At 60.8% G+C, this 55903-nt stretch carries 55 protein-coding genes; 33 read left to right on the forward strand and 22 right to left on the reverse strand.

Annotation, left to right across the window (positions count from 1 at the left end):
* The first annotated feature begins 126 nt into the window (after positions 1–126).
* Positions 127–876, forward strand: coding sequence for a FadR/GntR family transcriptional regulator (locus AC3WMV_RS00005; RefSeq protein WP_178085273.1), 750 nt, complete (start codon positions 127–129; stop codon positions 874–876).
* A gap of 145 nt (positions 877–1021) precedes the next feature.
* Here AC3WMV_RS00005 and AC3WMV_RS00010 read toward each other — a convergent pair whose 3' ends face one another.
* Together AC3WMV_RS00010 and AC3WMV_RS00015 are read right to left on the reverse strand one after the other, a co-directional pair.
* Positions 1022–1210 (reverse strand): hypothetical protein, encoded by a 189-nt coding sequence (locus AC3WMV_RS00010; RefSeq protein ID WP_103369615.1) that lies wholly within the window; start codon positions 1208–1210, stop codon positions 1022–1024.
* Between the two features lie 11 nt (positions 1211–1221).
* Positions 1222–2526: a phospholipase gene (locus tag AC3WMV_RS00015; protein ID WP_103369616.1), complete on the reverse strand. Its 1305-nt coding sequence runs from the start codon at positions 2524–2526 to the stop codon at positions 1222–1224.
* A 236-nt stretch (positions 2527–2762) separates the two neighbouring features.
* Here AC3WMV_RS00015 and kdgD point away from each other — a divergent pair, with 236 nt between their 5' ends.
* The 5 genes from kdgD (at position 2763) to AC3WMV_RS00040 (ending at position 9369) form a co-directional block, all read left to right on the forward strand.
* On the forward strand, positions 2763–3674 hold the full coding sequence (gene kdgD, locus AC3WMV_RS00020) for a 5-dehydro-4-deoxyglucarate dehydratase (protein ID WP_007981458.1): 912 nt from the start codon (positions 2763–2765) through the stop codon (positions 3672–3674).
* A 60-nt stretch (positions 3675–3734) separates the two neighbouring features.
* Positions 3735–5180: an aldehyde dehydrogenase family protein gene (locus tag AC3WMV_RS00025; protein WP_096795340.1), complete on the forward strand. Its 1446-nt coding sequence runs from the start codon at positions 3735–3737 to the stop codon at positions 5178–5180.
* A 158-nt stretch (positions 5181–5338) separates the two neighbouring features.
* The gene (locus tag AC3WMV_RS00030; RefSeq protein ID WP_096795341.1) at positions 5339–6703 is read left to right on the forward strand and encodes an MFS transporter; all 1365 of its coding nucleotides are present in this window, start codon (positions 5339–5341) and stop codon (positions 6701–6703) included.
* Positions 6704–6714: 11 nt separating this feature from the next.
* Positions 6715–8268, forward strand: a complete 1554-nt coding sequence (gene garD / locus AC3WMV_RS00035; RefSeq protein WP_103369617.1) for a galactarate dehydratase — start codon at positions 6715–6717, stop codon at positions 8266–8268.
* 159 nt (positions 8269–8427) lie between these two features.
* Positions 8428–9369, forward strand: a complete 942-nt coding sequence (locus AC3WMV_RS00040; RefSeq protein WP_041072811.1) for an AEC family transporter — start codon at positions 8428–8430, stop codon at positions 9367–9369.
* Positions 9370–9478: 109 nt separating this feature from the next.
* Here the strand turns inward: AC3WMV_RS00040 and AC3WMV_RS00045 are convergent, their stop codons facing one another.
* From AC3WMV_RS00045 to gatC, 6 genes are all read right to left on the reverse strand, one after another.
* A complete protein-coding gene (locus tag AC3WMV_RS00045; RefSeq protein ID WP_027610831.1) occupies positions 9479–9859 on the reverse strand; it encodes a carboxymuconolactone decarboxylase family protein in 381 nt (126 codons plus the stop codon).
* Positions 9856–10917, reverse strand: a complete 1062-nt coding sequence (locus AC3WMV_RS00050; protein WP_103369618.1) for a calcium/sodium antiporter — start codon at positions 10915–10917, stop codon at positions 9856–9858. Before AC3WMV_RS00050 ends, AC3WMV_RS00045 begins: the two co-directional genes overlap by 4 nt.
* A 46-nt stretch (positions 10918–10963) precedes the next feature.
* A complete protein-coding gene (locus tag AC3WMV_RS00055) occupies positions 10964–11338 on the reverse strand; it encodes a septal ring lytic transglycosylase RlpA family protein (protein WP_007966094.1) in 375 nt (124 codons plus the stop codon).
* A 151-nt stretch (positions 11339–11489) separates the two neighbouring features.
* Positions 11490–12935: an Asp-tRNA(Asn)/Glu-tRNA(Gln) amidotransferase subunit GatB gene (gene gatB, locus AC3WMV_RS00060; protein WP_007961565.1), complete on the reverse strand. Its 1446-nt coding sequence runs from the start codon at positions 12933–12935 to the stop codon at positions 11490–11492.
* A gap of 10 nt (positions 12936–12945) precedes the next feature.
* Positions 12946–14397: an Asp-tRNA(Asn)/Glu-tRNA(Gln) amidotransferase subunit GatA gene (gene gatA, locus AC3WMV_RS00065; protein WP_103369619.1), complete on the reverse strand. Its 1452-nt coding sequence runs from the start codon at positions 14395–14397 to the stop codon at positions 12946–12948.
* A gap of 16 nt (positions 14398–14413) precedes the next feature.
* Positions 14414–14701 (reverse strand): Asp-tRNA(Asn)/Glu-tRNA(Gln) amidotransferase subunit GatC, encoded by a 288-nt coding sequence (gatC, locus tag AC3WMV_RS00070; RefSeq protein WP_003221657.1) that lies wholly within the window; start codon positions 14699–14701, stop codon positions 14414–14416.
* A 211-nt stretch (positions 14702–14912) separates the two neighbouring features.
* Between gatC and mreB the strand changes: the two genes are divergently transcribed.
* The 8 genes from mreB (at position 14913) to tldD (ending at position 26097) form a co-directional block, all read left to right on the forward strand.
* Positions 14913–15950, forward strand: a complete 1038-nt coding sequence (gene mreB / locus AC3WMV_RS00075) for a rod shape-determining protein MreB (RefSeq protein WP_002555108.1) — start codon at positions 14913–14915, stop codon at positions 15948–15950.
* A 141-nt stretch (positions 15951–16091) separates the two neighbouring features.
* Entirely contained in the window at positions 16092–17204 is a 1113-nt protein-coding gene (mreC, locus tag AC3WMV_RS00080; protein ID WP_103369620.1) for a rod shape-determining protein MreC, read from the forward strand.
* A complete protein-coding gene (gene mreD / locus AC3WMV_RS00085; RefSeq protein WP_096795347.1) occupies positions 17204–17695 on the forward strand; it encodes a rod shape-determining protein MreD in 492 nt (163 codons plus the stop codon). Before mreC ends, mreD begins: the two co-directional genes overlap by 1 nt.
* 44 nt (positions 17696–17739) lie before the next feature.
* Positions 17740–18336, forward strand: a complete 597-nt coding sequence (locus AC3WMV_RS00090) for a Maf family protein (protein WP_103369621.1) — start codon at positions 17740–17742, stop codon at positions 18334–18336.
* Positions 18337–18394: 58 nt separating this feature from the next.
* Positions 18395–19852, forward strand: a complete 1458-nt coding sequence (gene rng / locus AC3WMV_RS00095) for a ribonuclease G (protein WP_007961585.1) — start codon at positions 18395–18397, stop codon at positions 19850–19852.
* A 75-nt stretch (positions 19853–19927) separates the two neighbouring features.
* Positions 19928–23731 carry a YhdP family protein gene (locus AC3WMV_RS00100; RefSeq protein WP_103369622.1) on the forward strand — a complete coding sequence of 1268 codons (3804 nt, stop codon included), beginning with the start codon at positions 19928–19930 and terminating at the stop codon, positions 23729–23731.
* A gap of 58 nt (positions 23732–23789) precedes the next feature.
* On the forward strand, positions 23790–24650 hold the full coding sequence (locus AC3WMV_RS00105) for a carbon-nitrogen hydrolase family protein (protein ID WP_096795350.1): 861 nt from the start codon (positions 23790–23792) through the stop codon (positions 24648–24650).
* 4 nt (positions 24651–24654) lie between these two features.
* On the forward strand, positions 24655–26097 hold the full coding sequence (gene tldD, locus AC3WMV_RS00110; RefSeq protein ID WP_007961588.1) for a metalloprotease TldD: 1443 nt from the start codon (positions 24655–24657) through the stop codon (positions 26095–26097).
* Between the two features lie 51 nt (positions 26098–26148).
* Here tldD and yjgA read toward each other — a convergent pair whose 3' ends face one another.
* A complete protein-coding gene (gene yjgA, locus AC3WMV_RS00115) occupies positions 26149–26673 on the reverse strand; it encodes a ribosome biogenesis factor YjgA (RefSeq protein ID WP_003221672.1) in 525 nt (174 codons plus the stop codon).
* A gap of 108 nt (positions 26674–26781) precedes the next feature.
* Here yjgA and pmbA point away from each other — a divergent pair, with 108 nt between their 5' ends.
* The 6 genes from pmbA to AC3WMV_RS00145 all read left to right on the forward strand — a co-directional run bounded on the left by pmbA (position 26782) and on the right by AC3WMV_RS00145 (position 32133).
* Positions 26782–28128, forward strand: coding sequence for a metalloprotease PmbA (gene pmbA, locus AC3WMV_RS00120; protein WP_103369623.1), 1347 nt, complete (start codon positions 26782–26784; stop codon positions 28126–28128).
* Positions 28129–28363: 235 nt separating this feature from the next.
* Positions 28364–28771: a hypothetical protein gene (locus AC3WMV_RS00125; protein ID WP_027610839.1), complete on the forward strand. Its 408-nt coding sequence runs from the start codon at positions 28364–28366 to the stop codon at positions 28769–28771.
* Positions 28752–30128: a class II fumarate hydratase gene (locus tag AC3WMV_RS00130; protein WP_096795352.1), complete on the forward strand. Its 1377-nt coding sequence runs from the start codon at positions 28752–28754 to the stop codon at positions 30126–30128. Before AC3WMV_RS00125 ends, AC3WMV_RS00130 begins: the two co-directional genes overlap by 20 nt.
* A gap of 27 nt (positions 30129–30155) precedes the next feature.
* A complete protein-coding gene (locus AC3WMV_RS00135; RefSeq protein ID WP_007967199.1) occupies positions 30156–30596 on the forward strand; it encodes a DUF2753 family protein in 441 nt (146 codons plus the stop codon).
* A 1-nt stretch (position 30597) separates the two neighbouring features.
* Positions 30598–31209: a superoxide dismutase gene (locus AC3WMV_RS00140; RefSeq protein WP_103369140.1), complete on the forward strand. Its 612-nt coding sequence runs from the start codon at positions 30598–30600 to the stop codon at positions 31207–31209.
* A 30-nt stretch (positions 31210–31239) separates the two neighbouring features.
* The gene (locus tag AC3WMV_RS00145) at positions 31240–32133 is read left to right on the forward strand and encodes a ZIP family metal transporter (RefSeq protein WP_103369139.1); all 894 of its coding nucleotides are present in this window, start codon (positions 31240–31242) and stop codon (positions 32131–32133) included.
* Between the two features lie 62 nt (positions 32134–32195).
* On the opposite strand, the gene AC3WMV_RS00150 is transcribed toward AC3WMV_RS00145, so the two are convergent.
* The 10 genes from AC3WMV_RS00150 to AC3WMV_RS00195 all read right to left on the reverse strand — a co-directional run bounded on the left by AC3WMV_RS00150 (position 32196) and on the right by AC3WMV_RS00195 (position 39310).
* The gene (locus AC3WMV_RS00150) at positions 32196–32471 is read right to left on the reverse strand and encodes an HPr family phosphocarrier protein (protein WP_027610843.1); all 276 of its coding nucleotides are present in this window, start codon (positions 32469–32471) and stop codon (positions 32196–32198) included.
* A 15-nt stretch (positions 32472–32486) separates the two neighbouring features.
* Positions 32487–33344 carry an RNase adapter RapZ gene (gene rapZ / locus AC3WMV_RS00155; RefSeq protein ID WP_103369138.1) on the reverse strand — a complete coding sequence of 286 codons (858 nt, stop codon included), beginning with the start codon at positions 33342–33344 and terminating at the stop codon, positions 32487–32489.
* Between the two features lie 2 nt (positions 33345–33346).
* A complete protein-coding gene (ptsN, locus tag AC3WMV_RS00160; RefSeq protein WP_027610845.1) occupies positions 33347–33811 on the reverse strand; it encodes a PTS IIA-like nitrogen regulatory protein PtsN in 465 nt (154 codons plus the stop codon).
* 12 nt (positions 33812–33823) lie between these two features.
* Complete coding sequence (gene hpf / locus AC3WMV_RS00165) at positions 33824–34132, reverse strand: ribosome hibernation-promoting factor, HPF/YfiA family (RefSeq protein WP_025109458.1); 309 nt, start codon at positions 34130–34132, stop codon at positions 33824–33826.
* A 73-nt stretch (positions 34133–34205) separates the two neighbouring features.
* Positions 34206–35699 carry an RNA polymerase factor sigma-54 gene (locus AC3WMV_RS00170; protein WP_027610846.1) on the reverse strand — a complete coding sequence of 498 codons (1494 nt, stop codon included), beginning with the start codon at positions 35697–35699 and terminating at the stop codon, positions 34206–34208.
* A 274-nt stretch (positions 35700–35973) separates the two neighbouring features.
* Positions 35974–36699, reverse strand: a complete 726-nt coding sequence (gene lptB / locus AC3WMV_RS00175) for an LPS export ABC transporter ATP-binding protein (RefSeq protein WP_007967211.1) — start codon at positions 36697–36699, stop codon at positions 35974–35976.
* On the reverse strand, positions 36699–37244 hold the full coding sequence (gene lptA / locus AC3WMV_RS00180; RefSeq protein WP_096795357.1) for a lipopolysaccharide transport periplasmic protein LptA: 546 nt from the start codon (positions 37242–37244) through the stop codon (positions 36699–36701). Before lptA ends, lptB begins: the two co-directional genes overlap by 1 nt.
* Complete coding sequence (gene lptC / locus AC3WMV_RS00185; protein WP_047597847.1) at positions 37231–37803, reverse strand: LPS export ABC transporter periplasmic protein LptC; 573 nt, start codon at positions 37801–37803, stop codon at positions 37231–37233. The genes lptA and lptC overlap by 14 nt, the downstream gene beginning before the upstream one ends.
* Before the next feature lie 8 nt (positions 37804–37811).
* Positions 37812–38336 carry a KdsC family phosphatase gene (locus AC3WMV_RS00190; RefSeq protein ID WP_103369137.1) on the reverse strand — a complete coding sequence of 175 codons (525 nt, stop codon included), beginning with the start codon at positions 38334–38336 and terminating at the stop codon, positions 37812–37814.
* Positions 38336–39310, reverse strand: coding sequence for a KpsF/GutQ family sugar-phosphate isomerase (locus AC3WMV_RS00195; protein WP_027610849.1), 975 nt, complete (start codon positions 39308–39310; stop codon positions 38336–38338). Before AC3WMV_RS00195 ends, AC3WMV_RS00190 begins: the two co-directional genes overlap by 1 nt.
* A 274-nt stretch (positions 39311–39584) precedes the next feature.
* Between AC3WMV_RS00195 and AC3WMV_RS00200 the strand changes: the two genes are divergently transcribed.
* The 10 genes from AC3WMV_RS00200 to hisC all read left to right on the forward strand — a co-directional run bounded on the left by AC3WMV_RS00200 (position 39585) and on the right by hisC (position 47537).
* Complete coding sequence (locus AC3WMV_RS00200) at positions 39585–40394, forward strand: ATP-binding cassette domain-containing protein (RefSeq protein ID WP_003221703.1); 810 nt, start codon at positions 39585–39587, stop codon at positions 40392–40394.
* Entirely contained in the window at positions 40394–41191 is a 798-nt protein-coding gene (gene mlaE / locus AC3WMV_RS00205) for a lipid asymmetry maintenance ABC transporter permease subunit MlaE (protein ID WP_003221704.1), read from the forward strand. Before AC3WMV_RS00200 ends, mlaE begins: the two co-directional genes overlap by 1 nt.
* Positions 41191–41658, forward strand: a complete 468-nt coding sequence (gene mlaD, locus AC3WMV_RS00210) for an outer membrane lipid asymmetry maintenance protein MlaD (RefSeq protein ID WP_007967220.1) — start codon at positions 41191–41193, stop codon at positions 41656–41658. The genes mlaE and mlaD overlap by 1 nt, the downstream gene beginning before the upstream one ends.
* Before the next feature lie 11 nt (positions 41659–41669).
* A complete protein-coding gene (locus tag AC3WMV_RS00215; protein ID WP_027610852.1) occupies positions 41670–42323 on the forward strand; it encodes an MlaC/ttg2D family ABC transporter substrate-binding protein in 654 nt (217 codons plus the stop codon).
* On the forward strand, positions 42320–42625 hold the full coding sequence (locus AC3WMV_RS00220; protein ID WP_096795360.1) for an STAS domain-containing protein: 306 nt from the start codon (positions 42320–42322) through the stop codon (positions 42623–42625). The genes AC3WMV_RS00215 and AC3WMV_RS00220 overlap by 4 nt, the downstream gene beginning before the upstream one ends.
* 116 nt (positions 42626–42741) lie before the next feature.
* Positions 42742–42981 (forward strand): BolA family protein, encoded by a 240-nt coding sequence (locus tag AC3WMV_RS00225; protein ID WP_007953556.1) that lies wholly within the window; start codon positions 42742–42744, stop codon positions 42979–42981.
* Positions 42982–43003: 22 nt separating this feature from the next.
* Positions 43004–44269, forward strand: a complete 1266-nt coding sequence (murA, locus tag AC3WMV_RS00230) for a UDP-N-acetylglucosamine 1-carboxyvinyltransferase (RefSeq protein WP_027610854.1) — start codon at positions 43004–43006, stop codon at positions 44267–44269.
* A gap of 127 nt (positions 44270–44396) precedes the next feature.
* Positions 44397–45032 (forward strand): ATP phosphoribosyltransferase, encoded by a 636-nt coding sequence (hisG, locus tag AC3WMV_RS00235; protein WP_103369136.1) that lies wholly within the window; start codon positions 44397–44399, stop codon positions 45030–45032.
* 124 nt (positions 45033–45156) lie between these two features.
* Positions 45157–46482: a histidinol dehydrogenase gene (gene hisD / locus AC3WMV_RS00240; RefSeq protein ID WP_027610855.1), complete on the forward strand. Its 1326-nt coding sequence runs from the start codon at positions 45157–45159 to the stop codon at positions 46480–46482.
* Between the two features lie 2 nt (positions 46483–46484).
* A complete protein-coding gene (hisC, locus tag AC3WMV_RS00245) occupies positions 46485–47537 on the forward strand; it encodes a histidinol-phosphate transaminase (RefSeq protein ID WP_103369135.1) in 1053 nt (350 codons plus the stop codon).
* Between the two features lie 193 nt (positions 47538–47730).
* Here the strand turns inward: hisC and AC3WMV_RS00250 are convergent, their stop codons facing one another.
* The 3 genes from AC3WMV_RS00250 to algW all read right to left on the reverse strand — a co-directional run bounded on the left by AC3WMV_RS00250 (position 47731) and on the right by algW (position 51810).
* Positions 47731–48450: a DUF4198 domain-containing protein gene (locus AC3WMV_RS00250; RefSeq protein WP_103369134.1), complete on the reverse strand. Its 720-nt coding sequence runs from the start codon at positions 48448–48450 to the stop codon at positions 47731–47733.
* Positions 48451–48462: 12 nt separating this feature from the next.
* Positions 48463–50568: a TonB-dependent siderophore receptor gene (locus tag AC3WMV_RS00255; RefSeq protein WP_103369133.1), complete on the reverse strand. Its 2106-nt coding sequence runs from the start codon at positions 50566–50568 to the stop codon at positions 48463–48465.
* Between the two features lie 87 nt (positions 50569–50655).
* Positions 50656–51810, reverse strand: a complete 1155-nt coding sequence (gene algW, locus AC3WMV_RS00260; RefSeq protein ID WP_096795365.1) for a Do family serine endopeptidase AlgW — start codon at positions 51808–51810, stop codon at positions 50656–50658.
* 103 nt (positions 51811–51913) lie between these two features.
* Between algW and AC3WMV_RS00265 the strand changes: the two genes are divergently transcribed.
* From AC3WMV_RS00265 to cysN, 3 genes are all read left to right on the forward strand, one after another.
* Positions 51914–52672, forward strand: a complete 759-nt coding sequence (locus AC3WMV_RS00265; RefSeq protein WP_103369132.1) for a Nif3-like dinuclear metal center hexameric protein — start codon at positions 51914–51916, stop codon at positions 52670–52672.
* A 252-nt stretch (positions 52673–52924) separates the two neighbouring features.
* The gene (gene cysD / locus AC3WMV_RS00270; RefSeq protein WP_003221715.1) at positions 52925–53842 is read left to right on the forward strand and encodes a sulfate adenylyltransferase subunit CysD; all 918 of its coding nucleotides are present in this window, start codon (positions 52925–52927) and stop codon (positions 53840–53842) included.
* A 9-nt stretch (positions 53843–53851) separates the two neighbouring features.
* Positions 53852–55750, forward strand: a complete 1899-nt coding sequence (gene cysN, locus AC3WMV_RS00275) for a sulfate adenylyltransferase subunit CysN (RefSeq protein WP_027610861.1) — start codon at positions 53852–53854, stop codon at positions 55748–55750.
* Positions 55751–55903: the final 153 nt, after the last annotated feature.

A 55903-nucleotide genomic window follows, 5' to 3' on the forward strand; every position in this document is an offset into this window, starting at 1 on the left:
GCCTGACACACCGCCTTCGCGAGCAAGCCCGCTCCCACATGGGGTATTGTGAGGCGGGATGTGATCGTACAACCCGCCTGCGCTATGATGCCCACCAAGCCGAATTTTCGAGACCAGACGTTGACCATGGAAAACCCGATCGACACTCCACGCCTCCCACGCAAGCGCCGCAGCCTGGCTCAGGAGCTGGTGACGGTGCTGACCGAGCAGATCCGCGACGGTCTGCTCAAGCGCGGCGACAAATTGCCCACCGAGTCGGCGATCATGCAGGAGCACGGCGTCAGCCGCACCGTGGTGCGCGAGGCGATCTCCCGTTTGCAGGCCGCCGGCCAGGTGGAAACCCGCCACGGCATCGGCACCTTCGTGCTCGACACGCCGAGCCCCAGCGGTTTTCGCATCGACCCGGCCACGGTCGTCACCCTGCGTGACGTGCTGGCGATTCTCGAATTGCGCATCAGCCTGGAAGTGGAGTCCGCCGGCCTCGCCGCGCAACGCCGCAGTCCCGAACAACTGGCGACCATGCGCGCCGCCCTCGATGCGCTGAACGACAGCGTCGCCCACGCCAGCGATGCGGTGGCCTCGGACTTCGCCTTCCACCTGGAAATCGCCCTGTCCACCGGCAACCGCTACTTCACCGACATCATGACCCACCTGGGTACCAGCATCATTCCGCGTACGCGGCTGAATTCGGCGCGCCTGGCCCATGATGATCAGCAGCACTACATGAACCGCCTGAGCCGCGAGCACGAAGAGATTTATGACGCAATTGCCCGCCAGGATTCCGATGCGGCGCGAGCGGCCATGCGCCTGCATTTGACCAACAGCCGCGAAAGACTGCGCCAGGCCCATGAAGAGGCGCAGGCGCAGCGGGGATGAGTTTGCAGGTTTGATTCATATGTTGACTGATCTACCGCTTTCGCGAGCAAGCCCGCTCCCACCCTGGATTTTCGGTAAGCCCGGATTTTGAGTTCAGCCGAGATCCATTGTGGGAGCGGGCTTGCTCGCGAAGGGGCCCGTGAATTCAGCGCGGCAATATCGAGCGATCCACCCTCACCGCCAGTTTCGCTTTACCCGGCTTGGCAGCAAACGCCACCTCGCCTGATTGATCCACAATACCCCGCGCAATCGGCTTGCCATCGGCCAGCAACTCCAGCGGCGCGCCTTTAAGCGGCTGCCCCGACGCCAGTTCCAGTTTCAATTTGATCGTCATGCCCATTCTCCTTAGTTGACGTTGCCCGTCGGGTGGTAGTCCTTGAGCAGCAGGTAGGTGCTCCAGCCCCACCAGTCATCGATGGTGGCGGTGTCGTTGAGGTTGTTCACATCTTTGCGCCGCAGCACCTTGCCGCCCTCGACGCGGAACAGCGGCGAGAAGTTATTCGAAAGATTCAGCACTGCCGTCAGATCCGGCAGCCGTTGCAGCGCGGCAAACGTCGAAGGGGCGGGCACGTTGCCGCTGAGGTAAGCGGCGAAGACTTCATCCGCTGAGGCCTGCACCGCCAGGTTGACCTGGGTGCGGTTGTCCGCATCGCTGGCCTCGAAGTAGCGTTTGTCGCCGTAGGCGCGCCATTGATCGCCATGGGCGTTGCGCACTTTGAGGCCGAATTTGCTGTCCTCGTCGTGCATGAAACGGGTCACCAGCGAGCCGAGATCGCTCGGCGTGACCACCGCCGCCATCTCTTTGCGCGGTACCCGCAGATGGCCGGCAGAGAACAGGTCGGTGAGGAAGTGGTCGGCAAACGCGTTCATCGCATAGGCCCGTTTCAGTTGCTGCTCATCGTGACTGGCGCGGGCCGCGACGGCAGTTTGCAGGGCGGCGGTGTGGCCGGCGATGTAGGCCAGTCTGGCCCATTCGCCGAAGTGGTCGGCGTTGTTCGCCGCCAGTTTCAGATAACGTCCGAGCGGGAACAGCGCGGAGACAAAACTGCCGCCACCGGTGATCTTGTTCCACTCTTCGGACAACGTATCTCCGAGCGCGTCGTAGGCTTCGTGCGGTGCTTTGCCGTCCTTGATCGCCTGCTTAACCGCGTCGATCTCTTTTTGCATGACCGCGAGAATCTGCGTGGCCTCAGCGCGGGAGGCCGGCAGCACGGCGAGAGAGTCGAAGGCGGCATTGAAACGGTTCAGGCGATCAGCCGGGGTCGCGCCTTCGTTGATCGGTCGATCGACCACGCCGTAGAAATCTCCAGCCAGCGCCACCACCTGGCCGTAGGTCAGCGCGAGACCATTGGGCAGGTGCAAGGGCACGTTTTGCGCGCGAACCGGCTCGGCGTTTTCGTTGAAGCGCAGCAGGGTGTTATCGCCGATGGACGTGTGTTCAGCGCCTTCGAAGCGCAGTGGCGGCCGAATATTCAACGTTTTGCCGGGGAGGGCGGTGGCCGGTTCGACATCGCTGTGGGCGTCGGCGATGTGCAGCAGCAGATGCGGATTGTCAGCGTTGAAGTGGATGCCGTTTTCCGTGAAAAGATCATCGAAACGGGCAATGACCGGCTTGGGTCGTTCCTGAGGTTTTGCATGCAGTCCGGACATTTCTAGCTCCTTGATATGTCGTCGGTGATTTATTTTTATCTGTATGGATATACAGTAAAAACGAGCCTAGCCCAGATTTTTCCTACGTCAAGAACGAATCTTGTCCGACAAAAAGTGTGAGGCGACGATGAAATGCAGTTGACGGTTATCTTTTAAGTTGTACGATGACCTACAACTTCAGCACTGGCTGAACCATAAAACTCACAAAAAATGTTGCTACCCAGGGTGTTCGAAAAATGAATCCACAAGAACTGAAGTCCATCCTCTCCGCCGGTCTGCTGTCGTTCCCGGTCACCGATTTCAATGCCCAGGGCGATTTCAACCGCGCTGGCTACATCAAACGTCTGGAATGGCTGGCCCCGTACGGCGCGTCGGCACTGTTCGCCGCCGGCGGCACCGGTGAGTTCTTCTCCCTGGCAGCCAGCGAATACTCGGAAATCATCAAGACCGCGGTCGATACCTGCGCCACCAGCGTGCCGATTCTGGCCGGTGTCGGCGGCTCGACCCGCCAAGCCATCGAGTACGCACAGGAAGCCGAGCGTCTGGGCGCCAAAGGCCTGTTGCTGCTGCCGCACTACCTGACCGAAGCCAGCCAGGACGGCGTTGCCGCCCACGTTGAAGCGGTGTGCAAATCGGTGAACATCGGCGTGGTGGTCTACAACCGCAACGTCTGCCGCCTGACCGCGCCACTGCTGGAACGTCTGGCCGAGCGCTGCCCGAACCTGATCGGCTACAAGGACGGTCTGGGCGATATCGAGTTGATGGTGTCGATCCGTCGCCGCCTCGGTGATCGCTTCAGCTACCTCGGTGGCTTGCCGACCGCCGAAGTCTACGCCGCTGCCTACAAGGCTTTGGGCGTGCCGGTTTACTCCTCGGCGGTGTTCAACTTCATCCCGAAAACCGCGATGGATTTCTACCACGCCATTGCTCGCGAAGATCACGCCACCGTCGGCAAGATCATCGACGACTTCTTCCTGCCGTACCTCGACATCCGCAACCGCAAGGCCGGTTATGCCGTGAGCATCGTCAAGGCAGGCGCCAAGATCGCCGGCTATGACGCAGGCCCGGTGCGGGCGCCGCTGACCGACCTGACCGGCGAAGAGTACGAAATGCTCGCTGCGCTGATCGACAAGCAAGGCGCGCAATAAACACCGACCCACAAGGCCGCTGAGCAATCAGCGGCTTTTGCGTAGAGAGGAGAATTTTCTGTGGCTGATTCCAAGCGTTACGACAACTACATCAACGGTGAATGGGTCGCCGGTGCCGACTACTCGGCGAACATCAACCCGTCCGAGTTGAGCGATACCATCGGCGATTACGCCAAGGCTGACCTGACTCAGGTTCACGCCGCCATCGATGCGGCCCGCGCCGCGTTCCCGGCGTGGTCGACTTCGGGCATTCAGGCCCGTCACGATGCTCTGGATAAAGTCGGCACGGAAATCCTCGCCCGTCGCGAAGAACTCGGCACCCTGCTGGCCCGGGAAGAGGGCAAGACCCTGCCCGAAGCCATCGGCGAAGTGACCCGCGCCGGCAACATCTTCAAGTTTTTCGCCGGTGAATGCCTGCGTCTGTCCGGCGACTACGTGCCGTCGGTGCGCCCGGGCGTCAATGTCGAAGTGACCCGCGAGGCCCTTGGCGTGGTCGGCCTGATCACCCCGTGGAACTTCCCGATTGCCATCCCGGCATGGAAGATTGCTCCGGCGCTGGCCTACGGCAACTGCGTGGTGCTGAAACCGGCGGATCTGGTGCCGGGTTGTGCCTGGGCGCTGGCGGAAATCATCTCCCGCGCAGGCTTCCCGGCTGGTGTGTTCAACCTGGTGATGGGCAGCGGTCGGGTGGTCGGCGAAGCACTGGTCAACAGCCCGAAAGTCGATGGCATCAGCTTCACCGGTTCGGTGGGCGTGGGTCGGCAGATCGCTGTTAATTGCGTGTCGCGCCAGGCCAAGGTGCAACTGGAAATGGGCGGCAAGAACCCGCAGATCATTCTCGACGACGCCGACCTCAAACAAGCGGTCGAGCTCTCGGTGCAGAGCGCGTTCTACTCCACCGGCCAGCGTTGCACGGCGTCGAGCCGCCTGATCGTCACCGCCGGGATTCACGACAAATTCGTCGAAGCGATGGCCGAGCGCATGCAGTCGATCAAGGTCGGCCACGCGCTGAAATCCGGCACCGACATCGGTCCGGTGGTTTCCCAGGCGCAGCTTGAACAGGACATGAAGTACATCGACATCGGCCAGTCCGAAGGTGCACGTCTGGTCAGCGGCGGTGGTCTGGTGACTTGCGACACTGAAGGCTACTTCCTCGCGCCAACGCTGTTTGCCGACAGCGAAGCGTCGATGCGCATCAGCCGTGAAGAGATCTTCGGCCCGGTGGCCAACGTCGTTCGCGTGGCCGATTACGAGGCGGCGCTGGCGATGGCCAACGACACCGAGTTCGGTCTGTCGGCTGGTATCGCCACCACGTCGCTGAAGTACGCCAACCACTTCAAGCGTCATTCGCAGGCCGGGATGGTGATGGTCAACCTGCCGACCGCCGGTGTCGATTACCACGTTCCGTTCGGTGGCCGTAAGGGTTCATCCTATGGCTCACGTGAGCAAGGGCGCTATGCGCAAGAGTTCTACACCGTGGTGAAAACCGCCTACATCGGTTCCTGATACACGCAATACCTGTGGGAGCTGGCTTGCCAGCGATGCGGACGACGCGATATGTCCTCGTACCGCGGTGATGCCATCGCTGGCAAGCCAGCTCCCACAAAAGCAACACCAAAGAAGATTCACCCGCGCATAAAAATAATCAGTGGGAGTACATCTACATGCAATCGTCCAAGCCGACTCACGTCCGCTATTTGATCCTGCTCATGCTGTTTCTGGTGACCACGATCAACTACGCCGACCGCGCGACCATCGCCATCGCCGGTTCCAGCCTGCAAAAAGACCTCGGCATCGACGCGGTCACCCTCGGCTACATCTTCTCTGCTTTCGGCTGGGCCTACGTCGCTGGGCAGATTCCCGGTGGCTGGCTGCTCGATCGCTTCGGCTCGAAAAAAGTCTATGCCCTGAGCATTTTCACCTGGTCGCTGTTCACCGTGCTGCAAGGCTTTGTCGGTGAATTCGGCATGTCCACGGCGATCGTTGCGCTGTTCATGCTGCGCTTTCTGGTGGGCCTGGCCGAGGCGCCATCCTTTCCCGGTAACGCGCGGATTGTCGCGGCCTGGTTCCCGACTGCAGAACGCGGTACCGCCTCGGCGATCTTCAACTCGGCGCAATATTTCGCCACCGTGCTGTTTGCACCGCTGATGGGCTGGATCGTGTATCGCTTCGGCTGGGAGCACGTGTTCATCGTCATGGGCATCCTCGGTATCATCTTCTCGCTGGTCTGGCTCAAGGTTATCCACAGCCCGCGTCAACACCCGATGGCCAACGAAGCCGAAGTGCAGTTCATCGCCGACAACGGCGGCATGGTCGACATGGACGTCAAGCAAGGCAAAAAATCCGACGGTCCGAAGTGGGATTACATCCGTCAGTTGCTGACCAACCGCATGATGCTCGGTGTATATCTGGGTCAGTACTGCATCAACGGCATCACCTATTTCTTCCTGACCTGGTTCCCGGTGTACCTGGTGCAGGAGCGTGGCATGACCATCCTCAAGGCCGGTTTTATCGCCTCGTTGCCGGCGATCTGCGGTTTCATCGGTGGTGTGCTTGGCGGGGTGATTTCCGATTACTTGCTGCGCAAAGGGCATTCGCTGACCTTCGCCCGCAAGGCACCGATCATCGCCGGATTGCTGGTGTCGAGCAGCATCGTCGCTTGCAACTATGTCGATGTTGAATGGATGGTGGTCGGCTTCATGGCCTTGGCATTCTTCGGCAAAGGCGTGGGCGCGTTGGGCTGGGCAGTGGTGTCCGACACTTCGCCAAAACAGATCGCGGGTCTGAGCGGTGGCCTGTTCAACACCTTTGGCAATATCGCCTCGATTACCACGCCGATCGTGATTGGCTACATCATCAGCTCCACCGGTTCGTTCAAATGGGCGCTGGTGTTCGTCGGTGCCAACGCACTGGTCGCGGTGTTCAGCTACCTGGTGATCGTCGGTCCGATCAAACGTGTGGTGCTCAAAGAGCCGCCAACCAACGGTGGTTCTGAAATCACCGGCAAATTGTCTCAAGCGCATTCCTGAGGAGCGGCGTCATGCAGTTGATTGAACATTCCGACTCGCCGCGCTACATCCGCCTGCACGAGCGGGACAACGTAGTGATTGTGGTCAACGACCAGGGCGTACCGGCCGGCACCGAGTTCCCGGACGGTCTGGTGACCGTGGATTTTGTGCCGCAGAGCCACAAGGTCACCCTCGAGGACATTCCCGAGGGCGGCCAGGTGATTCGCTACGGCCAGACCATCGGCTACGCGTTGCAGCCGATTCCACGCGGCAGCTGGGTCAAGGAAGATCAACTGCGCATGCCCACCGCGCCGCCGCTGGACAGCCTGCCGCTGTCCACCGAAGTGCCGACCGCGCAGGCACCGCTGGAAGGCTTCACGTTCGAGGGTTATCGCAACGCCGACGGCACCGTCGGCACGCGCAATATTCTCGGGATCACCACCACGGTGCAGTGCGTGACTGGTGTGCTCGATCACGCGGTGAAACGCATCAAGGACGAGTTGCTGCCGAAGTATCCGCACGTCGATGATGTGGTGGCGCTGACCCACAGCTACGGCTGCGGCGTGGCGATCACCGCCACCGACGCCTACATCCCGATCCGCACCGTGCGCAATCTGGCGCGCAACCCGAACCTGGGTGGCGAAGCGCTGGTGATCAGTCTGGGTTGCGAGAAATTGCAGGCCGGGCAGGTAATGCACGAGGACGATGCTTCGGTCGATCTGAGCGAGCCATGGCTGTATCGCCTGCAGGATTCCAGTCACGGTTTCACCGAGATGATCGAGCAGATCATGGCGCTGGCTGAAGTCCGGTTGAAGAAGCTCAACCAGCGCCGCCGCGAAACCGTGCCGGCCTCCGAGCTGATCCTCGGCATGCAGTGCGGCGGCAGCGATGCGTTCTCCGGCATCACCGCCAACCCGGCGCTGGGTTATGCCTCGGACTTGCTGCTGCGCGCCGGGGCGACGGTGATGTTCTCCGAAGTCACCGAAGTACGCGATGCGATTTATCTGCTGACTTCCCGTGCCGAAACCAAGACCGTGGCGCAGGAACTGGTGCGCGAGATGGATTGGTACGACCGTTATCTGGCCAAAGGTGAAGCGGATCGCAGTGCCAACACCACGCCGGGCAACAAGAAGGGCGGGTTGTCGAACATTGTCGAGAAGTCGCTGGGCTCGATCGTCAAATCCGGCAGCAGCGCGATCAATGGCGTGCTCGGCCCGGGCGAGCGTTTCAAGCAGAAGGGTTTGATTTTCTGCGCCACGCCGGCGAGCGATTTTGTCTGCGGCACCTTGCAGTTGGCAGCGGGGATGAACCTGCATGTGTTCACCACCGGACGGGGTACGCCGTATGGTTTGGCGATGGCGCCGGTGGTCAAGGTTTCGACCCGCACCGAGCTGGCGCAGCGCTGGCCGGACCTGATCGACATCGATGCCGGTCGGATTGCCACCGGGCGCGCGACCATCGAGGAATTGGGCTGGGAGTTGTTCCACTACTACCTGGATGTGGCGAGCGGCAAGCAGCAGACCTGGGCGGAGAAGCACAAGCTGCATAACGACATTACGTTGTTCAATCCGGCGCCGATTACCTGATACCGCGTCATCGTTCTTCGCGAGCAGGCTCGCTCCCACATTTGAAATGCATTCCCCTGTGGGAGCGAGCCTGCTCGCGAAAGCGATCCAACAGACGCCAAAGGACCGGGTGGCTTATCATTAAGCCCTGACGACGCTCACCCAAAGGCTCCCCCCGGCATGCTGGCAATCTTCCTCGAAACCCTGAACATCACCGCGCCGGTGTTCGCCATGCTGTTCCTCGGGGTGTTGCTCAAGCGCATCGACTGGATCAACGACAACTTCATCCACACCGCCTCGGCGCTGGTGTTCAACGTCAGCATGCCGGCGCTGCTGTTTCTCGGGATTCTGCATGCGGACCTGCATGCCGCGCTGCAACCGGCGCTGCTGATCTATTTTGCGGTTGCGACGCTGGTGAGTTTTGCCCTGGCCTGGGGCTGGGCGATCATCAAGTGCCCGCGTGAGGATCGCGGTATCTACACCCAGGGTGCGTTTCGCGGCAACAACGGGGTGATCGGTCTGGCGCTGGCGGCGAGCATGTACGGCGACTACGGGATTTCCCTCGGGGCGATTCTCGCGGCGCTGGTGATCCTGTTTTACAACACCCTGTCGACCATCGTGCTCGCGGTGTACAGCCCGGTGATCAAGTCCGATCCGTGGAGCATTTGCAAAAGCGTGTTCAGCAACCCGCTGATCATCAGCGTGATTGCCGCCGCGCCGTTCGCCTATTTCCAGATCAGCCTGCCGGGCTGGCTGGAAACCTCCGGCCAGTATCTGGCGCAAACCACTTTGCCGCTGGCGCTGATCTGCATTGGTGGCACGCTGTCACTGGCGGCGCTGCGCAAGAGCGGCAGCATGGCGCTGAGTTCGAGTCTGGTGAAGATGATCGGCCTGCCGGTGCTGGCGACGCTGGGGGCGTGGTTGTGGGGCTTTCGTGGCGCAGAGCTGGGGATTCTGTTTCTGTACTTCGGCAGCCCGACGGCGGCGGCCAGTTTCGTCATGGCCCGGGCGGCGCAGGGCAATCATGAGCTGGCAGCGGCGATCATTGTGCTGACCACGCTGATGGCGGCGGTGACCACCAATATCGGGATCTTTCTGTTGCAGTGGGGTGGGTGGATCTGACTGACAGATCTTCAGTGGCTGACAGGGCCTCTTCGCGAGCAGGCTCGCTCTCACAGGGAAATGCATTCCCAATGTGGGAGCGGGCTTGCTCGCGAAGGCGTCAGTTCGATCATTCAGGTTTCTGATAGGTATCGATCACTTCCTGCGCCGCACGAAACGCATCAATCGCCGCCGGCACCCCGGCGTACACCGCGCAATGCAGCAGCGCCTCGCGAATCTCTTCGACCGTGCAGCCGTTGTTCAGCGCACCGCGCACGTGGCCCTTCAATTCCTGCGGGCACTTCAATGCGGTCAGCGCTGCAAGGGTAATCAGGCTGCGGGTTTTCAGCGGCAGACCTTCGCGATTCCACACGCCGCCCCAGGCGTGTTCATTGACGAAATCCTGCAACGGCTGAGTGAATTCGGTGGCGTTGCCCAGCGCGCGATCAACGAACGCATCGCCCATTACCTGACGGCGGATCTCAACCCCGGTTTTCTGCGAATCGGTCATGGCACATCCCTCTTGTGGTGTTGGCGGCGCCAGGCGCGTACGGACGTGAACAACAGAAACGCCAGCAGCGTCGGCAGCACGTAGAACAGCATCAGTTTTTCCAGTTTGCCGGCCAGCGGCATGCCGGTGGTGAACGACACCACGTGCAGCCCGTAAGCCGCGTACAAACCGAGCAACAACAAACCTTCGGCGCGGGTCACGCGGTAGCCGGAATAGAACACCGGCAGGCACAGCGCGGCGACGCCGAGCATCACCGGCAAGTCGAAATCCAGCGCGTTCGGCGAGACCGACAACGGCGTCGGCGCAATCAACGCAGTGACCCCGAGCACCCCGAGCAGGTTGAACAGGTTGGCGCCAATCACGTTGCCCACGGCGATATCGCGTTGTCCGCGCAATGCGGCGATCAGCGAGGTGGCGAGTTCCGGCAGCGAGGTGCCGACCGCAACCACCGTCAGACCGATCACCCGTTCGGAGAAGCCCAGATCGGTCGCCACCGCCACCGCTGCGCCGAGCAGCAAATGCCCGGCGAACACCAACAGCGCCAGGCCGACAACGATCATCAGCAGACTGCTGAACCACGGCACCTGCGGAGGTTGTGGCGATTCCGAATGCGGGCGCGCCGAGTGCCGCGACTGGCGCAGCAACAGGCCCAGATACAACGTCAATGCCGCGAGCAACAGCACGCCGTCGAAGCGGCCGATCTGTTCATTCCAAGCGAGGACGAACACCAGCAGGCTGGCGCCGATCATCAGTGGAATATCCAGGCGCACCAGTTGCCGCGAGACCCGCAACGGAATGATCAGCGCCGACAGACCAAGGGTCACGAGGATGTTGAAGATGCTGCTGCCGATCACGCTGCCGACGGCGATGTCGGGGTTGTGCGTCAGGGTTGCTTGCAGGCTGACCGCCATCTGCGGGGCGCTGCTGCCGAGGGCGACGATGGTCAGGCCGATGATCAGCGGCCGCACATGCAGGCGCGCGGCCAGACGCACGGCGGCGCGTACCATCAGTTCGGCGCCGAGGATCAGCAGGATCAGGCCGCTGAGCAGCTCGATCACCTTGATCAGTGGTAGGTCGGCTAGAGCAAAAATGGTCAGCGCTCCATCAGTCGTCGAGGGCCTGTATGCGCACCCGTGCGGTGCCGCTACCGAGCATGCCGAGGCGTTCGGCGGCTTCACGCGAGACATCGATCAAGCGGCCACGGGTGTGCGGGCCACGATCGTTGATGCGCACAACGCAGGATTTGTCGTTTTTCAGGTTGGTGACCTTCACCCGGGTGCCGAATGGCAATTGGCGGTGGGCGGCGGTCAGGGAATGCTGGTTGAACGGCTCGCCACTGGCGGTGCGTTTACCGTGGTGCTTGGCACCGTAATAGGAGGCGACGCCGGTCTGGTCGTACCCGTGCGGGTCGATGATGTCGTTGCTGGCGCAACCGGCGAGCAAGGAGAGCAGGGCGCAGGCGCCGAGCAGACGTTTCATTCAAAGGCTCCACAAAACAAATGTGGAAACAACCCAATGTGAAGATCAGCTTCTGTGGTGAGGGGATAAATCCCCTCACCACAAAACCCCTTCAGCCATGGATTGTTCCCACAGGGGATGGAGCCAGGCTTCAGGTCTGGCCCCATTTGCATCAGCCTTCGAGCTTGCTTTTCAGCAGTTCGTTCACTTGCTGCGGGTTGGCTTTGCCTTTCGAAGCCTTCATGGCCTGACCGACGAAGAAACCGAACATCTTGCCGCGCTTGGCTTCGTCTGCCGCACGGTATTGTTCGACCTGCTCGGCGTTGGCCGCGAGCATTTCGTCCAGCACCGCGGAGATCGCGCCGCTGTCGGTCACTTGCTTGAGACCGCGCTTGTCGATGATCTCGTCCGCCGTGCCTTCGCCGTTGGCCATCGCTTCGAACACCACTTTGGCGATCTTGCCGGAGATGGTGTTGTCCTTGATGCGCTGCAGCATGCCGCCCAACAGTTCAGCGGAAACCGGCGACTCGTCGATGTCCAGGCCTTGCTTGTTGAGCAGGCTGCCCAACTCGACCATCACCCAGTTCGCCGCCAGTTTGGCGTCGCCGCCGATGGCTGCGACCTTCTCGAAGTAGTCCGCTTGCTCACGGCTGGTGGCCAGCACGTTGGCGTCGTAGGCCGACAGACCGAACTGGCTCTGGAAGCGCTCGCGTTTTTGCGGTGGCAGTTCCGGCAGGGTGGCGCGCACCTCGCCGAGGAACGACTCTTCGATGACCACCGGCAGCAGGTCCGGGTCGGGGAAGTAACGATAGTCGTTGGCTTCCTCTTTGGAGCGCATCGGACGGGTCTCGTCCTTGTTCGGATCGTACAGACGGGTCTGCTGGATCACTTTGCCGCCGTCTTCGATCAGCTCGATCTGCCGCTGGATCTCGGAGTTGATGGCCTTCTCGATGAAGCGGAACGAGTTGACGTTCTTGATCTCGCAGCGGGTACCGAACTCGACCTGGCCTTTCGGGCGTACCGAGACGTTGCAGTCGCAACGCAGCGAACCTTCGGCCATGTTGCCGTCACAGATGCCCAGGTAACGCACCAGCGCATGGATCGCCTTGACGTACGCCACGGCTTCCTTGGCGCTGCGCATGTCCGGCTCGGAAACGATTTCCAGCAGCGGCGTGCCCGCACGGTTCAGGTCAATGCCGGTGGCACCGTTGAATTCTTCGTGCAGACTCTTGCCGGCGTCTTCTTCCAGATGCGCGCGGGTGATGCCGACACGTTTGACGGTGCCGTCTTCCAGCGCGATGTCCAGGTGGCCCTTGCCGACGATCGGCAATTCCATCTGGCTGATCTGGTAGCCCTTCGGCAGGTCCGGGTAGAAGTAGTTTTTGCGGGCGAACACGTTGTGCTGACCGATCTCGGCGTCAATCGCCAGACCGAACATCACCGCCATGCGCACCGCTTCCTGGTTCAGCACCGGCAATACGCCGGGCATGCCCAGGTCGATCAGGCTGGCCTGGGTGTTCGGCTCGGAGCCGAACTGGGTGGAACTACCGGAAAAGATTTTCGACCGGGTAGTGAGCTGAGTGTGAATCTCCAGCCCGATCACGACTTCCCATTGCATGTGTGTCTCCTCAGAAGCCGGTTGGGGTGCGGGTGTGCCAGTCAGTGTTCAACTGATACTGATGGGCAACGTTCAACAGGCGACCTTCCTGGAAATACGGCGCAAGCAACTGCACGCCCACCGGCAGACCGTCGACAAAACCGGCCGGCATCGACAGGCCCGGCAGGCCCGCGAGGTTGGCGGTGATGGTGTAGACGTCTTCCAGATAGGCAGCGACCGGATCGCTGCCCTTCGCGCCGAGTTTCCAGGCCGGGTTCGGCGTGGTTGGGCCGAGGATGATGTCGACTTCATTAAAGGCCGCCATGAAGTCGTTCTTCACCAGACGACGGATCTTCTGCGCTTTCAGGTAGTAGGCGTCGTAGTAACCGGCGGACAGCGCGTAGGCGCCGACCATGATCCGGCGCTGCACTTCCGGCCCGAATCCTTCGCCACGGGAGCGTTTGTACAGGTCGATCAGGTTTTCCGGGTTCTCGCAGCGATGGCCGAAGCGCACGCCGTCGAAACGCGACAGGTTCGAGGAGGCCTCGGCTGGCGCGATCACGTAGTACGCAGGAATCGCGTGCTGCATGTTCGGCAGGCTGATTTCCTTGATCACGGCACCGAGCTTCTGCAGCTCTTTGATGCTGTTCTGGATCAGTTCGGCGATGCGCGGGTCGAGACCGGCGCTGAAGTATTCCTTCGGCACGCCGATGCGCAGGCCCTGCAGCGAAGTGTTGAGGCTGGCGGAGTAATCCGGAACCGGCTCATCGATGCTGGTGGAGTCGTTCTGGTCGAACCCGGCCATACCTTGCAACAAAATCGCGCAGTCTTCGGCCGTACGCGCCAACGGGCCACCTTGGTCGAGGCTGGAGGCGTAAGCGATCATGCCCCAGCGCGAAACACGACCGTACGTCGGTTTCAGGCCGGTGAGGTTGGTGAATGCAGCGGGCTGACGGATCGAACCACCGGTATCGGTGGCCGTGGCCGCCGGCAACAGACGAGCGGCAACCGCCGCCGCCGAACCACCGGACGAACCGCCCGGCACGTGTTCCAGGTTCCACGGGTTTTTCACCGCGCCGTACCAGCTCGACTCGTTGGCCGAACCCATGGCGAATTCGTCCATGTTGGTCTTGCCCAGGGTCACGGCGCCGGCAGCGGCCAGTTTCGCGACCACGGTGGCGTCGTACGGGGCCTTGAAGTTGTCGAGCATCTTCGAACCGCAGCTGGTGCGGATGCCTTGAGTGCAGAACAGGTCCTTGTGGGCGATCGGCGCACCGAGCAGGGCGCCGCTCTCACCGCTGGCCCGGCGTGCATCGGCGGCTTTCGCCTGCTCGAGTGCCAGCTCTTCGGTGAGGCTGATGAAACTGTTGAGCTGCGGATCGAGCTGGGTAATACGCGCCAGCAGGACTTTGGTCAGCTCTTCGGAGGAAAACTTTTTATCGGCGAGACCGCGGGCGATCTCGGCCAGAGTCATTTGATGCATTGCAGGCTCTTTCCCTTTAGTCGATGACTTTCGGAACCAGATACAGGCCGTTTTCGACCGCTGGTGCGATGGACTGATAGGCCTCGCGGTGATTGGTCTCGGTCACGACGTCGGCGCGCAGGCGCTGACTGGCTTCCAGCGGGTGGGCCAAAGGCTCGATACCGTCGGTATCGACGGCCTGCATTTCGTCGACCAGCCCGAGAATGCTGTTGAGGGCGGAAGTAATGTGCGGAAGATCGGCATCATTCAGGCCAAGGCAGGCCAGATGTGCGATTTTTTCCACGTCGGAGCGTTCTAGCGCCATCGGGATTCTCCAGTGGAAAACAGAACGGACGGCGTCCGTGTGTTAGATTGTCGGAACACTACCGCACTTCTACGGTCATAAGGCCGCGATTGTGGGGCTTGGTGCACAGAAAAGCGGCCAATTTAACATATTGGCGCCTTGCCCAAAATCCCTGTCGTTGTTAGAGTTTGCCGCACTTTTTTACCCACGCGTTGCCTAGGGTCCCTTTCCCATGTTCAAGAAACTGCGTGGCATGTTTTCCAGCGATCTTTCCATTGACCTGGGCACTGCCAACACCCTTATTTACGTGCGCGAGCGCGGTATCGTCCTGAATGAGCCATCGGTTGTGGCCATTCGGACACACGGTAACCAGAAAAGTGTCGTTGCTGTCGGCACCGAAGCCAAGCGCATGCTCGGCCGTACGCCGGGCAACATTGCTGCCATTCGTCCGATGAAGGACGGCGTGATCGCCGACTTCAGCGTCTGCGAAAAGATGCTGCAATACTTTATCAACAAGGTTCACGAAAACAGCTTTCTGCAGCCCAGCCCTCGTGTGCTGATCTGCGTTCCATGCAAATCCACCCAGGTTGAGCGTCGTGCCATCCGTGAATCGGCCCTCGGTGCCGGTGCCCGTGAAGTGTTCCTGATCGAAGAGCCGATGGCTGCTGCGATCGGTGCCGGCCTGCCGGTTGAAGAAGCACGCGGTTCGATGGTCGTCGATATCGGTGGTGGCACCACTGAAATCGCGCTGATCTCCCTGAACGGTGTGGTCTACGCCGAATCCGTCCGCGTGGGCGGCGACCGCTTCGACGAAGCGATCATCACCTACGTGCGCCGCAACTACGGCAGCCTGATCGGTGAATCGACTGCCGAGCGCATCAAGCAGGAAATCGGTACGGCCTACCCGGGCGGCGAAGTTCGCGAAGTCGACGTTCGCGGTCGCAACCTGGCCGAAGGCGTTCCACGTGCATTCACCCTGAACTCCAACGAAGTGCTGGAAGCTCTGCAAGAGTCCCTGGCCACTATCGTTCAGGCGGTGAAAAGCGCGCTGGAGCAATCGCCGCCGGAACTGGCTTCCGACATCGCCGAGCGCGGCCTGGTGCTGACCGGTGGTGGCGCGCTGCTGCGTGACCTCGACAAGTTGCTGGCCCAGGAAACCGGTCTGCCGGTGATTGTTGCCGAAGACCCGCTGACCTGCGTTGCTCGCGGCGGTGGCCGTGCATTGGAAATGATGGACAAGCACACCATGGACCTGCTCTCCAGCGAATAAGCGCCGGTTTGCAATACGTGGGTGAGCGCACAGGCAGCACTTTGCAGTGCTGCCTGTTGGCGTTTATCTTCTGTCAGTCTTCATCCAGGCCGGTTTGATGCCGTATGAATAAACAGAACATTTGCCTGGGAGGAGCGGCTTATTAAACCGCTTTTCGCCAAAGGCCCTTCGTTGGGTGTGCGCCTGTTGGTGCTGGCCGTGCTATCGGTCGCGCTGATGGTGGTCGATGCCCGCTTCGACCTGCTCAAACCCGCGCGCAAACAAGCGTCGCTGGTGTTGATGGACGCCTACTGGATCACCGACCTGCCCGGACGGCTGTGGGAAGGGATCGCCAGTCAGTTCGGCAGCCGCACCGAGCTGGTCGCCGAAAACGAAAAACTCAAGACCGAGAACCTGCTGTTGCAGGGGCGCATGCAGAAGCTCGCCGCCCTTACCGAGCAGAACGTGCGGCTGCGCGAGTTGCTCAATTCCTCCGCGCTGGTCAACGAAAAGGTCGAAGTGGCCGAGTTGATCGGCATGGACCCCAATCCCTTCACCCATCGCATCATAATCAATAAAGGTGAGCGCGATGGCGTGGTGCTCGGTCAACCGGTGCTCGATGCACGCGGTCTGATGGGCCAGGTGGTCGAGTTGATGCCTTACACCTCCCGGGTGCTGCTGCTGACCGACACCACTCACAGCATTCCTGTGCAGGTGAACCGTAACGGTCTGCGGGCGATTGCCAGCGGCACCGGTAACCCGGAACGCCTGGAACTGCGCCATGTCGCCGATACCGCCGACATCAAGGAAGGCGATCTGCTGGTCAGCTCCGGCCTGGGTCAGCGTTTCCCGGCCGGTTATCCGGTGGCGACGGTCAAGGAAGTCATCCACGATTCCGGCCAGCCGTTCGCGATTGTCCGCGCGGTGCCAACCGCTGCGTTGAACCGCAGCCGTTATCTGCTGCTGGTGTTCAGTGACAACCGCACCGCCGAAGAGCGCGCCAACGATGCGGCGCAGGCCCAGGAAAATCTCGATGCGCAGGGCGGTGGCCCGATGCTTCCGGCCACAGTGCCGAAAGTCGTCAACACACCGGCAGCGGCGGCAACGCCAGCTGCGCCGACCGCTCCAGCGCCCGCTGCTGCGGCCAGCACCACGCCGGCCAAACCTGCGGCCAAGCCAGCGGCGGCAAGCAAGCCGCCAGCTTCCCAGCCTGCTGCGCGTCCGGCGGCGAAACCGCCCGCCACTGCGCCGGGCAACACAGGGAGACAAGAATAATGGTCGGCGCTACCGCTTCGCGTAACGGCTGGATTGTCTGGCTGACGTTTGTCTTCGGCATCCTGCTCAGCGTTTCACCGCTGCCGATGTTCATGGAAATCCTGCGTCCCCTCTGGCTGGCCTTGCTGCTGACTTTCTGGGCGTTGTACATGCCGCATACGGTCGGCATGGTCACCGCGTTCTGCCTGGGGCTGGCCGAAGACGTGCTGCAGGGCGATCTGCTTGGCCAGAATGCCTTGATCCTGACGCTGATCACCTTCCTCGTGCTGTCGTTGCAGCAGCGTCTGCGGATGTTCCCGATGTGGCAGCAATGCCTGGTGATCCTGGTGATCTTCGGCCTCGCTCAACTGGTTCAACTGTGGCTCAGCGCCTTGACCGGCAACCGTCAGCCAACCCTGGCGCTGGTACTGCCGGCACTGGTCAGTGCCTTGCTCTGGCCTTGGGTCAGCTTCGCTTTGCGTGGATTGCGCCGGCGCTACAAAATCAACTGATTCGGTCAGGCATGTGCCCGCACCTCGACAAGGGAGATGTCTTGATGAAGCCGCTTTACCTCGCCTCTGGTTCGCCGCGTCGGCGTGAGTTGCTCACGCAGATCGGCGTGCCGTTCTCCGCCATCAGTGCGGACATCGATGAAACCCCAATCCCCGAAGAATCGCCCTCGGCCTATGTCGAACGCCTGGCGCGTGGCAAGGCCGAGGCCGGTCGGCGCACGCGGGTGACCGAAGCGGCATTTTGCGTTCTGGGCGCAGATACCGCGGTGGTGCTCGACGGCAAAATTCTTGGCAAACCGGTGGACGAAGCCGATGCATGCGCCATGCTGATGATGTTGTCCGGCAAGGAGCATGAAGTGCTGACCGCCATCGCCGTGCTCGAAGGCGAGCGCTGTGAGTCGCGCGTGGTGCGCAGTCTGGTGCGGTTCCGCCCGATCAGCCGCGAAGAGGCTGCGGCCTACTGGGCCAGTGGCGAACCCCGGGACAAGGCCGGCGGTTATGGCATTCAGGGCCTCGGCGCGGTGTTTGTCGCCGGGCTCAATGGCAGCTATTCGGCGGTGGTCGGGCTGCCGGTTTGCGAAACCGCAGAACTGTTGGGCCATTTCGGCATACCCTGTTGGCAAAACCTGAACGCGCAATGAGCGTCGTACGAATCAAGATGCGGCCATTATCGTGAACATGCCTGAACGAGACCCTGCCATGAGTGAAGAGATTCTGATCAACATCACGCCGATGGAATCGCGCGTGGCGGTGGTCGAAAACGGTGTGCTGCAAGAAGTCCATGTCGAGCGCACGCAAAAACGCGGGATCGTCGGCAACATCTATAAGGGCAAGATTGTCCGGGTGCTGCCGGGCATGCAGGCGGCATTCGTCGACATCGGTCTGGATCGTGCGGCATTCATCCACGCCTCGGAAATCTCCCTTCGCGAAGGCCCGGCGGTGGAAAGCATCAGCGCGCTGGTACACGAAGGTCAGAGCCTGGTGGTACAGGTGACCAAGGACCCGATCGGTTCCAAGGGCGCGCGCCTGACCACGCAGCTGTCGATTCCGTCGCGTTATCTGGTGTACATGCCGCGCACCGCCCACGTCGGCATTTCCCTGAAAATCGAAGACGAAGCCGAGCGCGAGCGCCTCAAGCAGGTGGTCAGCGATTGTGTGGCCAAAGAAGGAATCAAGGAGGCCGGTGGCTTCATTCTGCGTACCGCCGCCGAAGGTGCCGGGGCCGATGAGATCCTCATGGACATCCGCTACCTGCGCCGCCTGTGGGATCAGATCAATGCGCAGATCCAGACCATCGGCGCGCCAAGTGTGATCTACGAAGACCTCGGTCTGGCCCTGCGCACCTTGCGCGATCTGGTCAGCCCGAAGATCGAGAAAATCCGCATCGATTCTCGGGAAACCTTCCAGAAAACCACGCAGTTCGTCGCCGAACTGATGCCGGAAATCGCCGATCGTCTGGAACACTATCCGGGCGAGCGGCCGATTTTCGACCTGTATGGCGTCGAAGACGAAATCCAGAAAGCCCTCGAGCGCAAAGTGCCGCTCAAGTCCGGTGGTTATCTGGTGGTCGATCCGGCGGAAGCCATGACCACCATCGACGTCAACACCGGCGCGTTTGTCGGCCATCGCAATCTCGAAGAAACCATCTTCAAGACCAACCTCGAAGCCGCCACCGCGATTGCCCGGCAGATGCGCCTGCGCAATCTGGGCGGGATCATCATCATCGACTTCATCGACATGGAAGATGAAGAGCACCAGCGCCAGGTGCTGCGTACCCTGGAAAAACAGCTCGAGCGTGATCACGCCAAGACCAACATCATCGGCATCACCGAGTTGGGCCTGGTGCAGATGACCCGCAAGCGCACCCGTGAAAGCCTTGAGCAAGTGCTGTGCGAACCGTGCAGCAGTTGCCAGGGCCGGGGCAAGCTGAAGACCCCGGAAACCATCTGTTACGAGATTTTCCGCGAGATTCTGCGTGAAGCCCGGGCCTATCAGGCCGAGGGTTATCGGGTGTTGGCGAACCAGAAAGTAGTGGACCGTTTGCTCGATGAAGAGTCCGGTAACGTCGCCGAGCTTGAAGGGTTCATCGGTCGCACCATACGCTTTCAGGTCGAAACCATGTATTCCCAGGAACAATATGACGTGGTGCTGCTCTGAACCCCTGCAGCACAACTAATCCACAACGGCTGGCCTCAGCTTTCAGTAGTTTTTTTGCCATGGGAGCCAACTGACATGGAGCGTCTGACACGCATTTTGGCCGCACTGACCCGCTGGGGGCTGGGCCTGTGCGCGTTGGTTCTGGTGTTGATGGCGTTGTACGTCAGCCTCGGTCGGGAACTGACGCCACTGGTGGCGGAATACCGCACCGATATCGAAGACAAGGCCACGGCTGCGCTCGGCATGCCGTTGCAGATCGGCGAGCTGGAAGGCAACTGGAGCGGCTTCGCCCCGATTCTGCTGGCCCACGATGTGATGGTCGGTGACGGCGCCAATGCCTTGCGTCTGGATCGGGTGCGCGTGGTGCCTGACCTCTGGGCCAGTCTGCTGGCGCGCGAAGTCCGCATCGCCCACCTGGAATTGAACGGCCTGAAGATCAGCGTCAAGGAAGCGCAGGACGGCACTTGGGCGCTGGAAGGCCTGCCGGTGCAGAACGATCAGCCGCTGGATCCCGAGCAATTGTTCCAACGTTCGCAGATGGTTCAGCAACTGTCGGTGCTCGACAGTCAGGTGACCGTGCAGCCGCTGGATCAGGCGCCGATGACCTTTACCTACGTCGGACTGAATCTGAAAACCGGCAGCAGCCGTCAGCGTCTTGATGCTCGTCTGACCTTGCCCGATGGGCAACCGGTGGCGATGAGCCTGCGTACACGGATTCGCCCCTCTCAATTGCCGAACAGTTCGGTGGAAGGTTATGTCAGCCTGCCGCAAAGCGACTGGTCGAAGTGGCTGCCTGAGCGTGTGACTCAACAGTGGAATTTTTCCGAGATCAAAGCGGGCGGCGAGCTGTGGGTGAACTGGAACGACGGCGCTCTGCAAAGCGCCGCCATCCGTTTGAACGCACCACAGGTGACCGGCGCTTATGCCGAGCGCAAGCCGATCAAGATCAGCAATCTGGCGCTCAACGGCTATTACCAGCGCGATGACGAGGGCGCGATTGTCACTCTCGATTCGCTGGCGATGAACTTCGGCGAGACCCGCTGGGAATCCCATGTGCAGCTCAAGCAGACGGTGGCCACCGATAAAACCGATGAGTTGTGGCACTTGCAGGCCGACCGCCTCGACCTGACACCGATCACGCCGTTGCTCAATGCGCTGGGGCCGTTGCCCGAAAACGTCGCTACGGTCGTCGACCACCTGAAGGTGACGGGTGGACTGCGCAACGTGCTGCTGGATTTTCGTCCCAATGCCACCGACGGCTCGAAATTCGGCTTTGCGGCCAACCTCGATAATGTCGGTTTCGATGCCTATCACGGTGCCCCGGCGGCGCGAAACGTCAGTGGCAGCCTCAGCGGCAACCTCGACGGTGGCGAGTTGCGCCTGGACAGCAAGGATTTCGTCCTGCACCTCGACCCGATCTTCGCCAAGCCATGGCAATACATCCAGGCCAATGCCCGACTGACCTGGAAGCTCGATAAAGAAGGTTTCACCCTGATCGCGCCGTACCTGAAAGTGCTGGGCGAAGAGGGCAAAATTGCCGGCGACTTCCTGATCCGCCTGCACTTCGACCATAGCCAGGAAGACTACATGGACCTGCGCGTCGGGCTGGTCGATGGCGATGGTCGCTACACCGCCAAATACCTGCCCGAAGTCTTGAGCCCGGCCCTCGACGAGTGGCTGCGTACAGCGATCCTCAAGGGCGCCGTGGATCAGGGCTTCTTCCAGTACCAGGGTTCGCTGAGCAAAAACGCCAAGGACGTGGATCGCAGCATCAGCCTGTTCTTCAAGGTGCATGACGCCGAGCTGGCGTTCCAGCCGGGCTGGCCGCACGTGAGCAAGGTCAGCGGCGATGTGTTCATCGAGGACAGCGGCGTGCGCATCGTGGCCGACAAGGGCCAGTTGCTCGACACCCAGGTCAGCGACGTTTTCGTCAACATTCCCCATGTGCCGGCCGGGCAGCCCACCCATCTGTTGCTCGACGGCGGATTTGTCGGCGGGCTGGGCGATGGCTTGAAGATTCTGCAGACCGCGCCGATCGGTACCGGCGAAACCTTTGCCGGCTGGGAAGGCGAGGGCGATTTGCAGGGCAAGGTCAAACTCGACATTCCGCTGGAAAAGGGCGATCTGCCGAAGATCCTCGTCGATTTCAAAACCGCCAATGCGCGCCTGAAACTGGCCGAGCCGAAGCTGGAACTGAGTCAGCTCAAGGGCGATTTCCGTTTTGACAGCGCCAAGGGGCTGAGCGGGCAGAACATCGCCGCCAGGGCCTTCGACAAGCCGGTGACCGCGCAGATTTTCGCTGATGGCAGCCCGAACAAGCTCAAGACTAGGGTCGCGGCTTCCGGGCAGGTCGAGGTCAAGAAGCTCACTGACTGGCTGGGCGTGACTCAGCCGTTGCCGGTGTCCGGGACCCTTCCGTATCAGTTGCAGGTCAACCTTGACGGCACTGACAGTCAGCTCACTGTCAGCTCCAGCATGAAAGGTGTGGCAGTGGATCTGCCGGCACCGTTCGGCATGTCGGCCGAGCAGGGTCGTGACACGGTGTTCCGCATGACGTTGCAAGGTGCGGAGCGGCGTTACTGGGTCAACTACGATCAACTGGCGAGCTTCACCTTCGCCGCGCCGCCGAGCAATATCGCCGAGGGTCGCGGTGAGCTGTTCCTCGGTACGGGCGACGCCGTACTGCCGGAGGCCAAGGGCTTGCGCATTCGCGGGGTGCTGTCGGAGCTGGACGTCGCGCCGTGGCAGGATCTGGTCAGCAAATACGCCGGCAACGATCCGGGCGGCAGTGCCAAACAATTGCTCAACAGTGCCGACTTCAAGGTGGGCAAGCTCACCGCCTTCGGCACCACGCTGGATCAGGCTGCTGTACAGGTCAATCGCAAGCCATGGGCGTGGAATCTGGCGCTCGACAGCCAGCAGGCCAAGGGTTCGGCCAGCCTGCCCGATGCCAAGGGCGCGCCGATCGCGGTCAATCTGCAATACGTACGCCTGCCGGCGCCGGATCCGACGGTGCAGGCTGACGAGAACTCGCCTGATCCGCTGGTTTCGGTCGACCCGACGAAGATTCCCGCGCTGGATATCACCATCAATCAGTTGTTTCTGGGCCAGGATCTGGTCGGTGGCTGGTCGCTGAAAGTTCGCCCGACGGCCAAAGGCATCGCCCTGAACAACATGGACATGGGCCTCAAGGGCATCCTGTTGCAGGGCAATGGCGGCTGGGAAGGGGCGCCGGGTTCGACCAACAGTTGGTTCAAGGGCCGGATCAGCGGCAAGAACCTTGCCGATGTGCTCAAGGGTTGGGGCTTTGCGCCGAGCGTGACCAGTGAAGAGTTCCACATGGATGTCGATGGCCGCTGGCCGGGCTCGCCGGCATGGCTGGCAACCAAGCGCTTCTCCGGCACGCTGGATGCCTCGCTCAATAAAGGTCAGTTCGTTGAAGTGGAGGGCGGCGCGCAGGCGTTGCGGGTGTTCGGTCTGCTCAACTTCAACTCCATCGGCCGTCGTCTGCGTCTGGACTTCTCCGACTTGTTTGGCAAAGGCTTGAGCTACGATCGGGTCAAGGGCCTGTTGGTGGCTAATAACGGCGTGTATGTCACCCGCGAGCCGATTCGTCTGACCGGTCCTTCGAGCAACCTTGAGCTGGACGGTACGCTGGATCTGGTCGGCGATAAGGTCGATGCGAAATTGCTGGTGACCTTGCCGGTGACCAACAACCTGCCGATTGCTGCGTTGATTGTCGGCGCACCGGCGGTCGGCGGGGCGCTGTTTCTGATCGACAAGCTGATCGGCGACCGCGTGGCACGCTTCGCCAGCGTCAAGTACACCGTCAAAGGTCCGTGGAAAGAGCCGAAAATCACTTTCGACAAGCCTTTTTGAACAGCCACATCCCGGGCCTATGGAGTAGCATGGCCGCATACCTGTTACGGAGTGCGCCATGTCTTTAGCGGTGATTCAAATGGTCAGCCAGAGTGATGTGCTGGCCAATCTGGCGCAGGCTCGACGCCTGCTCGAACAGGCCGCGGCCGGCGGCGCGAAGCTGGCGGTGCTGCCGGAAAACTTCGCCGCCATGGGCCGTCGCGACATCGCCGACATCGGCCGTGCCGAAGCGCTGGGCGAAGGTCCGATCCTGCCATGGTTGAAACAGACCGCCCGCGACCTCAAGTTATGGATAGTGGCCGGCACCTTGCCGTTGCCGCCGCTTGGGCAACCGGACGCCAAGTCGCATGCCTGTTCGCTGCTGGTCAACGATCAGGGTGAAACCGTGGCACGGTATGACAAGTTGCACCTGTTCGATGTTGATGTGGCGGACAATCGCGGGCGGTATCGCGAATCCGATGACTATGCTTATGGCAGTGGCGTGGTGGTCGCAGACACGCCGGTTGGCCGAGTCGGCCTGACCGTGTGTTACGACCTGCGCTTTCCGGAGCTGTACAGCGAATTGCGCGCCGCCGGTGCCGAGTTGATTACCGCCCCGTCGGCCTTCACCGCAGTGACCGGTGCGGCGCATTGGGATGTGCTGATTCGCGCCCGGGCCATCGAGACGCAGTGTTATGTATTGGCGGCAGCGCAGGGCGGGACTCACCCGGGACCGCGTGAAACCTTCGGTCATGCGGCGATTGTCGACCCGTGGGGCCGTGTGCTGGCGCATCAGGATCAAGGCGAGGCGGTATTGTTGGCCGCACGCGACAGTGATGAACAAGCGTCTATCAGGGCGCGAATGCCGGTGACGAGTCATCGGCGGTTTTTCTCGCAGGGCGCCCAGCGGCCTGCTTCAGAACATGAATTTAAGGCGTAAACCTATGAGCGAGTTGTTGTCCTCAGTCAGTGATCACCTGTTGGCGCCCGGCGGCGTGACCATCGAGAGCCTGCAAGGTGTGCTCGGCGATCTGGCCGGCCCGGGCATCGATGCTGCCGATCTGTATTTCCAGGGCCAGATCTCTGAGTCGTGGTCGCTGGAAGACGGTATCGTCAAGGAAGGCAGCTTCAACCTCGACCAAGGTGTTGGCGTGCGTGCGCAGTCCGGCGAGAAAACCGGTTTTGCCTACAGCAACGCGATCACCCTCGAAGCCCTGGGCGCTGCGGCCCGTGCCGCCCGCTCGATTTCCCGCGCCGGGCAGAACGGCACGGTGCAGGCGTTCAGCACCCAGGACGTCGCGCAGTTGTATGCGCCGGACAATCCGCTGGAAGTGTTGAGCCGCGCCGAGAAAGTCGAGCTGCTCAAGCGCATCGACGTCGCTACCCGCGCCCTCGACCCACGGATTCAGCAGGTCAGCGTGAGCATGGCCGGGGTCTGGGAACGGATTCTGGTGGCGTCCACCGACGGTGGCCTGGCCGCTGATGTGCGTCCGCTGGTACGTTTCAACGTCAGCGTGATCGTCGAGCAGAATGGCCGTCGCGAGCGCGGCGGACATGGCGGCGGCGGGCGTACCGACTACCGTTATTTCCTCGCCGAAGACCGTGCCATGGGCTATGCCCGTGAAGCACTGCGTCAGGCGCTGGTGAATCTGGAAGCGATTCCGGCACCGGCCGGCACCTTGCCTGTCGTCCTCGGTTCGGGCTGGTCCGGTGTGCTGCTGCACGAAGCGGTCGGTCACGGTCTGGAAGGCGACTTCAACCGCAAGGGCAGTTCGGCCTACAGCGGGCGCATGGGCGAAATGGTCGCTTCCAAGCTCTGCACCATTGTCGATGACGGCACGTTGAGCGGTCGTCGCGGCTCGCTGAGCGTCGACGACGAAGGCACCCCGACCGAGTGCACCACGCTGATCGAGAACGGCGTGCTCAAAGGTTACATGCAGGACAAGCTCAATGCGCGTCTGATGGGCGTGGCCCGTACCGGCAACGGTCGGCGCGAGTCCTACGCGCATCTGCCCATGCCGCGCATGACCAACACCTACATGCTCGGAGGCGAGAGTGATCCGGCGGAAATCATCGCGTCGGTGAAGAAGGGCATCTACTGCGCCAACCTTGGCGGCGGTCAGGTCGACATCACCAGCGGCAAGTTCGTGTTCTCCACCAGTGAGGCGTACCTGATCGAGGACGGCAAGATCACCGCGCCGGTCAAGGGCGCGACGTTGATCGGCAACGGCCCCGAGGCGATGAGCCGGGTGTCGATGGTCGGTAACGATCTGGCGCTGGACAGCGGTGTGGGCACGTGCGGCAAGGACGGGCAGTCGGTGCCGGTGGGTGTCGGTCAGCCGACGCTGAAGATCGATGCGATTACCGTGGGTGGCACGGGCGCATAAAAAGAGGTGGAGCTGCGGGTGGCGCGCAGGGCGGCCACCCGATGGCGAGTATCAACGCAGGCCGCGTTGGGTATCGTCCAGCTCACGGATGTACTTGAAGATCTTGCGGCTGGAAGCAGGAGGTTTGTTTTGCGCAACCTCGTGCTGAGCCTGACGGATCAGGGAACGCAGTTGCTGGCGATCGGCGTCGGGGTATTCGACGACGAATTTCTCCAGCACGGCATCGTCACCGGCGATCAGGCGGTCACGCCAGCGTTCGAGGTTGTGGAAACGCTCGTTGTACTGACGGGTGGAGGCATCGAGTTGATCGAGCAGGACCAGAATCGCGTCAGTGTCCTGATCGCGCATCAGTTTGCCGATGAACTGCAGGTGCCGTTTACGCGCGATGTTCGCGGTGTGCTTCGGCGCATCGGCCAAGGCCCGGCGCAAGGCGTCGGTCAATGGCAGTTTTGCCTGCAAGTCGGGCTTGAGTGTTGTAAGGCGCTCGCCAAGGTCAACCAGAGCATGCAGCTCGCGTTTGACCTGAGATTTGCTTTTTTCTCCCGTATCGAGGGAGTCGTCGTAAGAATCAACCATGGTGGCAGTCCGCAAAGAAACGCCGCCATGATAACCAGTCGGGGGCCGCTTGTCCGGCCCGGTCGCTCGATGACCCCAGCCGAAAGCAGAATTTGAGTGGAGATGAGCATGAGTGCAGTTCAAAGCGTCGGCCCGCAAGCATTGCCGGCACTGCAGGAACAGGTCGAGCAGATCATCGCCGAAGCCAAGCGTCAGGGCGCCAGCGCCTGTGAAGTCGCGGTGTCGCTGGAGCAGGGTTTGTCGACGTCGGTGCGCCAGCGTGAGGTCGAGACGGTCGAATTCAATCGCGACCAGGGCTTTGGCATCACCCTGTACGTCGGCCAGCGCAAAGGCTCAGCCAGCACGTCCGCCACCGGGCCGGACGCGATTCGTGAAACCGTTGCCGCTGCACTGGCGATCGCCAAACACACCTCTGAAGACGAAGCCTCGGGCCTCGCCGATGCCGCGCTGATGGCCAGGGATGTGCAGGATTTCGACCTGTTCCACGAATGGGACATCACCCCGGAGCAGGCCATCGAGAAGGCGTTGCTCTGTGAAGCCGCCGCGTTCGACGCCGATGCGCGAATCAAGAACGCTGACGGCACCACCCTCAGCACCCATCAGGGCTGCCGTGTATATGGCAACAGCCACGGTTTCATCGGTGGTTACGCGTCGACCCGGCACAGCCTGAGCTGCGTGATGATCGCCGAAGCCGACGGCCAGATGCAGCGCGATTACTGGTATGACGTCAATCGTCAGGGCAGCCTGCTGGCGGATCCGGTGAGCATCGGCCAGCGTGCCGCGCAACGCGCCGCGAGCCGTCTGGGCGCGCGTCCGGTACCGACCTGCGAAGTGCCGGTGCTGTTTTCCGCCGAGCTGGCGGGCGGCTTGTTCGGCAGCTTCCTGTCTGCGGTGTCTGGCGGCAGTCTGTATCGCAAATCGTCGTTCCTCGAAGGCACGCTGGGCCAGAAGCTGTTCCCCGAATGGCTGACCATCGATGAGCGTCCACACCTGATGCGCGCCATGGGCAGTGCGTCCTACGACGGTGATGGTCTGGCCACCTACGCCAAACCGTTCGTCGAGAAGGGCGAGTTGGTGTCGTACATCCTCGGCACGTACTCCGGGCGCAAACTCGGCATGCCGAGCACCGCCAACGCGGGTGGCGTGCACAACCTGTTCGTCACTCACGGTGATGAAGATCAGGCGGCGCTGTTGAAACGCATGGGCCGTGGCCTGTTGGTTTCCGAGTTGATGGGCCATGGCTTGAACATGGTCACCGGCGACTATTCGCGTGGGGCGGCGGGGTTCTGGGTCGAGAACGGCGAAATCCAGTTCGCGGTGCAGGAAGTGACCATCGCCGGCAACATGCGCGACATGTTCAAGCAGATCGTCGCAGTCGGTAATGATCTGGAGCTGCGCAGCAATATTCGTACGGGCTCGGTGCTGATCGAGCGGATGACTGTCGCGGGCAGCTAAGCCCCAGCGGTCAGACAAGAAAGGCGCGCCACCTCATCGGGTGGCGCGCCTTTTTTCTTGGCTCCACACAAAACCTTGTGGGAGCGAGCCTGCTCGCGAAAGCGGCAGCGGCGACTGACACGACGCCTTCGCGAGCAGGCTCGCTCCTACAATGGAGTCTGTGTAATCAGGCGCTCTTGTTTTGCTTCTCATTATCATCTAATAATAAATCTCATCTCCGAACGAGCCCCGGATCATGAGTTCTGCCTTGCACGAGCAGCCGTACCTCGAAAGCTGGCGCTGGATGAGTCGCCAGATCCGTTGCGCGATGGATCCTGACGAACCACGCCTGATCGAACATTACCTGGCCGAAGGCCGTTATCTGGCCTGCTGTACGGCGACTTCCCCGTGGACCATCGCTGAAACCTCCTTCCGTCTGCTGCTCGACACAGCCACCGACATCGCGTTGCCGTGGCACTGGCGCAGCCTGTGTCTCGATCAAGCCTGGCGTCCGTTGCGTGAAATGGAGCGCCTGTCGCTGTGCAACTGCCGGCTCCAGCGCTGGCAGCGCTACACCTGGCAACTGGCGACCTGCGAGTTGCTTCCCTCGATTCCTCTCATTGAATTAGTCCAAGGATTTACCGATGACCAAGACTCGTATTGAGCGCGACAGCATGGGCGAACTACAGGTGCCGGTGGACGCTCTCTACGGCGCGCAGACCCAGCGCGCAGTGGATAACTTCCCGATCAGCGGCAAGCCGATGCCAACGCAATTCATCCGTGCGCTGATCCTCGCCAAAGCCGCCGCCGCGCGGGCCAACGTCGAGCTCAACCAGCTCAGCGCCGGCCAGGGCAAAGCTATCAGCGATGCCGCGCAAGGCCTGCTCGAAGGCGATTTCATGCAGCATTTCCCGGTGGATATCTTCCAGACCGGCTCCGGCACCAGCTCCAACATGAACGCCAACGAAGTGATCGCGACCCTCGCCAGCCGCCTGCTCGGCGAGCCGGTCAACCCGAACGATCACGTCAACTGCGGCCAGAGCAGCAACGACATCATTCCGACCACCATCCACGTCAGCGCGGCGTTGACCCTGCATGAGCAGCTGTTGCCGGCGCTGTTGCATCTGGTGCAGGTCATCGAAAACAAAGCCGATCAGGTGCACCACCACGTCAAAACCGGCCGTACGCACTTGATGGACGCGATGCCGGTGCGCATGAGTCAGGTGCTCAATGGCTGGGCGCAGCAGCTCAAGGCCAACATCGGTCATCTGCAGGATTTACTGCCGAGCCTGCAATCGCTGGCGCAGGGCGGTACGGCGGTCGGCACCGGGATCAATGCGCATCCGGAATTCGCCGCGCGTTTCAGCCGCCAGCTCAGCCAACTGACGAATGTGCAATTCACTCCGGGCAAGGATCTGTTCGCCCTGATCGGCTCGCAGGACACGGCCGTCGCCGTCTCTGGTCAGCTCAAAGCCACCGCCGTATCGCTGATGAAAATCGCCAACGACCTGCGCTGGATGAACTCTGGTCCGCTCGCCGGCCTTGGCGAGATCGAGCTGGAAGCCCTGCAACCGGGTTCGTCGATCATGCCGGGCAAGGTTAATCCGGTGATTCCGGAAGCTACTGCGATGGTCGCTGCGCAAGTGATCGGCAACGACTCGGTGATCACCATCGCCGGCCAGTCGGGCAATTTCGAACTGAACGTGATGCTGCCGATCATCGCCCAGAACCTGCTGAGCAGCATCGAACTGCTGGCCAATGCCAGTCGTCTGCTCGGCGACAAGGCCATCGCCAGCTTCAAGGTCAATGAGTCGCGGCTCAAGGAAGCGCTGTCGCGCAACCCGATTCTGGTCACCGCGCTCAACCCGATCATCGGCTACCAGAAAGCCGCCGAAATCGCCAAGCAGGCCTACAAGCAGGGCCGCCCGGTGATCGACGTCGCGCTGGAGCACACCGACCTGTCGCGCAGCCAACTGGAAGAGTTGCTCAACCCCGAGAAACTCACCGCTGGCGGCGTGTAAATACCGCAACCGCTTTGGAGGTTCACCATGGAGCACTGGAAACGCACGATCGAACGGGCCAATCGCTGCTTCATGCTGGGCGAGCTGATTGATGCCCGTGAAGCTTATCTGCAAGCCCTGGCCCTGGCGCAAGTGCTGTTCGAGCGCTGGGCCGATGCCGACGAAGCGGTGGCGGCCTGCGTCATCTCCCACCACAACCTCGCGGATCTGCACCTGCGCCTGAATCAGCCGGAGGAGAGCGCCGAGTACCTCTGCGCGATTCATCAACGGCTGTTGCAGACCATGCAGGACGAGCGTCTGCGTCCGGCCCTGCGGGAAGCGGCGTTGCGCCAGAGCAGCAAGACCTACGTCGAACTGCTGAATTTCATCAGCGAACACGGCGAATACCCACGCACCCAGCGCCTGCTGCACCCGGACACCGGCAACGCACGCCGCGCGTCAGCTTCACATCATCATGGAGTCCACTGAAATGGCTTTTACCTTGCCTGCCTTGCCGTACGCCTACGACGCCCTGGAACCGCACATCGATGCGCAAACCATGGAGATCCACTACACCAAGCACCACCAGACCTACATCAACAACCTCAATGCCGCCGTCGAAGGCACTGAGTACGCCGAATGGCCGGTGGAAAAACTGGTCGCCAGCGTTCAGCAGTTGCCGGAAAAACTCCGCGCGGCGGTGATCAATCAGGGTGGCGGGCATGCCAACCATTCGCTGTTCTGGGAAGTCATGGTGCCCAACGGCGGTGGCAAGCCGGACGGCGCGCTGGCCAAGGCGATTGACGACCAACTGGGCGGTCTCGACAGCTTCAAGGACGCCTTTACCAAAGCCGCGTTGACCCGTTTCGGCAGCGGCTGGGCCTGGCTCAGCGTGACCCCGGAGAAAAAACTGGTCGTGGAAAGTAGCGGCAATCAGGACAGCCCGTTGATGAACGGCAACACGCCGATTCTCGGTCTGGATGTTTGGGAACACGCCTATTACCTGCGTTATCAGAACCGTCGCCCGGAATACATCAACGCGTTCTACAACGTGATCAACTGGCCGGAAGTTGCTGCGCGCTACCAGGCTGCACTGGTTTAAGTCTTCTATAAAAACAATCCAGGGCTGACTATGGGCACTGAAACACTGGCGATTGGCGGTGGACGCATGTTTCGTTACGCGGTCGGGTCGCTGTTGCTGCTGGCCGGCATAACCTTGCTGGCGGCGCACGGGCTGGAATGGCTGGATCTGCAGCCGCGATTGTCACGCGCATTGCAGGGCGGCGCGATCTGCGCCCTCGGCACGGCGCTCGGCGCGGTGCCGGTGCTGGTGATCCGGCGTATGCCGCAGAGGCTCAGCGATACGCTACTGGGTTTCGGCGCCGGCGTGATGCTGGCGGCGACCGCGTTTTCGCTGATCGTGCCGGGCATCGCTGCTGCCGAAAGTCTGGGCCTGACACCGTTGGCCGCCAGCGGGCTGATTTGCTTCGGCATCATGCTCGGTGCGTTCGGTTTGTATCTGGTGGATCTGAAACTGTCCGGCGCCTCACCGGAAATGCTCGTCGGTACCCCCGAGCACCCGGTGATTCCGCCGCGCATCTGGCTGTTCGTCTTCGCCATCATTGCTCACAACATCCCGGAAGGCATGGCGGTGGGGGTGTCCGCTGGCGGCGGCATGCCGGATGCCGACAGTCTGGCGATGGGCATCGCCTTGCAGGATGTGCCAGAGGGATTGGTGATTGCGCTGGTACTGGCGGGGGCAGGAATGTCGCGGGTCAAGGCATTCTTGATCGGTGCGGCTTCAGGGTTGGTCGAGCCGGTGTTTGCACTGCTCTGTGCCTGGCTGGTCAGTCTGGCGGAGCTGTTATTGCCGTTGGGGCTGGCGCTGGCGGCGGGGGCGATGTTGCTGGTGGTGACGCACGAAGTCATTCCGGAATCGCGCCGCAATGGTCATGACAAGCTGGCCAGTCTTGGCTTGCTGATCGGGTTTTGTCTGATGATGGTGATGGATACGGCGTTGGGTTGAATATCAAAAGATCGCAGCCTGCGGCAGCTGTTGCCAAGGCTGCGATCTTCGGTGCTGGGCTGTCAGCCCCCTTCATCGAAGTAGTTGTTGATCAGCTCCACCAAAGCAACCATGGCCTCCTCAGCCTGTTCGCCTTCGGTGCTCAAATGGATCTTGGTGCCCTTGCCGGCCGCGAGCATCATCATCGCCATGATGCTTTTGCCGTCTACTGCTGTCTCGGGTGTGCGACCGACTCTTATCGTGGTCTCCGGAAACTTGCCGGCCACGCCGACGAATTTGGCCGATGCCCGGGCATGCAGACCCAATTTGTTGATGATTTCGATTTCACGAGCAGGCATCGCGGTGTGAATCCTTTAAGTGAGGTCGCGGTGGCGAACCTGGACGTTCTTCAGGGTTTTCTGCAGGGCCTGACCCAGGCGTTCGGTCAGGTAAACGGAGCGGTGATGCCCGCCGGTGCAGCCAATGGCAATGGTGACGTAGGCGCGGTTGCTCGCGGCAAAACGTGGCAGCCATTTGTACAGGTAGCCGTAGATGTCCTGGAACATCTCCTCAACCTCCGGTTGTGCAGCCAGGTACTCGGCGACCGGTGCGTCGAGACCCGATTGTGTACGCAGTTCCGGTTTCCAGTAAGGATTGGGCAGGCAGCGCACATCGAACACCAGATCCGCGTCCACCGGCATGCCGCGCTTGAAGCCGAACGACTCGACCAGAAACGCCGTGCCCGGCTCCGGCTGGTTCAGCAGTCGCAGCTTGATGGTGTCACGCAACTGGTACAGATTCAGATTGGTGGTGTTGACCTTGAGGTCGGCCAGATCGGCGATCGGGCCGAGCAGGGCGGTCTCGTCGTTGATTGCCTCGGCCAGTGAGCGGTTGGCGGTGCTCAGCGGGTGGCGACGGCGGGTTTCCGAGAAGCGTTTGAGCAAGGTTTCTTCGTCGGCATCCAGATACAGCACATCACACTGGATGTGTCGGGCGCGGACTTCTTCGAGCAACTCGGGGAAGCGCGACAGGTGGCTCGGCAGATTGCGTGCATCGATCGACACGGCCACCAGCGGCTGAGCCAGCTCGGTATGAATCAGGGCGCGTTCGGCGAGTTCCGGCAGCAGACCGGCCGGCAGGTTGTCGATGCAGTAGTAGCCGTTGTCCTCAAGGACATTCAGGGCGGTACTTTTACCCGAGCCGGAGCGGCCGCTGACGATGATCAAGCGCATGATTAATGACCGTTCTGCTCGCTCAGGACGACCTGATACAAGGCTTCGTTGCTCGGTGCGCTGCGCAGTTTTTCGCGCACTTCCTTGCGATCGAGCATGCTGGCGATCTGGCGCAGTAATTCCAGGTGGGCATCGGTGGCCGCTTCCGGGACCAGCAGTACAAACAGCAGGTCGACCGGTGCGCCGTCGATGGCATCGAAATCGATGGGGGCATCAAGGTGCATCAATGCGCTGATAGGCGCTTCGCAGCCTTTGAGGCGGCAGTGCGGAATGGCGATGCCGTTGCCGAAACCGGTGGATCCGAGTTTCTCACGGGCTACCAGGCTCTCGAAAACATCCTGCATGGCCAGATCCGGCACTTCTTTATGGATGAGGTTGGCAATCTGTTCGAGGGCTTTCTTTTTACTGCCGCCCGGCACGTTCACCAGGGAACGGCCGGGGGTCAGGATACTTTCAAGTCGGATCATGGGTTGGGAGTGTTAACGACCTGTCGCGCCCTGGAGGAGGCTCTGGGTCTTTTCCTTATGCTTTTTGAGTTGGCGATCCAGCTTGTCGGTCAGTGAGTCGATCGCAGCGTACATGTCGGTATCTTCTGCGTTGGCGACCACTTCGCTGCCGGGTATATGCAAGGTGGCTTCGATTTTCTGCTTGAGCTTTTCGACGCACATCGTGACTTGCACGTTGGTGATCTTGTCGAAATGGCGCTCCAATCGTTCGAGTTTCTCGTTGATGTAGGTGCGCAGAGGTTCGGTCACTTCCAGTTGGTGTCCACTGATGTTGACTTGCATACAGCTTCTCCTTCGTTGCCAGTGCATAAAGCGGCAGGCCGAAGAGCCTGCCACTGGAACGCTGTAACGTGGCTTACATCAACCGCTTGCGTTCGCTCGAAGGCGCGATCCCGAGGGATTCGCGGTACTTGGCGACGGTGCGGCGAGCCACCTGAATGCCTTGTGCCTCCAGTAAACCAGCGATCTTGCTGTCACTCAACGGCTTTTTCTGATTTTCCGCCGCAACCAGTTTTTTGATGATCGCGCGGATCGCCGTCGACGAGCATTCACCGCCTTCGGAGGTGCTGACGTGGCTTGAGAAAAAGTATTTCAGTTCATAAATACCGCGCGGGGTATGCATGAATTTCTGCGTGGTGACCCGGGAAATCGTCGATTCGTGCATGCCGACCGCCTCGGCGATGTCATGCAGGACCAACGGTTTCATGGCTTCATCGCCATACTCCAGGAAGCCGCGCTGATGCTCGACGATCTGGGTGGCCACCTTCATCAGGGTTTCGTTGCGGCTTTGCAGGCTCTTGATGAACCAGCGTGCCTCTTGCAACTGGTTGCGCATGAAGGTGTTGTCGGCGCTGGTGTCGGCGCGACGGACGAAACCGGCGTACTGCGCGTTAACCCGCAGACGGGGCACTGACTCCTGATTCAGCTCGACCAGCCAGCGTTCGTTATCCTTGCGCACAATGACGTCGGGCACCACGTACTCGGCTTCGGTCGATTCGATCTGCGAGCCCGGACGCGGATTGAGGCTTTGCACCAGTTCGATGACCTGACGCAACTCGTCTTCCTTGAGCTTCATACGCCGCATCAACTGGCTGTAGTCGCGACTGCCGAGCAGATCGATGTAATCGCTGACCAGACGTTTGGCTTCGTTGAGCCACGGGGTCTTGGCCGGGAGCTGACGCAGTTGCAGCAGCAGGCATTCGCCGAGGTTGCGCGCCCCGATACCGGCCGGTTCGAACTGCTGAATGCGGTGCAGAACGGCTTCGATCTCGTCCAGCTCGATGTCGAGCTCCGGATCAAAGGCGTCGAGAATTTCTTCGAGGGTTTCGTCGAGGTAGCCCTGATTGTTGATGCAATCGATCAGGGTCACGGCGATCAGGCGGTCGGTGTCGGACATCGGCGCCAGGTTCAATTGCCACAGCAGATGGCTTTGCAGGCTTTCGCCGGCGGACGTGCGGGTGGTGAAGTCCCACTCGTCGTCATCGCTGCTGGGCAGGCTGCTGGCGCTGGTCTGGTAGACGTCTTCCCAGGCGGTATCAACGGGCAGTTCGTTAGGAATGCGCTCGTTCCATTCGCCATCTTCCAGATTGTCCACCGTCGGGGCGGCTTCCTGATAGGACGGTTCCTGAATGTCGGTGTTGGGTTTTTGTTCGGCGTTGTCGGCCAAAGGATCGGTATTGTCGAAGTCGTCGCCTTCTTCCTGGCGTTCGAGCATCGGATTGGATTCCAGGGCCTCCTGGATTTCCTGTTGCAGGTCCAGGGTCGACAATTGGAGCAGGCGGATGGCCTGTTGCAGCTGCGGTGTCATCGTCAGCTGCTGGCCCATTCTCAAGACTAGCGATGGTTTCATGGCAGGGGCTTAACACCTTATTCGCCGGCGCGCATGCGCCATCCACTACAGGGCGCCGGAGCGCCAAACTTAAGCAAATTATATGCCTGAAACTGTCGTGTTTGCCTAGAGCGCTGTAACAATAAAAGCGTATAAAACTTTGTTGACGCATCGCGTCGGAGCACGGTGAACATCTTTGAGGCGTCGTGTCTGCCTAGAGCGCTGTAACAATAAAAGCGTATAAAAGCCTGCTTCATCGATACAGCACCCGGAGGCTGGCCAAGTGCCTTGGTGCTTACAGGCGGAACTCGTGGCCCAGATACACTTCCTTCACCAGATCGTTGGCAAGGATGGTCGCCGCATCGCCTTCCGCGATCAGTTGACCGTCGTTGACGATGTAGGCGGTTTCGCAGATATCCAGGGTCTCACGCACGTTGTGGTCGGTGATAAGAACACCGATGCCCTTGGCCTTGAGGTGATGGATGATCTGCTTGATGTCGCCGACCGAAATCGGGTCGACACCGGCGAACGGTTCGTCGAGCAGGATGAATTTCGGTGCGGTCGCCAGGGCGCGGGCGATTTCCACCCGGCGGCGTTCACCACCGGACAGGCTCATGCCGAGGTTGTCGCGGATGTGGCTGATGTGGAATTCCTGCAGCAGGCTTTCCAGTTCCTTGCGACGACCGGCCTTGTCGAGTTCCGTGCGGGTTTCGAGGATGGCCATGATGTTATCGGCCACCGACAATTTGCGGAAGATCGACGCTTCTTGCGGCAGATAGCCGATACCTGCCTTGGCACGGCCGTGCATCGGCTGATGGCTGACGTCCAGATCATCGATCAGTACGCGACCCTGATCGGCCTGCACCAGACCGACGATCATGTAGAAGCAGGTGGTCTTGCCGGCGCCGTTCGGGCCGAGCAGGCCAACGATCTGGCCGCTGTCGATCGACAGGCTGACGTCGCGCACAACCTGGCGGCTTTTATAGGCCTTGGCCAGGTGTTGAGCTTTCAGAGTTGCCATTACTGGGTTTTCTCGTCGGTTTTCTTCTTCGGCTGGATCACCATGTCGATACGCGGACGCGCTTCGGTGACTTTGCTGCCGGTAGCGCGACCGGCACTGGCCAGTTTCTTCACCGTGTCATAGACGATTTTCTCGCCCTGAGTGGTGTTGTTGTCCTTGTCGACAACCTTGGCCTTGTCGATCAGCACGACGCGGTTTTGCGCGGCGTGGTACTGAATCGTCACGCCCCAGCCCTGAACAGGCTTGGCGTCACCCTGGGTTTGCAGTTGCTCGAAGTAGGCAAGGTTGCCCACCGAGGTCACCACGTCGATATCGCCGGTCGGAGTACGGGTGATGGTCACCGTATTGCCCTTAACGATCATTGAGCCCTGGGTGATGATCACATCACCTTTATAGGTGGCGATGCCGTTCTTGTCGTCCAGCTGGGCGTCGTCGGCCTGAATGCGGATAGGTTGCTGCTGATCGTTCGGCAGAGCCCAGGCGCTCACGCTTCCCAGTGCTGCGCCCAGACTGAGCAAAATAGGGAGGGTTTTAACGAGCCTCATACTGTCCTCTTACGTTCGATTGCAGGTGTATCCTGCTTTCCTTCAAATACGCCTTCATTCCCACGCCAGTCGATACACCGCCAGCGCCGTCGATTCTAACGGGTTGCTCGGTCTGCGCATATTGCTGCTGAGGGAACACCGTCATGCGTGTGCTGGTGATCAGGGTGTCGCGTTTCTTTTCATCGGTGCGCTTGATGCGTACCGAGTCGATCAATTCTACCTGCGTTCCGTCCGGATTCACTTCGCCGCGTTCGCTGGTCACGTGCCACGGAAACTCGGTGCCGCGATACATGTTGAGGTCGGGTTTGGTAACCAGAGTCACATCCGTCGCTTTCAGGTGTTCGGCCTTGTCCGACGTCATTTCGTACTGCACTTTGCCGTCCGGCAGATATTGCAGGGTATGCGTATTGGTGGCGTACCAGTCGATAGCGGTGTCTTCGACCTTGACCACGGGCTTGTCGAGGAAGCGTTCCGGGCTGATGTTCCAGTAGCCGACCGCCGCAAACATGGCAGCGATGCAGCCGAACAGCAGGAAGTTGCGAAATTTTTTGCTAAACATGATTTGGCTCACAGGTACGCGGCGTTGGCCGCATCGAGGCGGCCCTGGGCGCGCAGGATCAATTCGCAGAATTCACGAGCGGCACCTTCGCCACCGCGGGCCCGAGTGACGCCATGGGCGTGTTCGCGCACGAAGTCGGCAGCATTGGCAACGGCCATGCCCAGGCCTACGCGGCGGATCACCGGCAAGTCAGGCAGGTCGTCACCCAGGTAGGCGACCTGTTCATAGCTTAGGCCCAGTTGCGCCAGCAGGCCGTCCAGAACCACCAATTTGTCTTCGCGACCCTGAAACAGGTGCGGGATACCGAGGTTCTTTGCCCGGCGTTCAACCACCGGGGTCTTGCGGCCACTGATGATGGCGGTCTCGACACCGGCATTCATCAGCATCTTGATGCCCTGGCCGTCGAGGGTGTTGAAGGTCTTGAATTCGCTGCCGTCTTCGAGGAAGTACAGGCGCCCGTCGGTGAGGACGCCGTCGACGTCGAACACCGCCAGTTTGATCGTTTTGCCGCGTTGCAGCAGATCGGTGGTCATTACATCACTCCTGCACGCAGCAGATCGGAGAGGTTGAAGGCGCCGATCGGCCGATCTTCTTCGTCCACGACAACCAGTGCGTTGATTCGGTGGTCTTCCATGATTTTCAGGGCTTCGGCGGCGAGCATCTCGGGCCGTGCGGTCTTGCCGTGTGCGGTCATGACCTGGTCGATGGTGGCGCTGCGGATGTCGATGCTGCGGTCCAGCGTGCGGCGCAAATCGCCGTCGGTGAAGATTCCGGCCAGTTTGCCATCGGCTTCAACGATCGCGGTCATGCCCAGACCCTTGCGGGTCATTTCCATGAGCGCGTCCTTGAGCAGGGTGCCGCGCTGCACTTGCGGCAGCTCTTGCCCGGCATGCATGACGTTTTCCACTTTCAGCAGCAGGCGTCGACCCAGAGCGCCGCCCGGGTGTGAAAAGGCAAAATCTTCGGCGGTGAAACCACGCGCTTCCAGCAGCGCGACGGCCAGGGCATCGCCCATGACCAGCGCGGCGGTGGTCGAGGAAGTCGGTGCCAGGTTCAGCGGGCAGGCTTCGTGTTCGACATGAACGTTGAGATTGACTTCGGCAGCTTTGGCCAGCGGCGACTGCGGATTGCCGGTGAGACTGATCAACTGGATGCCGAGGCGCTTGATCAATGGCAGCAGGGTGACGATTTCGTTGGTCGAGCCGGAGTTGGAGAGGGCGAGGATCACGTCGTCGCGGGTGATCATGCCCATGTCGCCATGGCTGGCTTCGGCCGGGTGGACGAAAAATGCCGGGGTGCCGGTGCTGGCCAGGGTCGCGGCAATCTTGTTGCCGACGTGCCCGGATTTGCCCATGCCGACCACGACCACACGGCCTTTGCTGGCCAGAATCATCTCGCAAGCGCGTACGAAATCGGCGTCGATATGGGGCAACAAGCCTTGTACGGCTTCCACTTCGAGGCGGATGGTGCGTTGTGCCGATTGAATCAGGTCGCTGGATTGGCTCATGTCAGAAATCGTATAGCCCGATGAAAAGGCGGCGATTATAGCGGTTATGTTGAAAAGCCTCACGCAAGTTCGTCGTGCTTTGTCATTCCGCGTCAGCAAAACCCCGAAAAAGTGCCGTCAGGCCTGTCATATCGTTGAACGCGGAGGGGCGGGGCCTTGGGCGCTTGGCGTTTGCAGTGATATAGTTCGCCGCCAGTTCGGCCTGCCCGGGAGGTATGTGCTTTCTGCGGAAAGCCAGGCGTCCGAGTGAGAGGCTGCATCGCAAGGAGTTTAGATGAGTGCCGATAACGCCTACGCGGTCGAGCTGAAGGGAGTCTCCTTCAAGCGCGGTGCGCGCAGCATTTTCAATAACGTCGATATTCGCATCCCGCGTGGCAAGGTTACCGGCATCATGGGACCTTCCGGGTGCGGCAAGACCACTTTGTTGCGCTTGATGGGTGCGCAGTTGCGTCCATCCAGCGGCGAAGTCTGGGTCAACGGCCAGAACCTGCCGACGCTGTCGCGCAGTGATCTGTTCGATGCGCGCAAGCACATGGGCGTGCTGTTTCAGAGCGGCGCGCTGTTTACCGATCTCGATGTCTTCGAGAACGTCGCTTTCCCCCTGCGCGTTCATACCCAATTGCCGGATGAAATGATCCGCGACATCGTCCTGCTCAAATTGCAGGCGGTCGGTTTGCGCGGTGCCATCGAGCTGATGCCCGACGAGCTGTCCGGCGGCATGAAGCGTCGGGTCGCCCTGGCCCGGGCGATTGCGCTCGATCCGCAGATTCTCATGTATGACGAGCCTTTCGTCGGTCAGGATCCGATCGCCATGGGCGTGCTGGTACGCCTGATCCGTCTGCTCAACGATGCGCTGGGGATCACCAGTATCGTGGTCTCCCACGATCTGGCCGAAACCGCGAGCATCGCCGACTACATCTATGTAGTGGGTGATGGTCAGGTGCTGGGGCAGGGCACGCCGGACGAATTGATGAACTCGGATGAACCGCGTATTCGCCAGTTCATGACCGGCAACCCCGATGGCCCGGTGCCGTATCATTTTCCAGCGACGGATTACCGCGCAGATCTTCTGGGGAAGCGCTGATGCGCAGAATTTCATTGATAGAACGCGTACGCCGGTTCGGCGAGGCCGCGATCGACGCCGTCGCGGTGTTTGGCCGCGCGACCCTGTTCCTGTTTCACGCCCTGCTCGGTCGTGGCGGCATCAGCGGCGGTTTCGGCCTGCTGGTCAAGCAACTGCATTCGGTCGGCGTGATGTCGCTGGTGATCATCGTCGTGTCGGGGATTTTCATCGGCATGGTGCTGGCGCTGCAGGGCTTCAGTATTCTGTCGAGCTACGGTTCGGAGCAGGCGGTGGGGCAGATGGTGGCCCTGACGTTGCTGCGTGAACTGGGGCCAGTCGTGACGGCGTTGCTGTTTGCCGGGCGTGCCGGTTCGGCGCTGACCGCAGAAATTGGCAACATGAAGTCCACCGAACAGCTTTCCAGCCTGGAAATGATCGGTGTCGATCCGCTCAAATACATTATTGCCCCGCGTCTGTGGGCCGGTTTCATTTCCCTGCCGGTGCTGGCGATGATTTTCAGCGTGGTGGGAATCTGGGGCGGTTCGTGGGTGGCTGTCGACTGGCTTGGCGTGTATGAAGGCTCCTACTGGGCGAACATGCAGAACAGCGTGAACTTCACCAGCGATGTGCTCAACGGCGTCATCAAAAGTATCGTTTTCGCCTTCGTCGTGACCTGGATCGCCGTATTCCAAGGCTATGACTGTGAGCCCACTTCCGAGGGCATCAGTCGCGCCACCACCAAGACCGTGGTATTCGCCTCGCTGGCGGTACTGGGCCTGGACTTTATTCTGACCGCTTTGATGTTTGGAGATTTCTGATGCAAAACCGCACCCTGGAAATCGGTGTCGGCCTGTTCCTGCTGGCAGGGATCCTGGCTTTGTTGCTGCTTGCTCTGCGGGTCAGTGGCCTGTCTCCGACTTCGACCACCGACACCTATAAACTGTATGCCTACTTCGACAATATCGCCGGTTTGACGGTCAGAGCCAAAGTGACCATGGCTGGCGTAACCATCGGCAAGGTCACGGCCATCGATCTGGATCGCGACAGCTTCACCGGTCGGGTAACCCTGCAAGTGGATAAAAAGGTCGACAACCTGCCGACCGACTCCACAGCGTCTATCCTGACCGCTGGCCTGTTGGGCGAGAAGTACATCGGTATCAGCGTGGGCGGCGAAGACACCCGTCTGAAGGATGGTGGAACCATCCACGACACCCAGTCGTCTCTGGTACTGGAAGACCTGATCGGTAAATTCCTGCTCAATACCGTTAGCAAAGACGCCAAATGAGGAGCTTTTGAATGATCTCTACCTTGCGACGTGGCCTGTTGGTGTTGCTTGCGGCACTGCCGATGCTGGCTAGCGCTGCGCCCGGACAGTCGGCGCACGACCTGATTCAGGACACCACGAACCGGATGCTGGCCGACCTGTCGGCCAATAAAGAGAAGTACAAGAAGGATCCGCAGGACTTCTACACGGCGCTGAACACCATCGTCGGACCTGTGGTGGATGCCGAAGGCATTTCCAAGAGCATCATGACGGTCAAGTATTCGCGCAAGGCCACGCCCGCGCAGATGCAGACCTTCCAGGAGAACTTCAAGCGCGGTCTGTTCCAGTTCTATGGCAATGCCTTGCTCGAATACAACAACCAGGGCATCACGGTTGATCCGGCCAAGGATGAGTCCGGCGATCGCACCAGCGTCGGCATGACCGTCAAGGGCAACAACGGCGCGATCTACCCTGTGCAGTACACGCTGGAGAAGATCAATGGCGAGTGGAAACTGCGCAATGTGATCATCAACGGCATCAACATCGGCAAGCTGTTCCGTGATCAGTTCGCCGACGCGATGCAGCGCAATGGCAACGATCTGGACAAGACCATCAACAATTGGGCTGGCGAAGTGGCCAAGGCCAAGGAAACCACCGAGAAAGCTGCCGAGAAGCCAGCGCAATGAATGAGGCGGCAGTTCGTATGAGTGATGTCGACGAGCTATTGCTCAGCGGAGTGCTGGACTATCGCACAGGTCCCGACCTGCGCAAGGAAGGCCAGGCGCTGATCAAGGCCAGCAAGGCGGCATCGCTGGTCATCGATTGCTCGGCAGTGAAGAAGTCCAGCAGCGTCGGCTTGTCCTTGCTGCTGTGCTTCATGCGCGATGCCCAGGCGGCCGGCAAGGCCGTCAGCATCCGTGCGATGCCGGAAGACATGCGCGAAATCGCTCAGGTCAGTGAACTGACCGAGTTGCTCGCGCACCCCTGAACCCGCATCGATAAACAAGCCCCCCGTCAGAGTCCTGCCAATGCGGGGTTCGCAGGCGCGGGGCTTTTTTGTATGATGTCCGACCCGTGCGCACAGGGCGCCGATTGAGGTTGAGCATGCAGGCCGTAGAAGTGAAGAGCTTCCTTGAAGGAAAGCTGCCAGGAACGCAGGTGGAAGTTGAAGGCGAAGGCTGCAACTTCCAGCTGAACGTGATTAGTGATGAACTGGCGGCGTTGAGCCCGGTCAAGCGTCAGCAAAGCATCTATGCCCATTTGAACCCTTGGATCGCCGATGGCAGCATCCACGCGGTCACTATGAAATTTTTCAGCAGCGCGGCCTGGGCCGAGCGCACCTGAGCCCTAGGGCGTCGAGATTCTTATGGATAAATTGATTATTACCGGTGGCGTTCGTCTTGATGGCGAAATCCGTATCTCCGGGGCGAAGAACTCCGCCCTGCCGATTCTGGCTGCCACCCTGCTGTGCGATGGCCCGGTGACCGTTGGCAACCTGCCGCACCTGCACGACATCACCACCATGATCGAGCTATTCGGTCGCATGGGCATCGAGCCGGTGATCGACGAGAAGCTCAGCGTCGAAATCGACCCGCGCACCATCAAGACCCTGATCGCGCCGTACGAACTGGTGAAAACCATGCGTGCCTCGATTCTGGTACTGGGCCCGATGGTTGCGCGTTTCGGTGAAGCCGAAGTCGCCCTGCCTGGCGGTTGCGCCATCGGTTCGCGTCCGGTCGACCTGCACATTCGTGGCCTCGAAGCCATGGGCGCGGTGATCGATGTTGAAGGCGGCTACATCAAGGCCAAGGCGCCTGAAGGCGGTCTGCGCGGTGCGCACTTCTTCTTTGATACCGTCAGCGTGACCGGTACCGAAAACATCATGATGGCAGCTGCCCTGGCCAAGGGCCGCAGCGTCCTGCAGAACGCTGCGCGCGAGCCTGAAGTGGTTGACCTGGCGAACTTCCTCAACGCCATGGGCGCCAAGGTATCTGGCGCCGGTACCGACACCATCACCATCGATGGCGTCGAGCGTCTGGGTTCGTGCTTCTACAAAGTCATGCCTGACCGTATCGAAACCGGCACCTACCTGGTGGCCGCTGCGGTCACCGGTGGCCGCGTGAAGGTCAAGGACACTGATCCGACCATTCTTGAAGCGGTCCTGGAAAAGCTCCGTGAGTCCGGTGCGGAAATCACCTGCGGTGAAGACTGGATCGAGCTGAACATGCACGGCAAGCGCCCGAAAGCGGTCAACGTGCGTACCGCGCCGTACCCGGCGTTCCCGACCGACATGCAGGCGCAGTTCATCTCGCTCAACGCCATTGCCGAAGGCACCGGTGCAGTGATCGAGACGATCTTCGAAAACCGTTTCATGCACGTTTACGAACTGCACCGCATGGGCGCCAGGATCCAGGTCGAAGGCAACACCGCGATCGTCACCGGTACTGAAGTCCTGAAGGGCGCGCCAGTGATGGCCACCGACCTGCGTGCTTCGGCCAGCCTGGTGATCTCGGCACTGGTGGCCGAAGGCGACACCCTGATCGACCGCATCTACCACATAGACCGTGGTTACGAGTGCATCGAAGAAAAACTGCAGATGCTGGGCGCCAAGATCCGTCGCGTTCCGGGCTGATTGCTGCATGCGGACACAGGGACGTGTCCACTGAATTTGTTTCGAGTCGAGCCGGTATCCGGCTCGATGTGTGTCCGGCGCCGATTGCGACCGGGCATGAGTACCTTGATAAGGACTGACGTTTCCCATGTTGACCATCGCACTGTCCAAGGGCCGCATCCTTGACGACACTCTGCCGCTTCTCGCTGAAGCGGGCATCGTGCCGACCGAGAATCCGGACAAGAGCCGCAAGCTGATCATCCCCACCACTCAGGATGACGTACGTCTGTTGATCGTGCGTGCCACCGACGTGCCGACCTACGTCGAGCATGGCGCGGCCGACCTTGGCGTCGCCGGTAAAGACGTGTTGATGGAATACACCGGCCAGGGCCTGTACGAGCCGCTGGATCTGCAGATTGCCCAGTGCAAGCTGATGACCGCCGGCAAGATCGGTGCGCCGGAACCCAAGGGCCGTCTGCGCGTGGCGACCAAGTTCGTCAATGTCGCCAAGCGTTACTACGCCGAACAGGGTCGTCAGGTCGACATCATCAAGCTCTACGGCTCGATGGAGCTGGCACCGCTGATCGGTCTGGCCGACAAGATCATCGACGTGGTCGACACCGGCAACACCCTGCGCGCCAATGGCCTGGAACCTCAGGAACTGATCGCCATGATCAGCTCGCGCCTGGTGGTCAACAAGGCTTCGATGAAGATGCAACACGCCCGAATCCAGGCGTTGATCGATACCCTGCGCAACGCAGTGGAATCGCGACACCGCGGCTGATGTACCTGCGCGACCCCTGGTCGCGCCGTCTATCCGCCTCATAGCCAGAATTCTCAGGTGCCCAAGCGGATCGAATGATAGTTTCGGGCGCCTGAGTTTTTGCCATTCCTATGAGGCTCTCGCTATGACCGCACCGACTGCAATTCGCCGACTCAACGCTGCTGACCCGGATTTCGCGCATCATCTGGATCATCTGCTGAGCTGGGAAAGTGTGTCTGACGACTCGGTCAATCAGCGCGTGCTGGACATCATCAAGGCGGTGCGCGAGCGCGGTGACGCGGCGCTGGTCGAATTCACCCAGAAGTTCGACGGCCTCGAAGTGGCGTCGATGGCCGACCTGATCCTGCCGCGCGAGCGTCTGGAACTGGCCCTGACCCGCATCACCGTGGCACAGCGCGAAGCGCTGGAAAAAGCCGCGGCACGGGTGCGCAGCTATCACGAAAAACAGAAACAGGACTCCTGGAGCTACACCGAGGCCGACGGCACCGTACTCGGGCAGAAGGTCACGCCGCTGGATCGCGCCGGCCTGTACGTACCGGGCGGCAAGGCGTCGTACCCGTCTTCGGTGTTGATGAACGCGATTCCGGCCAAGGTCGCCGGCGTGACCGAAGTGGTCATGGTCGTGCCGACCCCGCGCGGTGAGCTCAATGAACTGGTGCTGGCGGCGGCGTGCATTGCCGGCGTTGACCGGGTGTTCACCATCGGCGGCGCACAAGCGGTTGCCGCGCTGGCTTACGGCACCGAAAGCGTGCCACAGGTGGACAAGGTCGTCGGCCCGGGCAACATCTATGTCGCGACCGCCAAACGCCACGTGTTCGGTCAGGTCGGCATCGACATGATCGCCGGCCCGTCGGAAATCCTTGTGGTGTGTGACGGCCAGACCGATCCGGACTGGATCGCCATGGACCTGTTCTCCCAGGCCGAGCACGACGAAGACGCGCAGGCAATTCTGGTCAGCCCGGACGCCGAGTTCCTCGACAAGGTCGCCGCCAGCATCGACAAACTGCTGCCGACCATGGACCGCGCAACCATCATCGAAACCTCGATCAATGGTCGCGGTGCACTGATTCATGTGCGCGACATGGCGCAAGCCATCGAAGTCGCCAACCGTATCGCCCCGGAACACTTGGAGCTGTCGGTCGCTGATCCACAAGCGTGGTTGCCGCAGATCCGTCACGCCGGCGCGATCTTCATGGGCCGTCACACCTCCGAGGCGCTGGGCGACTACTGCGCTGGCCCGAATCACGTGTTGCCGACCTCCGGCACCGCGCGGTTCTCCTCGCCGCTGGGTGTGTACGACTTCCAGAAACGTTCGTCGATCATCTTCTGCTCCGAGGCCGGTGCTTCCGAGCTGGGCAAGACCGCTTCGGTGCTGGCCCGTGGCGAATCCCTGAGTGCGCACGCACGCAGCGCCGAATACCGCATCAAAGCTGAGCAGAAGGGGAACTGATCATGAGTAAATTCTGGAGCCCGTTCGTCAAGGATCTGGTGCCGTATGTGCCGGGCGAACAGCCAAAGCTGACCAAACTGGTCAAGCTCAACACCAACGAAAACCCCTACGGCCCGTCGCCAAAAGCCCTGGCGGCGATGCAGACCGAACTCAACGACAACCTGCGCCTGTACCCGGATCCGAACAGCGATCTGCTGAAAAATGCCGTCGCCGACTACTACGGCGTGCAGAGCAATCAGGTGTTCCTCGGCAACGGTTCGGACGAAGTGCTGGCGCACATCTTCCACGGTCTGTTGCAACACGAGCAGCCGCTGCTGTTCCCCGATATCAGCTACAGCTTCTATCCGGTGTATTGCGGTCTGTACGGCATCCAGTTCGATGCCGTGCCGCTGGACGCGCAGTTCCAGATCAACTCGGCGGACTACGCCAAACCGAACGGCGGGATCATTTTCCCCAATCCGAACGCACCGACCGGTTGCCTGTTGGCGCTGGAGGCGGTCGAGCAGATCCTCAAGGCCAGCCCGGATTCGGTAGTGGTCGTGGATGAGGCGTACATCGACTTCGGTGGCGAAACCGCGATCAGTCTGGTGGATCGTTATCCGAATCTGCTGGTAACCCAGACCCTGTCCAAGTCGCGCTCGCTGGCCGGCCTGCGCGTTGGTCTGGCGGTGGGTCATCCGGATCTGATCGAAGCGCTGGAGCGGATCAAGAACAGCTTCAACTCCTATCCGCTGGATCGCCTGGCGATTGTCGGTGCGGCGGCAGCGTTCGAGGATCGCGAGTACTTCGACAGGACCTGCCGTCTGGTCATCGAGAGTCGTGAGTGGGTCATCGCGCAATTGCAGGCCAAGGGCTTTGAAGTGCTGCCTTCGGCGGCGAACTTCATCTTCGCCCGTCACCCGCAACACGATGCAGCAGGGCTGGCAGCCAAACTGCGCGAGCAGGGTGTGATCGTGCGTCACTTCAAGCAGGAGCGGATTGCCCAGTTCCTGCGGATTTCGATCGGTACGCCGGAGCAGAATCAGGCGCTGATCGACGGTCTCGGCAACCTCTAAAAGCCAAAGCCCCTCACCCTAGCCCTCTCCCAGAGGGAGAGGGGACTGATTGGGGGATATTGCAGAGTTTCGCCGACGTGAGAGTGCTGTACTGAATCCATAATCGACTCGGATTTTCAGGTCGATGTACTTCGCAAGACAGCGCGGTCTGCTCCCTCTCCCTCAGGGAGAGGGCTGGGGTGAGGGTGCGCTTTTACTCGTGATGCGGTTCGCCAAGGAACGTCAGCGAACTGAACAGCCCGCGACTGTTCACATCCGCGCTGTCCTTCACCGGCACTTCCACCTGCGCCGCAATCACATTCAACCCTTCATTACGCACCAGCACTTGCGCACGACCGTCCTTGTCCGTTTCAGTGCTCAGGGTGTTCGGTGCATTGCGATAGTCGCCAATCAGCTTCACGCCCGCTGCCGGTTTGCCATCGAGCAGCACCCGTACCGGCAGTGATTTGCCCGGGCCGACGGTCAGCGGGTCGACCTCCGGCAAAATCAGCAACTTGATCTGCTCAAGCCTGGGCAACTTTGCTCCCGGTTGATAAATCGCCAGGCTGTACTTGAGCGTCTCGGTGGCTTCGACAGCACCCGGCACTTTGCTGCGGCCTTCGTTGATCCATTTTCTGTCGGCGGTTTGCGACCACATGCCGTTGTTCAGTGCGACGGCCATGACCGCCGGTGTTTTTAGCGGCTTCAGGCGCGCGTGATCGGACAGGCGTTCGACACTCACCGGGATCATTTTGCCGCTTGTGTCATAGGCCCAGGCGCCGCTGATTTTCTGCGCCTTGAAGGCATTGTCCTCGGCGCCGTGGCCGTAGATCACTTCGATGTTGCCGCGCCGTTGTTCGGTCCACAGGCCGTGGGCCGAGGCCTGAGTGGCGAACAGGGCGGCGATGATCAGCAGGGTTTTGCGGCATTGCATAGTGACGTCCTTTTACAGATTGAGTGTCAGGCTGACGGTGAAATTGCGCGGCTCGCCGGGGTTGACCCAATAATTGCTGTAGGAGCGCTCGTAATATTTTTCGTCGAAGAGATTGTTCAGGTTCAGGCCAACCGTGACGTTGTCGCTGGCCTTGTAATGGGCCAGCAGATCGACGGTGTGATAGGCCGGCATTTCAAAATCACCGCCGGCTTCACCGGAGCGATCGCCGACATAGGTGAACGCCGCGCCGACGTCCGAGCCGCGCAAATGGCCGTCCTGAAATTCGTACACACCGAGCAGGCTGCCACTGCGCTTGGCCACGCCGAGGATGCGGCTGCCGGTCGGGATTGCCACGTCGCCCTTGGTCACTTCAGCGTCGATGTAAGCGAAGGCACCCATCACCCGCACGGCATCGGTGACTTGTCCGGACACTTGCAGATCGAAACCCTGGCTGCGCGCCTTGCCCATCGCGCGGCTGGTGTCGGTGCTCGGGTCGAGGGCGAGGACGTTCTCCTTGTCGATGTGGAAGAAGGCGAGGGTGCTGCTCAGACGCTCGTCGAACAGTTCGTTCTTGATGCCGATTTCGTAACCGATGCCCTCTTCGGGATCGAAGGATTTGCCGGAGGCGTCGAGGCCGTTATTCGGTTTGAACGAGGTCGAGGTGTTGGCGAACAGGCCGGTGTTCGGCGTCAACTGATAGAGCAGGCCGGCGCGTTGGGTGAGGGCGTCGTGAGTCTGCTGGCTTTTGGCATCGCGGGTGTGATCGTCGATGCGTTGATCAAAGTGTTCGAAGCGTGCGCCGATCATCCCGCGCAGTTTGTCGGTGAAGATGATTTGATCCTGCAGGTTCAGTGCGTGGCTTTCGACGTGTTCGAAGAAGTCAGTACCCGAGCGTGGGCCGTTGGGTTTCGGTTGGCCGTAGATCGGCTTGTAGATGTCGATGGCGTAGGGACCGCCAGCGATGGTAGTGACGCGTTCGTTCTTGCGGAAGTTCTCGTATTCGGTGCCGATCAGCAGTTCGTGCTGCCATGGGCCGAGGTCGAACAGACCGCGCAGCTCCAATTGGGTGATGCTGTCGTGCCAGTTAGTGTCCCGTTCGCGGGAGCGTCGGTTGACCGTGTGACCATCGGCGTTCAGCGCACGACTTTCAGACGCGTCGCCCCACAGTTTGCCTTCCTTGTAGTGGCTGGCCAGACGCAGTTTCCAGCTGTCGTTGAGGTGATGTTCGAGGGTGGCCTGGAGCAGGTTGTTGTGGTTGTCGATGTTGCCGTCGTTCGGTTCACCGAGGAAGGTCGAGCGCGAAACGCCGCTCCATTTGTTGTTCGGCGCGACGATTCCTCGGTCGAACGTGGAGTTGTGCCGGACGATTTCGCTTTCCACCAACAACGAAGTGTCCGGGCTCAGTTGCCAACTGATCGAAGGTGCGACGAAGACCCGCTGGCTGTCGACGTGATCACGGAAGCTGTGGTTGTCTTCGACCGCGAGGTTGATCCGCGAGAGCACGTCCCCCTGCTCGTCGAGCGGCGTATTGATGTCCAGTGCCGTGCGATAACGATCCCAGCTGCCAGCGCTGGTCTGCAGGGTGGTGAACGCTTCGGGCTGCGGTTTTTTGGTGACGATGTTCACCGTGCCGCCCGGATCGCCTCGGCCATACAGGCTCGCGGCCGGGCCTTTGAGGACTTCGATGCGCTCCACGTTGGCGGCGTCCGGCGTGCTCGGATAGCCGCGATTGGCGCTGAAACCGTCCTTGTAGAACTCCGAGGTGGTGAAGCCGCGCACGCTGTATTCGTACAGCGTCAGGCCGCCAAAATTGTTCTGCTTCGACACGCCGCCGGCAAAATCCAGTGCGCGTTCGACATTGTGGCTGCCCAGATCCTTGAGCACGCTGGCCGGCACTACGCTGATCGTTTGGGGAATGTCGCGGATGGCGGTGTCGGTTTTGGTTGCGCTGGCGGAGCGCGTCGCGCGGTAGCCGCTGACCGGCCCGCTGGCGGACTCGTAATCGGAAGTGACGCTGATGGCGTCGAGTTCGAGGGGTTGCGGATCTTCGGCGAATACCGGATCGCCCAGCAGGCCCAGGGTCAGGCCAAGCAGCGAAGCCTTTTTTCGAGACGACATGTTATGTTGTTCCAATCGTTAAATTGAAACAATATAACATGCCTGTTGAGAGTGTCTTTCATTCGCGCACTCGGCGCGAATAAAGTTTTACTCTTCTTCTTTCACCGGTGCAGGCGGCGGACGCAGGCCGATTTCAGCGGTGAGCTTCAGTTCTTTGCCGTTGCGCATGACCTGAATGGTCACTTTGTCAGTCGGCTTGATCCGCGCCACCTGGTTCATGGACTTGCGGCCATCACCGGCCGGTTCGCCGTCGATACTCAGAATCACGTCACCCAGTTGCAGGCCGGCCTTCTGTGCCGGGCCATCGCGGAAGATCCCCGCCACGACAATCCCCGGACGCCCGGACAGGCCAAACGACTCGGCCAGTTCCTGGGTCAGCGGCTGCACTTCAATACCGAGCCAGCCACGAATCACCTGACCGTGCTCGATGATCGATTTCATTACTTCCATCGCCAGTTTCACCGGGATTGCAAAACCGATGCCCTGCGAGCCGCCGGACTTGGAAAAGATCGCCGTATTGATGCCGGTGAGGTTGCCGTTGGCATCGACCAGCGCGCCGCCGGAGTTGCCCGGGTTGATCGCCGCGTCGGTCTGGATGAAGTCTTCGTAGTTGTTCAGGCCCAACTGGTTACGCCCGGTGGCGCTGATGATGCCCATGGTCACGGTCTGGCCGACGCCGAACGGGTTGCCGATTGCCAGCGCGACATCGCCGATGCGGATGCTGTCGGAGCGGCCGACGGTGATCGCCGGCAGGTTTTTCAGGTCGATCTTCAGCACCGCGAGGTCGGTTTCCGGGTCGCTGCCGATGACGCGGGCGAGGGTTTCGCGACCGTCCTTGAGTGCCACCACGATCTGGTCGGCGCCGGTGGTCACGTGGTTGTTGGTCAGAATGTAGCCTTCCGGGCTCATGATCACCCCGGAACCGAGGCTCGATTCCATGCGTTTCTGCTTCGGCGAGTTGTCACCGAAGAAGCGCCGGAACTGCGGGTCTTCAAACAGCGGGTGCGCCGGTTTGTTGATGACCTTGGTGGTGTAAAGGTTGACCACCGACGGTGCGGCGATGGTCACCGCGTCGGCATATGACACCGGCCCCTGCTGCACGCTGGTGGTTTGCGGGGCCTGTTGCAGGTTGACATCGAGGCTCGGCAGCCCGACCCACTGCGGGTAACGCTGAATAATCAACAGAGCGATAAGCACACCGGCCAACAGCGGCCAGCCGAAAAAACGCAGCGCCTTGAGCATTAAGCACGTCCTGGAAAAGTTGCAGGCGGGGTCAGACCGCCCATAATGTCGCGCATTATACGAGGCCGCGCGCGCCTCTGAACGGGATTTTCAGGAGTCTTTCATGGCCGTCGCCCTCAGCACCCTCGTCGAAGAAGCCGACCGTTACCTCGGCAGTGCGAAAATCGCCGATTATTGCCCCAACGGCCTGCAGGTCGAAGGCCGACCGCAAGTGATGCGCATCGTCAGTGGCGTCACCGCCAGTCAGGCGCTGCTCGACGCGGCGGTGGAGGCCGAGGCCGACCTGATACTGGTGCATCACGGCTATTTCTGGAAAGGCGAGAACCCGTGCATCACCGGCATGAAGCAGCGGCGCCTGAAGACGCTGCTCAAGCACGACATCAGTCTGCTCGCCTATCACCTGCCGCTGGATCTGCACCCGGAAGTCGGCAACAACGTGCAACTGGCGCGTCAGCTGGACATTACCGTCGAAGGGCCACTGGATCCGGACAACCTCAAAATCGTCGGACTGCTCGGGTCGTTGAATGAGCCGATGACTGCGCGTGATTTCGCCCGCAAGGTTAAAGACGTCATGGGCCGCGAGCCGCTGCTGGTCGAGGGCAGTGGGATGATTCGTCGGGTCGGCTGGTGCACTGGCGGCGGGCAGGGTTATATCGATCAGGGCGTGGCGGCGGGTGTCGATCTGTTCCTCAGTGGTGAAGCCTCCGAGCAGACCTTCCACAGCGCGCGGGAAAACGACATCAGCTTCATCGCCGCCGGTCACCACGCCACCGAGCGCTATGGCGTGCAGGCGCTGGGTGACTACCTGGCAAAACGTTTCGCCCTCGAACACATCTTCATCGATTGCCCGAACCCGATCTGAATCCACCACAAATACCTGTGGGAGCGAGCCTGCTCGCGAAGGCGTCAGACTTTCAATACAAAGGTGTCTGGCATACCGCTTTCGCGAGCAAGCCCGCTCCCACAGGAACAGCATTGCCCGGCCGAACCGGCAGGCATATTCATATGCCCTTTCGATCTAGTAGGCGTCCTGATTAGAAGAGGTCGCTGTGCTAGGATTCCCCGCTCGAACACGGCCCGCTGGCCGTTCATAAGAAAGCTTTCGTGAGTAGCCATGGTCGACAAACTGACGCATCTGAAACAGCTGGAGGCGGAAAGCATCCACATCATCCGCGAGGTGGCCGCCGAGTTCGACAACCCGGTGATGCTGTACTCCATCGGTAAAGACTCCGCCGTGATGCTGCATCTGGCACGCAAGGCGTTCTTCCCGGGCAAACTGCCGTTTCCGGTGATGCACGTCGACACTCGCTGGAAATTCCAGGAGATGTACAAGTTCCGCGACAAGATGGTCGAAGAGCTGGGCCTGGACCTGATCACCCACATCAACCCCGATGGCGTGGCGCAGAACATCAACCCGTTCACCCACGGCAGCGCCAAACACACCGACATCATGAAGACCGAGGGCCTCAAGCAGGCGCTCGACAAGCATGGTTTCGACGCCGCGTTCGGCGGTGCCCGTCGCGATGAAGAGAAATCCCGCGCCAAAGAGCGCGTGTACTCGTTCCGCGACAGCAAGCACCGCTGGGACCCGAAAAACCAGCGCCCTGAGCTGTGGAACGTCTACAACGGCAAGGTCAACAAGGGCGAATCCATTCGGGTGTTCCCGTTGTCGAACTGGACCGAGCTGGACATCTGGCAGTACATCTACCTCGAAGGCATCCCGATCGTGCCGCTGTACTTCGCCGCCGAGCGTGAAGTGATCGAGAAGAACGGCACGCTGATCATGATCGACGACGACCGTATCCTCGAACACCTGTCCGACGAGGACAAGGCACGCATCGTCAAAAAGAAAGTGCGTTTCCGTACCCTTGGCTGCTACCCGTTGACGGGCGCGGTGGAGTCCGAGGCTGAAACCCTCACGGACATCATTCAGGAAATGCTCCTGACGCGAACTTCCGAGCGCCAGGGCCGGGTCATCGACCACGATGGCGCAGGCTCGATGGAAGACAAGAAACGTCAGGGTTATTTCTAAGGGGTTGTCATGTCGCACGCATCTGATTTGATCAGCGAGGACATCCTCGCCTACCTGGGCCAGCACGAACGTAAAGAGCTGCTGCGCTTTTTGACCTGCGGTAACGTCGATGACGGCAAGAGCACCCTGATCGGGCGCCTGCTGCACGACTCCAAGATGATCTACGAAGATCACCTGGAAGCGATCACCCGTGATTCGAAGAAAGTCGGCACCACCGGTGACGACATCGACCTGGCGTTGCTGGTCGACGGCCTGCAGGCCGAGCGTGAGCAGGGCATCACCATCGATGTCGCCTACCGCTATTTCTCCACCGCCAAACGCAAATTCATCATCGCCGACACCCCTGGCCATGAGCAGTACACCCGCAACATGGCCACCGGTGCCTCCACCTGTGATCTGGCGATCATCCTGGTCGACGCCCGTTACGGCGTGCAGACCCAGACCCGTCGCCACAGCTTCATTGCCTCGTTGCTGGGCATCAAGCACATCGTCGTCGCCATCAACAAGATGGACCTGAAAGACTTCGATGAAGGCGTGTTCGAGTCGATCAAGGCCGACTACCTGAAGTTCGCCGAAGGCTTGAAGATGAAGCCGACCAGCATGCACTTCGTGCCGATGTCTGCCCTCAAGGGCGACAACGTGGTGAACAAGTCCGAGCGCTCGCCTTGGTACAAAGGCCAGTCGCTGATGGAAATCCTCGAGACCGTGGAAGTGGCGGGTGACCGCAACTTCACCGATTTGCGTTTCCCGGTGCAGTACGTCAACCGTCCGAACCTGAACTTCCGCGGTTTCGCTGGCACCCTCGCCAGCGGCATCGTGCACAAGGGCGACGAAGTGGTGGTTCTGCCGTCGGGCAAGAGCAGCCGCGTCAAATCCATCGTCACCTTCGAAGGTGAGCTGGAGCAGGCCGGCCCGGGTCAAGCGGTGACGCTGACCATGGAAGACGAAATCGACATCTCCCGTGGCGACCTGCTGGTGCATGCCGACAACGTGCCGCCGGTCACCGACAGCTTCGAAGCGATGCTGGTGTGGATGGCTGAAGAGCCGATGCTGCCGGGCAAGAAATACGACATCAAGCGCGCCACCAGTTACGTGCCGGGCTCGATTGCCAGCATCGTCAACAAGGTCGACGTGAACACCCTCGAAGAAGGCCCGGCGAGCGCGTTGCAGCTCAACGAAATCGGCAAGGTGAAGATCGCGCTCGACGCGCCGATCGCCCTCGACGGTTACGACAGCAACCGCACCACCGGCGCGTTCATCGTCATCGACCGTTTGACCAACGGCACCGTCGGCGCCGGCATGATCGTCGCTCAGCCAGTGGCTCATGGGACTGCCTCGCACCACGGCAAACTGGCTCACGTTGCCACTGAGGAACGTTCCCAGCGTTTCGGCCAGCAGCCAGCGACCGTGCTGTTCAGCGGCCTGTCGGGCGCGGGCAAGAGCACGCTGGCCTACGCGGTCGAGCGCAAGCTGTTCGACATGGGCCGTGCGGTGTTTGTGCTCGATGGTCAGAATCTGCGTCACGACCTGAACAAAGGGCTGCCGCAGGATCGTGCCGGTCGTACCGAGAACTGGCGGCGTGCTGCGCATGTGGCGCGTCAGTTCAACGAGGCGGGTCTGTTGACCCTGGCGGCGTTTGTTGCGCCGAGTGCTGAAGGTCGTGAGCAGGCCAAGGATCTGATCGGCAAGGAGCGTCTGCTGACGGTTTATGTGCAGGCCTCGCCGGCGGTGTGTGCCGAGCGTGATCCGCAAGGGCTGTATGCTGCGGGTGGCGATAATATTCCGGGTGAGTCGTTCCCGTATGACGTGCCGCTGAATGCTGATCTGGTGATCGACACGCAGTCGCTGTCGTTGGAAGAGAGCGTCAAGCAGGTGTTGGATCTGCTGCGTAAGCGTGGCGCGATTTAAGCTTTAGTCGGAAATAAAAGGCCCGCGGATGAGTGATCATCGGCGGGTTTTTTATTGGGGGCATTTGGTTTTCGGCGGTGGCGGCCTTTGGGCTGGCCATGCTCTGGGTGGGTTGTGTGAATATCCGTTTCTTCGGGTGTTGCTGATTGCGGT

The organism is Pseudomonas sp. FW305-3-2-15-E-TSA4 (assembly GCF_058787295.1).

Bases quoted from the DNA above. Each gene is read 5' to 3' on its own strand.
- AC3WMV_RS00005 (WP_178085273.1), top strand. From the start codon at position 127: ATGGAAAACCCGATCGACACTCCACGCCTCCCACGCAAGCGCCGCAGC.
- AC3WMV_RS00010 (WP_103369615.1), bottom strand. From the start codon at position 1,210: ATGACGATCAAATTGAAACTGGAACTGGCGTCGGGGCAGCCGCTTAAA.
- AC3WMV_RS00015 (WP_103369616.1), bottom strand. From the start codon at position 2,526: ATGTCCGGACTGCATGCAAAACCTCAGGAACGACCCAAGCCGGTCATT.
- kdgD (WP_007981458.1), top strand. From the start codon at position 2,763: ATGAATCCACAAGAACTGAAGTCCATCCTCTCCGCCGGTCTGCTGTCG.
- AC3WMV_RS00030 (WP_096795341.1), top strand. From the start codon at position 5,339: ATGCAATCGTCCAAGCCGACTCACGTCCGCTATTTGATCCTGCTCATG.
- garD (WP_103369617.1), top strand. From the start codon at position 6,715: ATGCAGTTGATTGAACATTCCGACTCGCCGCGCTACATCCGCCTGCAC.
- AC3WMV_RS00040 (WP_041072811.1), top strand. From the start codon at position 8,428: ATGCTGGCAATCTTCCTCGAAACCCTGAACATCACCGCGCCGGTGTTC.
- AC3WMV_RS00045 (WP_027610831.1), bottom strand. From the start codon at position 9,859: ATGACCGATTCGCAGAAAACCGGGGTTGAGATCCGCCGTCAGGTAATG.
- AC3WMV_RS00055 (WP_007966094.1), bottom strand. From the start codon at position 11,338: ATGAAACGTCTGCTCGGCGCCTGCGCCCTGCTCTCCTTGCTCGCCGGT.
- gatB (WP_007961565.1), bottom strand. From the start codon at position 12,935: ATGCAATGGGAAGTCGTGATCGGGCTGGAGATTCACACTCAGCTCACT.
- gatA (WP_103369619.1), bottom strand. From the start codon at position 14,397: ATGCATCAAATGACTCTGGCCGAGATCGCCCGCGGTCTCGCCGATAAA.
- gatC (WP_003221657.1), bottom strand. From the start codon at position 14,701: ATGGCGCTAGAACGCTCCGACGTGGAAAAAATCGCACATCTGGCCTGC.
- mreB (WP_002555108.1), top strand. From the start codon at position 14,913: ATGTTCAAGAAACTGCGTGGCATGTTTTCCAGCGATCTTTCCATTGAC.
- mreD (WP_096795347.1), top strand. From the start codon at position 17,204: ATGGTCGGCGCTACCGCTTCGCGTAACGGCTGGATTGTCTGGCTGACG.
- AC3WMV_RS00090 (WP_103369621.1), top strand. From the start codon at position 17,740: ATGAAGCCGCTTTACCTCGCCTCTGGTTCGCCGCGTCGGCGTGAGTTG.
- rng (WP_007961585.1), top strand. From the start codon at position 18,395: ATGAGTGAAGAGATTCTGATCAACATCACGCCGATGGAATCGCGCGTG.
- AC3WMV_RS00100 (WP_103369622.1), top strand. From the start codon at position 19,928: ATGGAGCGTCTGACACGCATTTTGGCCGCACTGACCCGCTGGGGGCTG.
- AC3WMV_RS00105 (WP_096795350.1), top strand. From the start codon at position 23,790: ATGTCTTTAGCGGTGATTCAAATGGTCAGCCAGAGTGATGTGCTGGCC.
- tldD (WP_007961588.1), top strand. From the start codon at position 24,655: ATGAGCGAGTTGTTGTCCTCAGTCAGTGATCACCTGTTGGCGCCCGGC.
- yjgA (WP_003221672.1), bottom strand. From the start codon at position 26,673: ATGGTTGATTCTTACGACGACTCCCTCGATACGGGAGAAAAAAGCAAA.
- pmbA (WP_103369623.1), top strand. From the start codon at position 26,782: ATGAGTGCAGTTCAAAGCGTCGGCCCGCAAGCATTGCCGGCACTGCAG.
- AC3WMV_RS00125 (WP_027610839.1), top strand. From the start codon at position 28,364: ATGAGTTCTGCCTTGCACGAGCAGCCGTACCTCGAAAGCTGGCGCTGG.
- AC3WMV_RS00130 (WP_096795352.1), top strand. From the start codon at position 28,752: ATGACCAAGACTCGTATTGAGCGCGACAGCATGGGCGAACTACAGGTG.
- AC3WMV_RS00135 (WP_007967199.1), top strand. From the start codon at position 30,156: ATGGAGCACTGGAAACGCACGATCGAACGGGCCAATCGCTGCTTCATG.
- AC3WMV_RS00140 (WP_103369140.1), top strand. From the start codon at position 30,598: ATGGCTTTTACCTTGCCTGCCTTGCCGTACGCCTACGACGCCCTGGAA.
- AC3WMV_RS00145 (WP_103369139.1), top strand. From the start codon at position 31,240: ATGGGCACTGAAACACTGGCGATTGGCGGTGGACGCATGTTTCGTTAC.
- AC3WMV_RS00150 (WP_027610843.1), bottom strand. From the start codon at position 32,471: ATGCCTGCTCGTGAAATCGAAATCATCAACAAATTGGGTCTGCATGCC.
- rapZ (WP_103369138.1), bottom strand. From the start codon at position 33,344: ATGCGCTTGATCATCGTCAGCGGCCGCTCCGGCTCGGGTAAAAGTACC.
- ptsN (WP_027610845.1), bottom strand. From the start codon at position 33,811: ATGATCCGACTTGAAAGTATCCTGACCCCCGGCCGTTCCCTGGTGAAC.
- hpf (WP_025109458.1), bottom strand. From the start codon at position 34,132: ATGCAAGTCAACATCAGTGGACACCAACTGGAAGTGACCGAACCTCTG.
- AC3WMV_RS00170 (WP_027610846.1), bottom strand. From the start codon at position 35,699: ATGAAACCATCGCTAGTCTTGAGAATGGGCCAGCAGCTGACGATGACA.
- lptB (WP_007967211.1), bottom strand. From the start codon at position 36,699: ATGGCAACTCTGAAAGCTCAACACCTGGCCAAGGCCTATAAAAGCCGC.
- lptA (WP_096795357.1), bottom strand. From the start codon at position 37,244: ATGAGGCTCGTTAAAACCCTCCCTATTTTGCTCAGTCTGGGCGCAGCA.
- lptC (WP_047597847.1), bottom strand. From the start codon at position 37,803: ATGTTTAGCAAAAAATTTCGCAACTTCCTGCTGTTCGGCTGCATCGCT.
- AC3WMV_RS00190 (WP_103369137.1), bottom strand. From the start codon at position 38,336: ATGACCACCGATCTGCTGCAACGCGGCAAAACGATCAAACTGGCGGTG.
- AC3WMV_RS00195 (WP_027610849.1), bottom strand. From the start codon at position 39,310: ATGAGCCAATCCAGCGACCTGATTCAATCGGCACAACGCACCATCCGC.
- AC3WMV_RS00200 (WP_003221703.1), top strand. From the start codon at position 39,585: ATGAGTGCCGATAACGCCTACGCGGTCGAGCTGAAGGGAGTCTCCTTC.
- mlaE (WP_003221704.1), top strand. From the start codon at position 40,394: ATGCGCAGAATTTCATTGATAGAACGCGTACGCCGGTTCGGCGAGGCC.
- mlaD (WP_007967220.1), top strand. From the start codon at position 41,191: ATGCAAAACCGCACCCTGGAAATCGGTGTCGGCCTGTTCCTGCTGGCA.
- AC3WMV_RS00215 (WP_027610852.1), top strand. From the start codon at position 41,670: ATGATCTCTACCTTGCGACGTGGCCTGTTGGTGTTGCTTGCGGCACTG.
- AC3WMV_RS00220 (WP_096795360.1), top strand. From the start codon at position 42,320: ATGAATGAGGCGGCAGTTCGTATGAGTGATGTCGACGAGCTATTGCTC.
- AC3WMV_RS00225 (WP_007953556.1), top strand. From the start codon at position 42,742: ATGCAGGCCGTAGAAGTGAAGAGCTTCCTTGAAGGAAAGCTGCCAGGA.
- murA (WP_027610854.1), top strand. From the start codon at position 43,004: ATGGATAAATTGATTATTACCGGTGGCGTTCGTCTTGATGGCGAAATC.
- hisG (WP_103369136.1), top strand. From the start codon at position 44,397: ATGTTGACCATCGCACTGTCCAAGGGCCGCATCCTTGACGACACTCTG.
- hisD (WP_027610855.1), top strand. From the start codon at position 45,157: ATGACCGCACCGACTGCAATTCGCCGACTCAACGCTGCTGACCCGGAT.
- hisC (WP_103369135.1), top strand. From the start codon at position 46,485: ATGAGTAAATTCTGGAGCCCGTTCGTCAAGGATCTGGTGCCGTATGTG.
- AC3WMV_RS00250 (WP_103369134.1), bottom strand. From the start codon at position 48,450: ATGCAATGCCGCAAAACCCTGCTGATCATCGCCGCCCTGTTCGCCACT.
- AC3WMV_RS00255 (WP_103369133.1), bottom strand. From the start codon at position 50,568: ATGTCGTCTCGAAAAAAGGCTTCGCTGCTTGGCCTGACCCTGGGCCTG.
- algW (WP_096795365.1), bottom strand. From the start codon at position 51,810: ATGCTCAAGGCGCTGCGTTTTTTCGGCTGGCCGCTGTTGGCCGGTGTG.
- AC3WMV_RS00265 (WP_103369132.1), top strand. From the start codon at position 51,914: ATGGCCGTCGCCCTCAGCACCCTCGTCGAAGAAGCCGACCGTTACCTC.
- cysD (WP_003221715.1), top strand. From the start codon at position 52,925: ATGGTCGACAAACTGACGCATCTGAAACAGCTGGAGGCGGAAAGCATC.
- cysN (WP_027610861.1), top strand. From the start codon at position 53,852: ATGTCGCACGCATCTGATTTGATCAGCGAGGACATCCTCGCCTACCTG.